This is a genomic window from Klenkia sp. AC732, from assembly GCF_979256525.1.
Genome location: NZ_CEEDOS010000037.1, coordinates 1 through 46,811, shown reverse-complemented (window position 1 = coordinate 46,811; position 46,811 = coordinate 1). Strand labels below are relative to the sequence as shown.

The 46,811-nt window shown below is 74.9% G+C and carries 54 protein-coding genes and 1 riboswitch; of the genes, 33 read left to right on the top strand and 21 right to left on the bottom strand.

The genetic code is table 11. The features are described from left to right. The first annotated feature begins 373 nt into the window (after nucleotides 1–373). Nucleotides 374–1,765, top strand: coding sequence for an HNH endonuclease signature motif containing protein (locus AC0IVP_RS16765; protein ID WP_471757983.1), 1,392 nt, complete (start codon nucleotides 374–376; stop codon nucleotides 1,763–1,765). A gap of 290 nt (nucleotides 1,766–2,055) precedes the next feature. Here AC0IVP_RS16765 and AC0IVP_RS16760 read toward each other — a convergent pair whose 3' ends face one another. Further along, nucleotides 2,056–2,796, bottom strand: a complete 741-nt coding sequence (locus tag AC0IVP_RS16760; RefSeq protein ID WP_471757981.1) for a hypothetical protein — start codon at nucleotides 2,794–2,796, stop codon at nucleotides 2,056–2,058. 117 nt (nucleotides 2,797–2,913) lie between these two features. Between AC0IVP_RS16760 and AC0IVP_RS16755 the strand changes: the two genes are divergently transcribed. Next, nucleotides 2,914–3,342 carry an NfeD family protein gene (locus AC0IVP_RS16755; protein ID WP_471757979.1) on the top strand — a complete coding sequence of 143 codons (429 nt, stop codon included), beginning with the start codon at nucleotides 2,914–2,916 and terminating at the stop codon, nucleotides 3,340–3,342. A gap of 107 nt (nucleotides 3,343–3,449) precedes the next feature. Continuing rightward, nucleotides 3,450–4,844: an SPFH domain-containing protein gene (locus AC0IVP_RS16750; protein WP_056291058.1), complete on the top strand. Its 1,395-nt coding sequence runs from the start codon at nucleotides 3,450–3,452 to the stop codon at nucleotides 4,842–4,844. Between the two features lie 72 nt (nucleotides 4,845–4,916). Here the strand turns inward: AC0IVP_RS16750 and AC0IVP_RS16745 are convergent, their stop codons facing one another. Continuing rightward, nucleotides 4,917–6,005, bottom strand: coding sequence for an RNA polymerase sigma factor SigF (locus AC0IVP_RS16745; RefSeq protein WP_471757977.1), 1,089 nt, complete (start codon nucleotides 6,003–6,005; stop codon nucleotides 4,917–4,919). Beyond that, nucleotides 6,002–6,493: an ATP-binding protein gene (locus tag AC0IVP_RS16740; protein WP_056291056.1), complete on the bottom strand. Its 492-nt coding sequence runs from the start codon at nucleotides 6,491–6,493 to the stop codon at nucleotides 6,002–6,004. Before AC0IVP_RS16740 ends, AC0IVP_RS16745 begins: the two co-directional genes overlap by 4 nt. Before the next feature lie 164 nt (nucleotides 6,494–6,657). Here AC0IVP_RS16740 and AC0IVP_RS16735 point away from each other — a divergent pair, with 164 nt between their 5' ends. Together AC0IVP_RS16735 and AC0IVP_RS16730 are read left to right on the top strand one after the other, a co-directional pair. After that, a complete protein-coding gene (locus AC0IVP_RS16735) occupies nucleotides 6,658–8,445 on the top strand; it encodes a SpoIIE family protein phosphatase (protein ID WP_471757975.1) in 1,788 nt (595 codons plus the stop codon). Between the two features lie 66 nt (nucleotides 8,446–8,511). Continuing rightward, entirely contained in the window at nucleotides 8,512–9,519 is a 1,008-nt protein-coding gene (locus AC0IVP_RS16730) for a DNA topoisomerase IB (protein WP_471757973.1), read from the top strand. Nucleotides 9,520–9,592: 73 nt separating this feature from the next. On the opposite strand, the gene AC0IVP_RS16725 is transcribed toward AC0IVP_RS16730, so the two are convergent. Continuing rightward, nucleotides 9,593–10,000 (bottom strand): STAS domain-containing protein, encoded by a 408-nt coding sequence (locus AC0IVP_RS16725; protein WP_056291050.1) that lies wholly within the window; start codon nucleotides 9,998–10,000, stop codon nucleotides 9,593–9,595. 250 nt (nucleotides 10,001–10,250) lie between these two features. After that, nucleotides 10,251–10,670: a hypothetical protein gene (locus AC0IVP_RS16720; protein ID WP_056291047.1), complete on the bottom strand. Its 420-nt coding sequence runs from the start codon at nucleotides 10,668–10,670 to the stop codon at nucleotides 10,251–10,253. Between the two features lie 109 nt (nucleotides 10,671–10,779). On the opposite strand from AC0IVP_RS16720, the gene AC0IVP_RS16715 reads away from it, so the two are divergent. The 6 genes from AC0IVP_RS16715 (at nucleotide 10,780) to AC0IVP_RS16690 (ending at nucleotide 16,518) form a co-directional block, all read left to right on the top strand. Further along, on the top strand, nucleotides 10,780–11,307 hold the full coding sequence (locus AC0IVP_RS16715; RefSeq protein WP_471757971.1) for a DUF1360 domain-containing protein: 528 nt from the start codon (nucleotides 10,780–10,782) through the stop codon (nucleotides 11,305–11,307). A gap of 57 nt (nucleotides 11,308–11,364) precedes the next feature. Then, nucleotides 11,365–12,372, top strand: a complete 1,008-nt coding sequence (gene ku, locus AC0IVP_RS16710) for a non-homologous end joining protein Ku (protein ID WP_471757969.1) — start codon at nucleotides 11,365–11,367, stop codon at nucleotides 12,370–12,372. 25 nt (nucleotides 12,373–12,397) lie between these two features. After that, the gene (ligD, locus tag AC0IVP_RS16705) at nucleotides 12,398–13,324 is read left to right on the top strand and encodes a non-homologous end-joining DNA ligase (protein WP_471757967.1); all 927 of its coding nucleotides are present in this window, start codon (nucleotides 12,398–12,400) and stop codon (nucleotides 13,322–13,324) included. Beyond that, the gene (ligD, locus tag AC0IVP_RS16700; protein ID WP_471757965.1) at nucleotides 13,321–14,217 is read left to right on the top strand and encodes a non-homologous end-joining DNA ligase; all 897 of its coding nucleotides are present in this window, start codon (nucleotides 13,321–13,323) and stop codon (nucleotides 14,215–14,217) included. The genes ligD (AC0IVP_RS16705) and ligD (AC0IVP_RS16700) overlap by 4 nt, the downstream gene beginning before the upstream one ends. A gap of 56 nt (nucleotides 14,218–14,273) precedes the next feature. Beyond that, the gene (gene purU, locus AC0IVP_RS16695; RefSeq protein WP_471757963.1) at nucleotides 14,274–15,140 is read left to right on the top strand and encodes a formyltetrahydrofolate deformylase; all 867 of its coding nucleotides are present in this window, start codon (nucleotides 14,274–14,276) and stop codon (nucleotides 15,138–15,140) included. Nucleotides 15,141–15,240: 100 nt separating this feature from the next. Then, nucleotides 15,241–16,518, top strand: coding sequence for an MFS transporter (locus AC0IVP_RS16690; protein ID WP_471757961.1), 1,278 nt, complete (start codon nucleotides 15,241–15,243; stop codon nucleotides 16,516–16,518). Between the two features lie 35 nt (nucleotides 16,519–16,553). On the opposite strand, the gene AC0IVP_RS16685 is transcribed toward AC0IVP_RS16690, so the two are convergent. After that, on the bottom strand, nucleotides 16,554–17,489 hold the full coding sequence (locus AC0IVP_RS16685) for a proteasome assembly chaperone family protein (protein WP_082556603.1): 936 nt from the start codon (nucleotides 17,487–17,489) through the stop codon (nucleotides 16,554–16,556). Nucleotides 17,490–17,602: 113 nt separating this feature from the next. Between AC0IVP_RS16685 and AC0IVP_RS16680 the strand changes: the two genes are divergently transcribed. Continuing rightward, the gene (locus tag AC0IVP_RS16680) at nucleotides 17,603–17,857 is read left to right on the top strand and encodes a DUF3253 domain-containing protein (protein WP_056291098.1); all 255 of its coding nucleotides are present in this window, start codon (nucleotides 17,603–17,605) and stop codon (nucleotides 17,855–17,857) included. A 13-nt stretch (nucleotides 17,858–17,870) separates the two neighbouring features. Here the strand turns inward: AC0IVP_RS16680 and AC0IVP_RS16675 are convergent, their stop codons facing one another. After that, a complete protein-coding gene (locus tag AC0IVP_RS16675) occupies nucleotides 17,871–19,193 on the bottom strand; it encodes an AI-2E family transporter (protein ID WP_082556601.1) in 1,323 nt (440 codons plus the stop codon). Between the two features lie 106 nt (nucleotides 19,194–19,299). On the opposite strand from AC0IVP_RS16675, the gene AC0IVP_RS16670 reads away from it, so the two are divergent. From AC0IVP_RS16670 to AC0IVP_RS16660, 3 genes are all read left to right on the top strand, one after another. Next, nucleotides 19,300–19,764 carry a PPOX class F420-dependent oxidoreductase gene (locus AC0IVP_RS16670; RefSeq protein ID WP_056291033.1) on the top strand — a complete coding sequence of 155 codons (465 nt, stop codon included), beginning with the start codon at nucleotides 19,300–19,302 and terminating at the stop codon, nucleotides 19,762–19,764. Between the two features lie 69 nt (nucleotides 19,765–19,833). Next, on the top strand, nucleotides 19,834–20,430 hold the full coding sequence (locus tag AC0IVP_RS16665; RefSeq protein WP_471757959.1) for a hypothetical protein: 597 nt from the start codon (nucleotides 19,834–19,836) through the stop codon (nucleotides 20,428–20,430). After that, a complete protein-coding gene (locus tag AC0IVP_RS16660; RefSeq protein ID WP_471757957.1) occupies nucleotides 20,427–20,951 on the top strand; it encodes a hypothetical protein in 525 nt (174 codons plus the stop codon). The genes AC0IVP_RS16665 and AC0IVP_RS16660 overlap by 4 nt, the downstream gene beginning before the upstream one ends. Before the next feature lie 37 nt (nucleotides 20,952–20,988). On the opposite strand, the gene AC0IVP_RS16655 is transcribed toward AC0IVP_RS16660, so the two are convergent. Continuing rightward, nucleotides 20,989–21,339: a winged helix-turn-helix transcriptional regulator gene (locus AC0IVP_RS16655; RefSeq protein WP_471757955.1), complete on the bottom strand. Its 351-nt coding sequence runs from the start codon at nucleotides 21,337–21,339 to the stop codon at nucleotides 20,989–20,991. A gap of 185 nt (nucleotides 21,340–21,524) precedes the next feature. Here AC0IVP_RS16655 and AC0IVP_RS16650 point away from each other — a divergent pair, with 185 nt between their 5' ends. Beyond that, nucleotides 21,525–22,364, top strand: a complete 840-nt coding sequence (locus tag AC0IVP_RS16650) for an NmrA family NAD(P)-binding protein (RefSeq protein ID WP_471757953.1) — start codon at nucleotides 21,525–21,527, stop codon at nucleotides 22,362–22,364. Between the two features lie 102 nt (nucleotides 22,365–22,466). On the opposite strand, the gene AC0IVP_RS16645 is transcribed toward AC0IVP_RS16650, so the two are convergent. Then, nucleotides 22,467–24,020: a helix-turn-helix domain-containing protein gene (locus AC0IVP_RS16645; protein WP_471757951.1), complete on the bottom strand. Its 1,554-nt coding sequence runs from the start codon at nucleotides 24,018–24,020 to the stop codon at nucleotides 22,467–22,469. A 144-nt stretch (nucleotides 24,021–24,164) separates the two neighbouring features. Here AC0IVP_RS16645 and AC0IVP_RS16640 point away from each other — a divergent pair, with 144 nt between their 5' ends. Genes AC0IVP_RS16640 through AC0IVP_RS16625 form a run of 4 tightly spaced genes read left to right on the top strand, consistent with a single transcriptional unit; the run spans nucleotide 24,165 to nucleotide 26,637 of the window. After that, nucleotides 24,165–24,917, top strand: a complete 753-nt coding sequence (locus AC0IVP_RS16640) for a dienelactone hydrolase family protein (RefSeq protein ID WP_471757949.1) — start codon at nucleotides 24,165–24,167, stop codon at nucleotides 24,915–24,917. Nucleotides 24,918–24,954: 37 nt separating this feature from the next. After that, a complete protein-coding gene (locus AC0IVP_RS16635) occupies nucleotides 24,955–25,758 on the top strand; it encodes a pentapeptide repeat-containing protein (RefSeq protein WP_471757947.1) in 804 nt (267 codons plus the stop codon). A gap of 10 nt (nucleotides 25,759–25,768) precedes the next feature. Continuing rightward, nucleotides 25,769–26,176: an ankyrin repeat domain-containing protein gene (locus AC0IVP_RS16630; RefSeq protein WP_471757945.1), complete on the top strand. Its 408-nt coding sequence runs from the start codon at nucleotides 25,769–25,771 to the stop codon at nucleotides 26,174–26,176. After that, nucleotides 26,173–26,637 (top strand): WapI family immunity protein, encoded by a 465-nt coding sequence (locus AC0IVP_RS16625; protein ID WP_471757943.1) that lies wholly within the window; start codon nucleotides 26,173–26,175, stop codon nucleotides 26,635–26,637. The genes AC0IVP_RS16630 and AC0IVP_RS16625 overlap by 4 nt, the downstream gene beginning before the upstream one ends. Nucleotides 26,638–26,693: 56 nt before the next feature. Here AC0IVP_RS16625 and AC0IVP_RS16620 read toward each other — a convergent pair whose 3' ends face one another. From AC0IVP_RS16620 to AC0IVP_RS16610, 3 genes are read right to left on the bottom strand one after another with little or no spacing between them, the layout of a single operon-like run. Then, nucleotides 26,694–27,131, bottom strand: a complete 438-nt coding sequence (locus AC0IVP_RS16620) for a hypothetical protein (RefSeq protein ID WP_471757941.1) — start codon at nucleotides 27,129–27,131, stop codon at nucleotides 26,694–26,696. Next, nucleotides 27,128–27,346: a hypothetical protein gene (locus tag AC0IVP_RS16615; protein WP_056291016.1), complete on the bottom strand. Its 219-nt coding sequence runs from the start codon at nucleotides 27,344–27,346 to the stop codon at nucleotides 27,128–27,130. The genes AC0IVP_RS16620 and AC0IVP_RS16615 overlap by 4 nt, the downstream gene beginning before the upstream one ends. 53 nt (nucleotides 27,347–27,399) lie before the next feature. Beyond that, on the bottom strand, nucleotides 27,400–28,071 hold the full coding sequence (locus AC0IVP_RS16610) for a polyamine aminopropyltransferase (protein WP_471757939.1): 672 nt from the start codon (nucleotides 28,069–28,071) through the stop codon (nucleotides 27,400–27,402). Between the two features lie 58 nt (nucleotides 28,072–28,129). On the opposite strand from AC0IVP_RS16610, the gene AC0IVP_RS16605 reads away from it, so the two are divergent. Further along, nucleotides 28,130–29,431, top strand: a complete 1,302-nt coding sequence (locus tag AC0IVP_RS16605) for an MFS transporter (protein ID WP_471757937.1) — start codon at nucleotides 28,130–28,132, stop codon at nucleotides 29,429–29,431. Between the two features lie 33 nt (nucleotides 29,432–29,464). Here the strand turns inward: AC0IVP_RS16605 and AC0IVP_RS16600 are convergent, their stop codons facing one another. Next, the gene (locus tag AC0IVP_RS16600) at nucleotides 29,465–30,313 is read right to left on the bottom strand and encodes an SDR family oxidoreductase (protein WP_471757935.1); all 849 of its coding nucleotides are present in this window, start codon (nucleotides 30,311–30,313) and stop codon (nucleotides 29,465–29,467) included. Nucleotides 30,314–30,379: 66 nt separating this feature from the next. Between AC0IVP_RS16600 and AC0IVP_RS16595 the strand changes: the two genes are divergently transcribed. The 4 genes from AC0IVP_RS16595 (at nucleotide 30,380) to AC0IVP_RS16580 (ending at nucleotide 33,564) form a co-directional block, all read left to right on the top strand. After that, nucleotides 30,380–31,039, top strand: a complete 660-nt coding sequence (locus AC0IVP_RS16595; RefSeq protein ID WP_471757933.1) for a class I SAM-dependent methyltransferase — start codon at nucleotides 30,380–30,382, stop codon at nucleotides 31,037–31,039. Between the two features lie 219 nt (nucleotides 31,040–31,258). Continuing rightward, a riboswitch (cyclic di-AMP (ydaO/yuaA leader) is annotated at nucleotides 31,259–31,358 on the top strand. A gap of 37 nt (nucleotides 31,359–31,395) precedes the next feature. After that, nucleotides 31,396–32,289 (top strand): aggregation-promoting factor C-terminal-like domain-containing protein, encoded by an 894-nt coding sequence (locus AC0IVP_RS16590; RefSeq protein ID WP_471757931.1) that lies wholly within the window; start codon nucleotides 31,396–31,398, stop codon nucleotides 32,287–32,289. Between the two features lie 42 nt (nucleotides 32,290–32,331). Continuing rightward, nucleotides 32,332–32,886, top strand: coding sequence for a type 1 glutamine amidotransferase domain-containing protein (locus AC0IVP_RS16585; protein WP_200938736.1), 555 nt, complete (start codon nucleotides 32,332–32,334; stop codon nucleotides 32,884–32,886). A 78-nt stretch (nucleotides 32,887–32,964) separates the two neighbouring features. Next, the gene (locus AC0IVP_RS16580) at nucleotides 32,965–33,564 is read left to right on the top strand and encodes a YceI family protein (RefSeq protein WP_056291006.1); all 600 of its coding nucleotides are present in this window, start codon (nucleotides 32,965–32,967) and stop codon (nucleotides 33,562–33,564) included. 50 nt (nucleotides 33,565–33,614) lie between these two features. On the opposite strand, the gene AC0IVP_RS16575 is transcribed toward AC0IVP_RS16580, so the two are convergent. After that, on the bottom strand, nucleotides 33,615–34,760 hold the full coding sequence (locus AC0IVP_RS16575; protein WP_471757929.1) for an acyl-CoA dehydrogenase family protein: 1,146 nt from the start codon (nucleotides 34,758–34,760) through the stop codon (nucleotides 33,615–33,617). A gap of 6 nt (nucleotides 34,761–34,766) precedes the next feature. After that, nucleotides 34,767–35,945: an acyl-CoA dehydrogenase family protein gene (locus tag AC0IVP_RS16570; RefSeq protein ID WP_056291002.1), complete on the bottom strand. Its 1,179-nt coding sequence runs from the start codon at nucleotides 35,943–35,945 to the stop codon at nucleotides 34,767–34,769. A gap of 158 nt (nucleotides 35,946–36,103) precedes the next feature. Here AC0IVP_RS16570 and AC0IVP_RS16565 point away from each other — a divergent pair, with 158 nt between their 5' ends. Further along, nucleotides 36,104–36,577 (top strand): VOC family protein, encoded by a 474-nt coding sequence (locus tag AC0IVP_RS16565; protein ID WP_471757927.1) that lies wholly within the window; start codon nucleotides 36,104–36,106, stop codon nucleotides 36,575–36,577. A 4-nt stretch (nucleotides 36,578–36,581) separates the two neighbouring features. Here the strand turns inward: AC0IVP_RS16565 and AC0IVP_RS16560 are convergent, their stop codons facing one another. Further along, a complete protein-coding gene (locus tag AC0IVP_RS16560; protein WP_471757925.1) occupies nucleotides 36,582–37,379 on the bottom strand; it encodes an SDR family NAD(P)-dependent oxidoreductase in 798 nt (265 codons plus the stop codon). A gap of 118 nt (nucleotides 37,380–37,497) precedes the next feature. On the opposite strand from AC0IVP_RS16560, the gene AC0IVP_RS16555 reads away from it, so the two are divergent. From AC0IVP_RS16555 to AC0IVP_RS16545, 3 genes are read left to right on the top strand one after another with little or no spacing between them, the layout of a single operon-like run. After that, nucleotides 37,498–39,687 carry a putative bifunctional diguanylate cyclase/phosphodiesterase gene (locus tag AC0IVP_RS16555; protein ID WP_471757923.1) on the top strand — a complete coding sequence of 730 codons (2,190 nt, stop codon included), beginning with the start codon at nucleotides 37,498–37,500 and terminating at the stop codon, nucleotides 39,685–39,687. Next, nucleotides 39,684–40,592 carry an HDOD domain-containing protein gene (locus AC0IVP_RS16550; protein ID WP_471757921.1) on the top strand — a complete coding sequence of 303 codons (909 nt, stop codon included), beginning with the start codon at nucleotides 39,684–39,686 and terminating at the stop codon, nucleotides 40,590–40,592. The genes AC0IVP_RS16555 and AC0IVP_RS16550 overlap by 4 nt, the downstream gene beginning before the upstream one ends. A 35-nt stretch (nucleotides 40,593–40,627) precedes the next feature. Then, nucleotides 40,628–41,452, top strand: a complete 825-nt coding sequence (locus tag AC0IVP_RS16545; protein ID WP_056290996.1) for a hypothetical protein — start codon at nucleotides 40,628–40,630, stop codon at nucleotides 41,450–41,452. Between the two features lie 16 nt (nucleotides 41,453–41,468). Here the strand turns inward: AC0IVP_RS16545 and AC0IVP_RS16540 are convergent, their stop codons facing one another. The 4 genes from AC0IVP_RS16540 to mrf form a co-directional block, all read right to left on the bottom strand. Beyond that, entirely contained in the window at nucleotides 41,469–41,819 is a 351-nt protein-coding gene (locus AC0IVP_RS16540) for a UBP-type zinc finger domain-containing protein (protein WP_056290994.1), read from the bottom strand. Between the two features lie 84 nt (nucleotides 41,820–41,903). Next, nucleotides 41,904–42,071, bottom strand: a complete 168-nt coding sequence (gene rpmF / locus AC0IVP_RS16535) for a 50S ribosomal protein L32 (RefSeq protein ID WP_056290992.1) — start codon at nucleotides 42,069–42,071, stop codon at nucleotides 41,904–41,906. Then, entirely contained in the window at nucleotides 42,071–42,328 is a 258-nt protein-coding gene (locus tag AC0IVP_RS16530; RefSeq protein ID WP_471757919.1) for a type B 50S ribosomal protein L31, read from the bottom strand. Before AC0IVP_RS16530 ends, rpmF begins: the two co-directional genes overlap by 1 nt. Next, nucleotides 42,325–43,563: a ribosome hibernation factor-recruiting GTPase MRF gene (gene mrf / locus AC0IVP_RS16525; RefSeq protein ID WP_471757917.1), complete on the bottom strand. Its 1,239-nt coding sequence runs from the start codon at nucleotides 43,561–43,563 to the stop codon at nucleotides 42,325–42,327. The genes AC0IVP_RS16530 and mrf overlap by 4 nt, the downstream gene beginning before the upstream one ends. 51 nt (nucleotides 43,564–43,614) lie before the next feature. Here mrf and rpmB point away from each other — a divergent pair, with 51 nt between their 5' ends. Genes rpmB through rpsR form a run of 4 tightly spaced genes read left to right on the top strand, consistent with a single transcriptional unit; the run spans nucleotide 43,615 to nucleotide 44,552 of the window. Continuing rightward, entirely contained in the window at nucleotides 43,615–43,863 is a 249-nt protein-coding gene (rpmB, locus tag AC0IVP_RS16520) for a 50S ribosomal protein L28 (protein WP_056290987.1), read from the top strand. Then, on the top strand, nucleotides 43,863–44,030 hold the full coding sequence (gene rpmG, locus AC0IVP_RS16515) for a 50S ribosomal protein L33 (protein WP_056290985.1): 168 nt from the start codon (nucleotides 43,863–43,865) through the stop codon (nucleotides 44,028–44,030). Before rpmB ends, rpmG begins: the two co-directional genes overlap by 1 nt. Before the next feature lies 1 nt (nucleotide 44,031). Next, nucleotides 44,032–44,331, top strand: coding sequence for a 30S ribosomal protein S14 (gene rpsN, locus AC0IVP_RS16510; RefSeq protein ID WP_471757915.1), 300 nt, complete (start codon nucleotides 44,032–44,034; stop codon nucleotides 44,329–44,331). After that, nucleotides 44,328–44,552: a 30S ribosomal protein S18 gene (gene rpsR / locus AC0IVP_RS16505; protein WP_056290980.1), complete on the top strand. Its 225-nt coding sequence runs from the start codon at nucleotides 44,328–44,330 to the stop codon at nucleotides 44,550–44,552. Before rpsN ends, rpsR begins: the two co-directional genes overlap by 4 nt. An 85-nt stretch (nucleotides 44,553–44,637) precedes the next feature. On the opposite strand, the gene AC0IVP_RS16500 is transcribed toward rpsR, so the two are convergent. Beyond that, nucleotides 44,638–46,811, bottom strand: a 2,174-nt coding sequence (locus tag AC0IVP_RS16500; RefSeq protein ID WP_471757913.1) for a heavy metal translocating P-type ATPase, incomplete at its 5' end; no start/stop codon positions are given.

Below are 46,811 nucleotides of genomic sequence, written 5' to 3'. Positions count from 1 at the left end.
GCCCTGCCCCGCCCGGCCCTGCCCCGCCCGGCCCCGCCCCGCCCCGCCGCGCCGCGCCGCGCCGCGCCGCGCCGCGCCGCGCCGCGCCGCGCCGCGCCTGAGGCTGGGCGCCCCGCGTCCGGGCTCCTGAGTCCGCAGGGGTCAGCTCGGACGCCTTGGTCTGGGCCGCTCGACTCGTGATCGAACGCCTCGGCTCGGCCCCCCCGTTGTCGGTGTCTGCCGGTCCTGTCGGTACGACCGGAACGGCTCAGCCTCACGCCCTCCACACTGGTCGCCGATGTCCACGACTGGGCGCTGACCTGCGCCTTCCCCTGGCGCTCCCGGCCTGACTCCGTTAGTCTTCGTACACACGTTCGAACACCTGGAGGGCTTCGTGGACGACCTGACTGCGGCTGCTGCCGCTCTGTCCGGCGTCCTGTCCCGGCGGGACGAGGCCTCGCGGTTCGGCTTCCAGCTGCACGAGCGTCTCCCGGTGCTGCTGGCGCTGCGCAACCAGCTCGACGCGGCCCTCGCCCGCACGGTCCGCCACGGCGAGCTCTCCGGGCTCCCGGAGATCGACGGTCACACGACGATGGCGTCGTGGCTGCGGGGACACGGGCGGATGTCCGGCGCTGCGGCACAGCGGCTGGTGGCCGTCGGCCGGTCGCTGGAGAACCTGCCGGCCGCGGACGCAGCGCTCGCGTCCGGGTCGATCACGGCGGACCAGGTGACCGTACTCGGCCAGATTGCCACCGACGACCGACGGGCCGCTGCCGATGCCGAGGGCCTCGACCTGGCCGAGGTCGACGCGACCTTGACCGCTCTGGCCGCCGCCGGCACCCACCAGGACACCGTGCTGGGCGTCGGGCACTACCTGGCGCGGTTGGACCCCGACGGCCCTGAGCCCGACCCCACCGCCGACCGGGGGCTCACCCTCCCCGTCCACGGTGACGGCAGCAGGGGCATCCGGGGTCAGCTCGACGCGATCGGCGGGGAGAAGGTCGCGACCGCGTTGGAGTCCCTCGTGCAGGCCGACCGACCTGCCGGCGACAGCCGCACCCGCGCGCAGCAGCTCGCCGACGCGCTCGTGCAGCTGTGCGACACGCACCTGGCCGCAGGGGAACTGCCCACCCTGCGCGGGCGCAAGCCCCAGGTCACCGTGGTGGTCCCGCTGGAGGACCTGCTGGACCCGACCACCGGGCCCGGTGCCGCCACCCTCGGTCTGGGCGCCCAGGTCTCTGCCGCGCGCGCCCGGCTGCTCGCCTGTGACTCCCAGGTCACCCGGGTCCTGATGGGCCCCGACTCCCAGCCCCTCGACCTGGGCCGGTCGCACCGCATCGTGCCCGCCCACCTGCGGAAGGCCGTCGAGCTCCGCGACCGCGGCTGCGTCTTCACCGGGTGTGGGGCGCCGAAGTACTGGTGCGACGTCCACCACCTCGTCCACTGGATCGACGACGGGCCCACGTCGCTGGAGAACTCGGCGCTGCTCTGCGAGCGTCACCACACGAAGGTGCACCACGGGTTCCGCGTCGAGCGGCAACCCGACAACAGCTACCGGACCTTCCGCCCCGACGACACCGAGATCGTCGTCGGACCCCGCCTCCCCGGGCTCGACGCCACCCCAGCGGCACCGTCAGAGCCCCCCCGGATGACAGGTGGCCGAGCGAGGCGGAGGACGACCCGTTCCCCGGGTGCCGGCGCCAGCAGAGCGACGCCCCGTGACCCGGTCGACCTCGACACCGTCATCGACATCGAACCCACCCTGAGACCCACCGTCACCCCCTGACCGGGGGTGCTCACCGGTCTGCCGGGCGCGCGTACTCGGTCGATGGGTGAGTGCCGTCCAGGTCCCGGTCTGCCGATGTGTGCCCGCCCGGGGGTCAGCCGGGCCACCGGCACGTCCGTCCTCTCGAGGAGCGTGCCCACCGCACGACGGGGACCTGAGCCGGGAGCCACCACCCCGGTGGGCGAAGCGGCCACCCCACCTCCCCATCGCTCGACCGGCGGTGCCCGGCGGGCGGCGGCCTCGTGCGTGGTCGTTCCAGGCGCCGGCGACTCAGGCGCCGGCGACTCAGGTCAGCGGGGGACCCAGTTGTAGGCGGCGGTGGTCGCCTCGCGGACGGCGTCGGCCAGCGGGCGCAGCGCGGCGTCGCGGCGCGCGGCCTGGGTGGTGTTCACCGCGGCACCCGGCGCGTCGGCCATCGCCAGGTCCAGCACCCGGGACAGCCGCTGGGCCCGACCGAGCACCGAGGCGGCCAGCTGGTCGTGGTCCTCGGGCAGACCCGGGGCGTGCGTGGTGCGCGCCAGTCCGGCCAGCAGGGTCGGCACCTCGGGGTTCCACCGGGCCAGGTCCAGGCCCGCCAGCGTGCGGGCCGCGTCGCCGACCGCCAGGTCCAGCTGGCCCGACACCGACCGCAGCGTGCCCTCCACCGGAGGCGCCACCGGCGGGGCGCCGGCCAGGTCCACCGCGGTCCACGACAGCACCTCCGCACCGATCTCCTCGGGCACCAGGGCGACCCGGGTGCCCACCGCCGCCTGCCCGGCCGACAGTGCGGTCGCCACCAGCCCCGGCACCGCCGGCAGCCCACGGGTGTCGCCCGGCACCGGCAGGACCAGCCGCAACCGCAGCTCACCGAGCGTCCGCAGCGCCGACAGTGCCACCCCCAGCGGCACCGCCGCGTCGGCCCCGGGCAGCCCCACGACGCGGTGCGCCGTCTCCTGCCCGGCAACGGCGTCCAGGGCCTCGTCGTAGCTGGTCCGGCCGGTCAACCAGGCGGTCGCCCAGACGGCGAGCCGGCCTGCGGGGAAGTCGCGCACGAGGAGCCAGGTTACGACGCGGGAACCACGCCGGGGACCGACCGCCCCGCCACCGGGTCCGGCACGGACCCGGCTCGGATCCCGACCGACCCCGCCAGGGCGTGCCAGACTCGGGACGTGTCCTGGTTGCTGTGGTTGATCGCCGCGGGGCTGCTCACCGCCGGTGAGCTGGCCAGTCTCGACCTGGTGCTGCTCATGCTCGCCGGGGGCGCACTGGGCGGCATGGGCGTGGCGCTGCTGACGGACGACCTCGCCCTGCAGCTGGTCGGCTTCGTCGTCGTCAGCCTCGCGCTGATCGTCGGCGTCCGGCCGGTCGCCAAGCGCCACCTGACCTCCCGCACCCCGGAACAGGTCGACGGCGTCGAGGTGTACGTCGGGCGCACCGCCGAGGTGAGCGAGCGCGTCGACGGTGAGTCCGGGCAGGTCCGGATGGGCCACGACGAGTGGTCGGCCCGCACCCAGCTCGACGGCGAGACCTACGAGGTCGGCCAGGTCGTCCGCATCGTGCAGATCTCCGGGCCCATCGCCTACGTGTCCCGCGCCTGACGGCGGCACCTGCACCGCGGCGGCCGCGGGTCACCGTGGGTGGCCTCCCGGAACGGGACCGGGCAGGATCAAGCTGACCGTCCACCGACGTCAGGAGCACAAGCCCCGTGTCAGCAGCACTGATCGTCCTGCTCGTGATCGCCGTCCTGGTGGTGGTCGTGCTCGCCAAGAGCGTCACGATCGTCCCGCAGGCGCAGGCCAAGGTCGTCGAACGCCTGGGCCGCTACAGCCGCACGCTCTCCCCGGGACTGGCACTGCTGGTGCCCTTCGTCGACCGGGTCCGGGCGACGATCGACCTCCGCGAGCAGGTCATCTCCTTCCCGCCCCAGCCGGTCATCACCGCCGACAACCTCCAGGTCGGCATCGACACCGTCGTCTACTTCCAGGTCACTGACCCGCGGCTGGCCGTCTACGGGATCGCCAACTACATCACCGGCATGGAGCAGCTGACGACGACGACGCTGCGCAACGTCGTCGGTGGGCTGAACCTCGAGGGCGCCCTCACCGGCCGCGACGGCATCAACTCCCAGCTGCGCTCGGTCCTGGACGGCACCACCGGCCCCTGGGGTCTGCGGGTCGCCCGGGTGGAGATCAAGGCCATCGACCCGCCGCTGTCCATCCAGGACTCGATGGAGAAGCAGATGCGCGCCGACCGCGACAAGCGCGCCACCATCCTCACCGCCGAGGGCCAGCGGCAGTCGGCGGTCATGACCGCAGAAGGCCAGAAGGCCAGTCAGATCCTCGCCGCCGAGGGCCACAAGACCGCGGCGATCCTCGAGGCCGAGGCCGAGCGGCAGTCCCGCATCCTGCGCGCCGAGGGTGAGCGGGCCGCCCTCTTCCTGCAGGCGCAGGGGCAGGCCAAGTCCATCGAGACGGTCTTCCAGGCCATCCACGACGGCAAGCCCGACCAGGGTCTGCTGGCCTACCAGTACCTGCAGACGCTGCCCAAGATCGCGCAGGGCGACGCCAACAAGATGTGGATCGTGCCCAGCGAGTTCTCCCAGGCCCTGGAGGGCCTGGCGAACATGGGCGGCGCCGGCCGCGGAGGTGGCAAGGACGGCGAGCCGCGCCGGTCGTGGCTCGACGTCGACGCCCAGGAGTCCGCGCCCGCGTCGGCACCGGCCCAGACGCTGGACACCACCGACTGGTTCGAGTCCCGGGTGCCCCGGGCCGCCGACCAGCCCGAGGCGCACGTGGCGATGAGCACGCTGGCCGACAGCGAGCCCTCGATGCCGCACCCCGAGGTGCCCAGCACGCCGTCGCTGTCCGAGCTGACCGCCGACGTCAAGGAGGCCGGCGCCGCGGCCGACCCCCGCAACCGCGACCGGGACGGCGACGGCGTCGACGACGCCGACGAGCGGCCCACCCCGCCGCCGCCCTACGGCCAGGGCGGTCCGCAGCAGCAGTGGCAGCAGGGCCCGCCGCAGGGCCAGCCGCAGGGCCAGCAGGGCCCCCCGCCCGGCTGGCAGCAGGGCCCGCCCCAGGGCTACCAGGGGCAGTAGCACCCACACACGACACCGGCCCGGCCCCCGCGAGGGGCCGGGCCGGTGTCGGTGAGGGGCACGGGGTCCTCCTCAGTCCTTGAGCAGGCCCTCGCGCAGCTTGGCCAGCGTCTGGGACAGCAGCCGGGACACGTGCATCTGGGAGATGCCGATGTCGGCGGCGATCTGGGACTGGGTCATGTTGCCGAAGAACCGCAGGATGAGGATGCGGCGCTCGCGGGCCGGGATGGTGGCCAGCAGCGGCTGCAGCGACTCGCGGTACTCCACGCCCTCGAGCGCGGCGTCCTCCTGGCCCAGCGTGGCAGCCAGGGTGGGGGAGTCCTCCTCGCCGGAGAGCCGCTCGTCCAGCGACGAGCTGCGGTAGGCGTTGGCGACGGCGAGGCCCTCGAGGACCTCGGCACGCGGGATGCCCAGGTGCTCGGCGAGCTCCGAGGGGTTCGGGGCGCGGCCGTTCTTCTGGGCGAGCTCGCCGACGGCGGCGTTCAGCGACAGGTGCAGCTCCTGCAGCCGGCGCGGCACGCGCACCGACCAGCCCTGGTCGCGGAAGTGCCGCTTGATCTCCCCGGTGATGGTGGGGACGGCGAAGGACAGGAACTCCACACCCCGGGTGGGGTCGAAGCGGTCGATCGCGGCGATGAGGCCCAGGGTGCCGACCTGCAGCAGGTCGTCGAAGGGCTCCCCGCGGTTGCTGAACCGGCGCGCGAAGTGCCGGACCAGCGGCAGGTGCTCCTCGACGAGGATCTCCCGCAGCCGCTCCCGGCGGGGGTCGCCGGGCTCCAGCGAGGCGAGCTCCACGAACAGCGGCGCGGTGCGCTCGGCCCGCTTCCGGTTGTCCGACAGCGGCGGGGCCGGTGCGGCCTGGGCGGCGTCGGTGGCCGGGGTGGCGGAGACGGGCACGTCCGTTGCGTCCGGCGGCAGCAGGTCGGCGAGGGCGTCGTCGTCGGAGGCGTCCGCGGCGGTGTCGCCCGGGCCGTCCCCGTCGGTGGGGACGTCCTCGGTGGGGAGGGCCTCGGTGGAGAGGGCCTCGGTCGGGAGGGCCTCGGTGGGGTGGGCCTCACCGCGGGGCTGCGGCGCCCCGGCGGTCACGTCGTCGGCCTGAGCCGTGTCGTCGTCGACGGTCGGGTCGGCAGCCGGGGTGTCGGTGGCAGCCGACCGGGTCACCGCAGGACCGAGAGGTCGGAGTCGGCGTCACCGGTGGCGCGGCTCAGCGGCCCGGGCAGGTGCTTCTCGAAGGTGATCACCGCGACCGCGCCCTCGGAGCCGTCACCGGCCGGCACGGCCGCCTGGGTGGAGGGGCCGGCGTCGACGCTGTCCACCAGGGTGTGCAGCACCGCCCAGCCGAACCCGTCGCGGGGGACGTCGGTGCCCGGGGCGGTCGGCACCCAGGCGTCGATGTGCAGGCCACCGGCGGCCGCCTCGAAGACCACGGTCAGCGCCGAGCCGGGGCTCGCCACCGAGGCCAGCGTGGCGCTGGCCTCGTCGACGGCCAGGCGGAGGTCCTCGACAGCGTCGAGGTCGAAGTCCATCCGCATCGCCAGGTCACCGGCCATGGCCCGCACCGCGGGCAGCTGGGTCCGGGAGGTCGGGACCCGGAGCTCCAGTCGTTCCGTGCGCCGCTCGCCTGAGGCGGCGGCCGTCGAGTCGACCATCCGTCGTGTGCTCCTGTCGTGTCCTGTCGCGCGTGGGGGCCGCCCCGTGCTCGGCGGCCGTCGTCCATCCTCCCGCACCCCCGGGTGGCCCGCCCGACCGACGTGCCCGACGGCACCCCCGTCGCGGTTGCCGGGTCCTGGGCGTTCGGGTGGGATGAGCCCAGATGAACGGCGTCCCGGGCAGCCCCCGTCCGACCGAGCTGCCTGCGCTGACCACCGCGCTCGAGGCGGCGCCCGTCGTCGTCTGGTGGTTCGTCCGCGACGACTCGGCGACCCCGGAGCTGCGGTGGGCCAACGCCGCCGGTCGGGCCCGGTCCGCGCTGCCGACGGTGGCGGGCCGGCCGCTGGCGGACCTGGTGGCCGACGTGCTGGCCGGCCGGGGCCCCAGTGTGCTGTCCGGCGCCGCCGACGGCGTGCCCGCGGTGGTGACGCTGACGCGGCTGGACCCGTCCGACCGCCCGGGGGTCCTGGTGCTGCTGCAGGAGCACCCGGCCGAGGTGGTCGCCCCCGACGTCGTCGACCGGGCCGCCCAGGAGGTCCTGCTGCCCACCTCGCTGCCGCTGCTGCCGGGCGCGCGGGTCACCGGCAGCTACTCCCGGGCCGGGCGGCCCAAGGCCGCCGGCGGCGACTGGTACGACGCGGTGGCGGTCGGTGGCGGCCGGCTGGCCCTGGTCGTCGGCGACGGCGTCGGCAGCGGGCTCACCGCCACCTCGGCGATGGCCAGGCTGCGCGGCGCCTGGCTGGCCGAGGTGCGCCGCGACCCCGGCCCGGCCGCCGTGCTGGGGGCGCTGGAGGCCCTGGCCGTCGACATGGACGACGTCCGGGGGTCCTCGCTGTGCCACGTGCTGCTGGACGCCGGCACCGGGGAGCTGTGGTGGGCCGCGGCCGGGCACCCGCCGCCGTTCCTGGCGCGCCCCGACGGCTCGGTGGAGCGGCTGACCGCCGACCCGCGCCCGCCGCTGGGCTCCCGGTACGCCGAGCCGGTGCAGGTCCACACGGCACGGCTGGCCGAGGACGGCGCCCTGGTCCTGGTCTCCGACGGGGCGCTGCACGTCCCCGACCGCACGCCCGAGGACTGCTGGGCCGCGCTGTCCGCGGCCGCCGTGACGGCGCTGCGGGACGGCGAGGACGAGTCGGGCCTGGCCGGCCGGGTCGCGGGCGCGGTGCTGCCCGCCACCGGGGCCGACGACGACGTCGCGGTCCTCGCGGTGCGCCGCTCGGGCGCCGTGCGCCCGGTGCACCTGGACCTGCTCGCCGTGCCGAGCTCGCTGCCCGCCGTCCGCCGGGCCCTGGGCGCCTGGCTGGCCGCGGTGGGTCTGGGCGCCCAGGAGGTGGTGGCCGTGCAGGTCGCGGTGGGGGAGGCCTGCGCCAACTCCGTCGAGCACGCCTACCCCGCCGACGCCCCGGGCCGGCTCTGGCTGGACGCCCGGGCCGACGACGACGGCACGCTGACCGTCGTCGTCCGGGACGCCGGCCACTGGCGCACCCCGGACGAGGACCCCGGCGACCGCGGCCGGGGGCTGCTGATCATGCGCCAGCTCAGCAGCGACGTGGTGGTCGACGCCGCTGCCGGGGGCACCACGGTGACCCTGCGGGTGCCGTTGCGCGGACTGCTCGACGACGTCCCGGAGGAGACCGACGGGGTCGACGCCGCCGTGGTGGACCGCAGCGGCGGCATCCCGACGGTCACCGTCACCGGTGCCCTGGACACCGCGGCGGCCCCCGGGCTGCGGATCCGGCTGCTGGAGGCCTCCCGCGGTGGCGCGGTGCCGGCCCGGCTGGACCTGCGCGGGGTCACCGAGCTCAGCTCGGCCGCGGTGTCGGTGGTGCTGGAGATCGGCCGGGTCGGGCACGGCGAGGGCTGGGAGCTCGAGGTGTGTGCCCCGACGGGGTCGATGGTCCGGCACGTGCTGGACCTGGCCGGCGTCCCTGCGGTGGCCGTCCTCCTCTGACCCGACCGGACGACGTCGTCCGGTGAGCTGGTTTGGACGCCGCGTCCGTTGCGCACCCGAGGGCGGGTGAGACTGCGGCGCAGCGACGTGCACCGGGCGGGCTGGACCCGTCGGCGGGCCGGACGGGGCTGGGCGTTCTACGACGAGGACGGCTCGCTCATCCGGGACGAGCGGGCCGACCGGCTCCGGTCCCTGGCGATCCCGCCGGCCTGGCGTGACGTGTGGATCTGTCCCTGGCCCAACGGCCACATCCAGGCCGTCGGCACCGACGCTGCCGGACGGCGGCAGTACCGGTACCACGACGAGTGGCGGGTCAAGCGGGACGCCGCCAAGCACGAGCGGGTGCTGGAGATCAGCCACCAGCTGCCCGACGTCCGCGACGAGGTGGCCGCGGCACTGCGCCGGCGCGGGCTGACCCGGGAACGGGTGCTGGCCGCCGGTGTGCGGCTGCTGGACCTGGGCGCCTTCCGGGTGGGCAGCGAGCAGTACGCCGAGGACAACGGCACCTACGGGCTGGCGACGTTGCGCCGGGAGCACGTCGAGGTCCGCGGCACGACCGTGGCCTTCCACTACCTGGCCAAGGGCGGCAAGCAGCGCGAGATCGAGGTGACCGACGCCCCCACCGCCACCGTCGTCCGGCAGCTGCTGGAGCGGCCCGCGGACACCGGTGAGGAGCTGTTGGCCTGGCAGGACGACGACGGCGGCTGGCACGACGTCACCAGCGACGAGGTGAACGCCTACCTCAAGGAGGTCTCCGGGGCGGAGATCACCGCCAAGGACTTCCGCACCTGGAACGCCACCGTGCTGATGGCCGTGCTGTTGGCCGAGCAGGAGCCGCCGAGGTCGCGGACCGGGCGGCAGAAGGCGCTGCGGTCTGCCTACGTGGCGGTGTCGGACCAGTTGGGCAACACCCCGACGGTGTGCAAGCAGAGCTACGTCGACCCGCGGGTGGTGGACCGGTTCGAGCACGGCGAGACGATCGCGGAGGCGCTGGCGGAGGCGGCCGGCGCGCAGGACGACCGGGAGCGCCAACGTCGGATCGAGCTGGGCGTCTGCCAGCTGCTGTCGGCCTGAGACCGGCAGAGCAGGTCCCGCAGACGACGACGGGCGCCCCACCGGCTGGTGGGGCGCCCGTCGTCGCGGTGCGCTACTTGGCGCCGTTGCCGTCCACGATGGTGAACAGGTCGATGAGGCCGGTGACCTCCAGCGGGCGGGTGACCGCCCGGGTGGAGGCGACGAGCTTGAGCCCCACGTCGCGGGAGCGCGCGGACTTCTGGGTCTCCACCAGCACGGCCAGACCGGCGGAGCCCAGGAACTGGACGCCGCACAGGTCGATGACCAGCTCGGACGGCTGCTGCTCCAGCTGGGTGTCCAGGCTGGCGCGGAGCACGGGAGCGGTGAAGGTGTCCACCTCGCCGACGACCGTCACCGTGACGCCACCGTCGGCGTCCGTGGACGTCGACAGGGTGATGACGTCGTCGAAGGGAGCGTCGGCGGTGTCGGTGGGAGCCGACGCGTCGCGCTGTCCCTCGGCGGGCAGGTCAGATGAGGTCACGGACTGCAGCTCCTCTCAGCAGCGAGCCCGACGGGCACGCATCAGCCACCACAACGTACCGGTCGTGGTGGCGTCCGACTCCTCGGCCCTGGTGGGGAGTCCGAGAAGTCGGGCGGTTCGCCCGGGCGACGCCCGGACGTCCTTCGGCAGCTGGCTGCTCAACCGCCGCGGCGACCCTAGACACAGGCGCACCCCTCCCACAACTCGTGCGGGAGGGGTGCGGCGGGACGGGCGCGCGGGGGAGGTGCGGTCAGTCCGCGACGGGGTGGACGGCCTGCTCCTCGGGGCCGTCGCCACCGATGGCGCCGGTGTCGGAGGCGAGGACGTCGTCACCGACGGTGTCGGTGCCGGAGTCGTCCAGCGGGTCGGCGTCGGCGTCCTGGTCCAGCTGGGGGGCGGTGTGGTCGGGGTCCTCCGCCGGGCGCACGCCGGGGTCGACGTCGACGTCGGGGACCTCGCGGTCCAGGCGGCCGTCGAGGGACTCGCCCTCGGACTGCTCGGCGGCGGTGGTGCCGAAGTCGACGCTGGCGTTGGCGCGCTCGGCGCCCATCTCGGGGGCGAACTGGGGGTCCTCGGCCGCGGCGGCCTCGGGGGTGTCGTCGGCGATCTCGGGGATGCCGTCGTCCTCGGGGAACACGTCGCGGGCGGTCTGGCCCTCGGGCTGGGTCATGGGTGTGTCCTCCGTCGGTGCAGATGCAGCTGATCAGCTGCTGCCCTACCCGGCAGCGCCGCTGGCATGCACCCGGTGTCCACCCGGGGACGAGGGGTAGCGGCCCAGCATGTCCGTCACCTCCACCGTCACCGACTGGGCCCGCGCGCAGCAGCGCGACTACGCGCACGGCGGGCAGCGCCCCCTGGGCGGTCTGCTCGGGGCCATGGGCGTCTACGGCGCCGTGACCGCGGCCGGCGCGGCCGCGGTGCGCGCCTCGGGTCGCCCGCTGCCCGACCGGATCCCGGTCGGCGATGCGCTGCTGCTCACCGTGGCCACGTTCCGGCTGGCTCGCACCGTCGCCAAGGACCCGATCACCAGCCCGCTGCGGGCACCGTTCACCAGCTACCGGGGCACGTCCGGCGAGGCCGAGGTCGCCGAGGAGATCCGCGAGCACGGGGGGTGGAAGCACGCCGTCGGCGAGCTGGTCACCTGCCCCTTCTGCCTGGCCCAGTGGATCGGCACCGGCTTCGTGCTCTCCTGGGTCGCCGCGCCGCGGGCCACCCGGCTGGCCGGGCTGGTGATGACCACGGTCGCCGGCGCCGACGTGGGCCAGTTCCTCTACGACCGGCTGCAGTCCGCAGCGACGGGGGACTGACCCCTCCGGGGTGGTCTCGGGCTGCCGCAGGGCCCGGACCGCCCCTACCCTGTGATCTTGCGCGCCCGTGCGGGGCGCGCGGTGAGCGAGGAGGCGACCGTGCGGTCGATCTGGCGTGGTGCGGTCTCCTTCGGGCTGGTCTCGATCGCGGTGAAGCTGTACTCGGCCACCGAGGACCACGACGTGAAGTTCCACCAGGTGCACGCCACCGACGGCGGCCGGGTGAAGTACCGCCGGGTCTGCTCGGTGGACGGCGAGGAGATCGAGTACCGGGACATCGCCAAGGGCTACGAGCTGCCCGGCGGCCAGCTGGTCGTGCTCACCGACGCCGACATGGACGAGCTCCCGCTGGGCAGCAAGCACGAGATCGAGGTGCTGCAGTTCGTCGACCAGTCCGAGATCGACCCGGTGCACTTCGAGAAGACCTACTACCTGGAGCCCGAGGGCACCGCGACCCGCCCCTACGTGCTGTTGCGCTCCGCGCTGGAGAACGCCGGCCAGGTCGCGATCACCAAGATCGCCATCCGGCAGCGCGAGTCGCTGGCGGCGCTGCGGGTCCGGGACGGCGTCCTGGTGCTGCACACCATGCGCTGGCCCGACGAGATCCGGGCACCGGAGTTCGGGTTCCTGGACGAGGACGTCACCGCCAAGCCGGCCGAGCTGGCCATGGCCGAGTCGCTGATCTCCACCATGAGCGGCACCTTCGACCCGACGGCGTTCACCGACGACTACAAGGAGGCGATGGCGGCGCTGCTGGAGGCCAAGCAGGCCGGTGGCGACGTCGTCCGTCCCGAGGAGTCCGCGGAGGACGAGGACGACGGCTCGGTGGTCGACCTCATGAGCGCGCTGCGGCGCAGCGTGGAGAAGGCCGGCAAGAAGCCCGCCGCCGACGACGGTGCCGACGCGTCCGCGGAGGAGGCCCCGGCGGAGAGGGCACCCGCGAAGAAGGCACCCGCGAAGAAGGCCGCGGCGAAGAAGGCCGCGCCGGCCAAGAAGGCCCCGGCCAAGAAGGCCCCGGCCAAGAAGGCCCCGGCCGAGAAGGCCGCCGCGTCCAAGTCCGCCTGAGGTGGTCGACGAGGGCACGCGGCCGATGCTGGCGGTGGCCGGGGAGCTGCCGGCCACCGACGACGGCTGGGCCTACGAGTTCAAGTGGGACGGCGTGCGGGTGCTGGCCCACGTCGCCGGCGGGCAGCTCCGGCTCCGGGCCCGCAGCGGCACCGACGTGACGCAGCGCTACCCCGAGCTGGCCGCGCTGCCGGCGTCGCTGGCCGACCGGGACGCGGTCCTGGACGGCGAGGTGGTGGCCCTGGACGCTCTCGGCCGGCCGGACTTCGGGCTGCTCCAGCAGCGCATGCACCTCACCGGCCCGGAAGTCGCCCGCACCGCGCGGAGGGTGCCGGCGTCCTACTTCGTGTTCGACCTGTTGGCGCTGGACGGGACCTCGCTGCTGGACCGGCCCTACCGGGAGCGCCGGGAGCTGCTGGACACCCTCGAGCCCACGGCCCGGCGGTGGTCCCCGACCCCGTGGTTCGACACCGACGGTGCCGGGGTGCAGGCGGCCAGCCGGGAGCACGGGCTGGAGGGCGTGGTCGCCAAGCGGCTGGCTTCCCCGTACCGGCCCGGGGGCCGGGGCCCGGAGTGGCTGAAGATCAAGAACGTGCAGCACCAGTCGGTGGTGGTCGGCGGCTGGCGCCCGGGCAACGGGCGCCGCGCCGGCGGCATCGGCTCGCTGCTGGTCGGGGTGCAGGGGCCGGCGGGCCTGCGCTACGCCGGGCGGGTGGGCACCGGCTTCACCGACCGCGCGCTGCGCGAGCTCGCCGGTCAGGTCGCCGCCCGGTCGACGTCCCCGTTCGCCGGGGAGGTGCCCGCCGACGTCGTCCGCGAGGCGCACTGGGTGGAGCCCGAGCTGGTGGGCGAGGTGGTGTTCGCGGGGTGGACCGGCGACGGCCACCTGCGGCACCCCGCCTGGCGCGGGCTGCGCGAGGACGTGGCGCCGGCCGAGGTGGCGCCGGAGTGAGCCGCCAGCGGGTGTCCATCGCGGGCCGGCAGCTCGAGGTCTCCAACCTGGACAAGGTGCTGTACCCGGAGGTCGGCTTCACCAAGGCCGAGGTGATCCAGTACTACGTGCAGGTCGCACCGGTGCTGCTGCCGCACCTGGCCGGCCGGCCGGTCACCTTCACCCGCTGGCCGCACGGGGTCGAGGGCGCCTCGTTCTTCGAGAAGAACAACGCCCGGCACGCCCCGGCCTGGGTGCGGCACGTCGTGGTGCCGGCGCCGGGGTCCACCAAGGACCGCGAGACGCTGGACATGGTGCTGCTCACCGACGTCCCCGACCTGGCCTGGTCGGCGAACCTGGCCGCGCTGGAGCTGCACGTCCCGCAGTGGCGGGTCGACGAGGACGGCGTGCCGCAGCTGCCCGACCTGCTGGTGCTCGACCTGGACCCGGGGCCGGGCACCGGCGTGGCCGAGTGCGCCGCCCTGGCGCTGCGGTTGCGCGAACGGCTGGTGGACGACGGCCTGGACCCGGTGGTGAAGACCTCGGGTTCCAAGGGGCTGCAGGTCTACGCGCCGGTCCGCTGCACCGACCCCGACCACCCCTCGCGGTACGCCAAGGCGCTGGCCCAGGCGCTGACCGAGGAGACCCCCGACGAGGTCGTCTGGCGGATGGAGAAGGTGCTGCGGCCCGGGAAGGTGCTGGTCGACTGGAGCCAGAACAACACGGCCAAGACGACGGTCGCGCCCTACTCGCTGCGGGCCCGGGCCGGTGCGACGGTGTCCACGCCGGTGACCTGGGAGGAGCTCGACGACGCGGCCTCGCTGGTCTTCGACACCGCGGCCGTGCTGGACCGGGTCGAGCAGCTCGGCGACCTGTTCGACGTCGGAGACCGGCACCGGGCCGACCTGCCCTGACCGGCGCCCCGGCCTGAGCGCCCCGTCGGCCCGGCCACCTGGGAGGATGTCCAGCCGTGTCCGCTCCCTCCCTGACCGATCTCGGCCGTCTCGTCGTCCGCTGCCCCGACCGCCCGGGCATCGTGGCCGTGCTGTCCCGGCTGATGGCCGACGCCGGCGCGAACATCACCGACTCCCAGCAGCACAGCTCGGACCCCTCCGGGGGCACGTTCACCCTGCGGCTGGAGTTCGTGCTGGCCGACCTGGCTGTCCGCCGCGCGGAGCTGGAGGCCCAGCTGACTGCCCTGGCGGGGGAGTGGCAGCTGACCTGGCGGCTGGTGCTGGCCGACGAGCGGCCCCGGCTGGCGGTGTTCGTGTCGAAGACCGACCACGTGCTGCAGGAGCTGCTCTACCGGGTCTCCGCCGGTGACCTGCGCGCCGAGATCGCCGTGGTCATCTCCAACCACCCCGACCTCGAGCCGGTGGCGGCCGCGCACGGCGTCCCGTTCCACCACGTGCCGGTGACCCCAGCGACCAAGGCCGAGGCCGAGGCCCGCGCACTGGAGCTGGTCGGGGACTGCGACCTCGTGGTGCTGGCCCGCTACATGCAGATCGTGTCGCCGGGGTTCTGCGCCCGGTTCCCGGAGCGGCTGATCAACATCCACCACAGCTTCCTGCCGGCCTTCGTCGGCGCGAACCCCTACCAGGCCGCCGCCGACCGGGGCGTGAAGCTGATCGGCGCCACCGCGCACTACGTGACCGCCGAACTCGACGCCGGGCCGATCATCGAGCAGGAGGTGGCCCGGATCGACCACCGCGCCACCGTCGAGGACATGCGCCGGGTGGGCCGCTACGTCGAGCGCCAGGTGCTCGCCCAGGCCGTGACCTGGCACGTCGAGGACCGGGTCATCGTGGACGGCGCGAAGACCATCGTCTTCGCCTGAACTGCCCGGCTGCACGTTCCCGGTCAGCGGAAGCGCGGACTGGCGGGACGCACAGCGGGGGCCCAGGGTCGGCGGGTCAGCGTCGACGTCTGGAGGACCCGTGTCCACTCCCACCCGTACCGCGCCCGGCGCGGTCACCCGGGCCGCCGGCTGGGTGGCCCCGCTCTGCTGGGTCGCCGTGCTGCTCGACGGGTTCGACCTCGTCGTGGTCGGCACCGTCGTCCCCACCCTGCAGACGCCGGAGGTCTGGGGGCTGACGGCGGCCGGCGCGACCGCCGTCATCACCGCCGGGCTGGTCGGCATGACGATCGGGGCGCTGTCCATCGGCGCGCTCACCGACGTGGTCGGGCGGCGCAAGGCGCTCATCGGTGCGGTGATCGCGTTCTCGTTGCTCACCCTGGCCTGTGCCGCGGCGCCGAACGCCTGGGTGTTCGGCGGCCTGCGCTTCCTCGCCGGGATCGGGCTGGGCGGCTGCCTGCCGACGGCGATCGCGCTGGTCAACGAGTTCTCCCGGCGGGCCGGGCGGGCCACCACCACCGTGATGACCGGCTACCACGTGGGCGCCGTGGCGACCGCCGCGCTGGCGATCGTGGTCGTCGAGCCGATCGGCTGGCGCTGGATGTTCGTCATCGGTGCACTGCCGGCCCTGGTGCTCGTGCCGCTGATGGTCGCGCACCTGCCGGAGTCGCCGTCCTACCTGGTCGCGCACGGCCGGCGGGCCGAGGCCGAGCAGGTCGCCTCGGCGTACGGCCTGGCGCTGGAGGACCCGACGGCCGCGCCCGAGCCGACCTCGGCCGGGACGACGGTGCGCACGCTGTTCTCCCCGGCGTACCGCAGGACGACGCTGGCCATCGGCGTCACCTCGTTCATGGGCCTGCTGCTGGTCTACGGGCTCAACAGCTGGCTGCCCACCATCATGCGCGAGGCAGGCTACGACCTGGGCGCCGCGCTGGCCTTCCTGCTGGCGCTGAACCTGGGCGCCGTCGCCGGGCTGTTGGTCGCCGGCCAGGTGGCCGACCGGATCGGCTCCCGGCGGGCCGGGATGGCCTGGTTCGCCGCCGGCGCGGTGTTCCTGGCGCTGTTGTCGATCCGGCTGCCCCTCGCCGGGATCTACGCGATGGTCTTCCTGACCGGCTGCTTCGTGTTCAGCGCCCAGGTGCTGGTCTACGCGTTCACCAGCTCCAACCACCCGCCGCACGTGCGGGCCACCGCGCTGGGCTGGTCGGCCGGTGTCGGCCGGGTGGGGGCGATCTCCGGCCCGCTCATCGGCGGGGCGCTGCTCGGGGCCGGGATCGCGTTCCCGTGGGGGTTCTACGTCTTCGCCGCCGTCGGGGTCGCCGGTGCGCTGGCCTTCGCCCTCACCCGCGCCCGCGACTGAGCGGTCCGCCAGGGCCCCGGACGGGCGGCCGCGGCTCAGTCGCCGCGGTTGCCCCGACGGTCCTGCTCGGCCAGGAACGCCTCGATCTGGTCGCCCAGCTCGTCACCGGTGGGCACCTCGCCCGAGGAGCCCAGCAGGCCGGTGCCCTCCCGGGCGGCGGAGAAGCTGTCGAACTGCGCCTCCAGCTGGGCCACCACCGCGGTGTTCTCCTCCGAGCGGCCGATCTGCTCGTCGATCTCGGTGCGGTTGGCCTGCGCGGCCTCGGCGAGCGCCTCGGTGGGCAGGGTGAGCCCCGACAGCGTCTCCAGGTGCTCCAGCAGCGTCAGCGAGGCCGCGGGGTAGGTGGCCTGGGCCAGGTAGTGCGGCACGTGGGCGGCGATGCCCAGGGCGTCCACCCCGGCCTCCCCGGCCCGCAGCTCCAGCAGGGCACCGGCGCTGCCCGGGATGCGCATCTCGCCCCAGTACACGGGGTAGGTGGCGATCAGCTCCCGGCGCGTGGCGTGCGCGGTGACCGTGACCGGCCGGGTGTGCGGCACCGGCATCGGGATGGCCTGCAGCATCACCATCCGGGTGACCCCGAGCTGCTCGACCAGGCCCAGCACGGACTGCGCGAAGCGCTCCCAGGCGAAGTCCGGCTCGGTGCCGTGCAGCAGCAGGAACGGCGTGCCGCTGTCGTCCTCGACGGAGTACAGCGTGATCTCCGGGGCCGCGAAGGACTCGTAGTGGTCACCGGAGAAGGTGATCCGCGGCCGGTGGCCCCGGTAGTCCACCAGCGCGTCGGCGTCGAAGCGGGCCACGACCTCGTGCGGCAGGCTGGCCAGCAGGTGCGACCCCGCCAGCGCGCCGGCGTGCGCGGCGTCGAACTCCCCGGCCAGGTCGTGCACCAGCACGAGCTCGTCGGCGGCGGTGCGCTCGACGAGCAGCTGCGCCTGGGGCGTGAGCTCGACGAGGTCCTCGGGACTCAGCGGCACGGTGGGGTCCCTCCTGGGGTACGACGGTCTGTCCCTGCAGCCCCGGGAGGACCCGGGGCATTCCCATGGTGCCCCCGCTGGCGCCCCGGACGGGGGAGGGTGACGCTCACGGGGTGAGCGAGACCCCCGACGCCGCGCTGGAGCGGACCATCGGCGAGCTGCTGGACGCCCGCGCGTCGACGTCGTCCATCTGCCCCTCGGACGCGGCGCGCGCGCTCTCCCCGGACGACTGGCGGGACCTCATGCCCGCCGCCCGGGCGGCCGCCGGGCGGCTGGCGGCGCGGGGCGAGGTGCAGGTGACCCAGCGGGGTGAGGTGGTCGACGTCGCCACCGCCCGCGGGCCGGTCCGGGTGCGCCGGCCCCGCTGAGCCGGCGCCGTCCTCAGTCCTGGACGGGTGCCTTGCTCATGGTGAGCCGGGCGCCGTCGGCGTCCCCGACGATCTCGGGCACCCGGCCCTCCTCGTCGCGTTCGGGGTGCCGGCCGTCGAGCTGGTCGCGGGCGTAGCGGTAGCCCACCGCGATCAGCGCGGCGACGGGGACGGCGAGGAACGCGCCGATGATGCCGGCCAGGCTGGACCCCGCCGTGACCGCCAGGATCACGACGCCGGCGTGCAGCTTGAGCCCGCGGCCCTGCAGGATCGGCTGCAGGACGTTGCCCTCGATCTGCTGCACCAGGACGACGACGACCAGCACCCACAGTGCGGTGCCGAACCCGTTGCTCACCAGGGCGATGAGGACGGCGAAGCCGCCGGCGACGAAGGCACCGATGATCGGGATGAACGCGGCGAAGAAGGTGATCACGGCCAGCGGGAGCACCAGCGGGACGCCGAGGACGAGCAGCCCCAGCCCGATGCCGGCGGCGTCGATGAAGCCGACCAGTGCCTGCTGCCGGATGAACTCCGACAGGGTGCGCCAGCTCTGGTGGGACAGCTCGGCGACGTGCGGGGCCGCCCGGGGGCCGGTCTGCGCGGCCAGCCAGGGCAGGAAGCGGGGGCCGTCCTTGAGGAAGAAGAAGGTCAGCACCAGGGCCAGCACCAGGTTCACGACGCCCGTGCCGATCGCGCTGGCGCCGGTGAGTGCGAAGTTGGCGATGTCGCCCGCGCTGGACTGCAGCTGGTTGATGGCCTGGTCGACGTAGCTGCCGATCTGCTCCTCGCCCAGGTCGAACGGCGGGCCGGACAGCCAGTCCTGGACGCTCTGCAGGCCCGAGCTGACCCCGTCGGCGAGCTCGTTCACCTGGGAGACGACGGGCGGTGCGATGGCGGCGATGATGCCGACGAAGGCGGCCAGGAAGAGCACGACGGTGGTGAGCGCGGCCAGCGCGGGCGGGAACTTGGCCCGGCGCAGCAGCTTGGCCAGCGGCCACATGACGGTGGAGAACAGCAGGCCCAGCACGACGGGGAGCAGGACCGGGGCCCACAGCACCCCGAGCACGTAGCCCACCACGACGACCGCCCCGGTGATCAGCAGCAGGCGCCAGGAGAAGGTGGCCATCACCCGGGTGGCCGCGCTCAGCCGGGCCGAGCGCTCGGGGGACGGGGCCGGTGCGGTGGTCTCCGAGGGCGGCTCGCCGGAGTCGTCGTGGAAGTCCGCCGGGGGGACCTTGGTGGATCCGGTGTGGGCGGACCCCGTGTGGGCGGACCCCGTGTGCTCCGCTGACCCTGCCGGGTCGACGCTCTCGTCGTCGTGCTGTGCGTCGGCCATGCCGGAATCCCAACACAGACCGGGGACCCGCACACGCGGACGCCCCCCGGAGGTGGCGGGGCCCACGGTGGGGCGGCTGTCGGACCCTCGTCGTAGCGTCGACGCCATGCCGAAGACCGCCACCGCCGACCGGGTCGACCGCGACGGCCTCCTCGCCTTCCTGCGCCCGCGTCACAAGGCCCTGCTGATGACCCGCCGCGCCGACGGGGAGCCGCAGATCTCCCCGGTCAGCTGCGGGGTGGACAGCGAGGGCCGGATCGTGGTGTCGACCTACCCGCAGCGGGCGAAGACGAGGAACGCCAAGCGCGACGGACGGGTCACCGTGGTGGTGCTCTCCGACGACTTCGACGGCCCCTGGGTCCAGGTCGACGGCACCGCCGAGGTGCTGGACCTGCCCGAGTCCGTGGAGCCCCTGGTCGAGTACTTCCGCTCGATCAGCGGCGAGCACCCGGACTGGGACGAGTACCGCGAGGCCATGGTGCGTCAGGGCAAGTCGCTGATCCGGGTGACGCCGGTCCGCTGGGGGCCGGTCGCCACGGGTGGGTTCCCGCCCGAGGCCGACGCCGGCTGAGCCTGCGACGTCGGTGGCCGCCAAGGCACAGGCCTTGCTCCGCTCGAGGCAAGCTGTCATCCTTTCCTGGTGCCGTACGTCATGACCGTCGACCAGCGCGACAGCCGTCGGGGTGCCGACCGGGTCGCCGGGGTGCTCGCCGCCCTGGCCGACGTGCCCGTGGTGCTCGGCTTCGAGCGGACCGCCGGCGACGAGTTCCAGGGCGTCCTCGACGACCCGCACGTGGTGGTGTCCGTGCTGGCCCGGCTGGTCCGGGACGGCGGGTGGAGCATCGGCATCGGCGCCGGGCCGGTCGCCACCCCGCTGCCGGAGTCCACCCGGGCGGCCACGGGGTCGGCGTTCCTGCGCGCCCGCCGCGCTGTCGACGCCGCCAAGCAGCGCCCCTCACGGGTCGCCGTCCGCGGTGAGGACGCCGAGGCCGCCGCCGACGCGCAGGCCGTGGCCACCGCGCTCACCGTGCTGGTGCAGCGGCGCAGCCCCCAGGCGTGGGAGGCCGTCGACCTGGTCGAGGCCGGGCGCACCCAGGCCGAGACCGCCACCGAGCTGGGGGTCAGCCGGCAGGCGGTCGGGCAGCGGCTGGCCGCGGGGCTCTGGGAGACCGAGCGCGACCTGCACCTCCCGTTGGCCCGCCTGCTGCGCCGCGCCGTGGGTCGGGGACGGGCGTGACGGTGCTCGCGTTGGTGGCGCTGGGGCTGACCCCGCTGCTGGGCGGGGTCGTGCTGCTGGGCCGCCGGGAGCGGGGGCGCCGTCCGTGGGGTGCGCTCTCGCTGGTCGCCCTGCTGGCCGTGAGCGCCACGCTGGCCTGGGGCGCCGGACCGGCCGGTGACGGGGTCGCCGCAGCCGGGGCGGTGGTCGCGGTGCTGGCCGCGGGCCTGGGGGGCGGCCCGGTGGCCACGGCAGTGCTCACCGCCGCCGACCCGACCCGGGCGTCGGCGGCCGGGGGAGTGGGCGACCCGGAGGTGCTGCGCGGTGGGGCCTGGATCGGGGTGCTCGAGCGGGTGGCGGTGGCCGCCACGCTGCTGGCCGGCTGGCCCGAGGGGCTGCCGGTGGTGCTGGCGGTGAAGGGCCTGGGCCGCTTCGCCGAGCTGAAGGCGTCGGCGGCCGCCGAGCGCTTCATCATCGGCACCCTGACCAGCGTCCTGTGGTCGGTCGCGTGCGCCGGCGTCGCGGTGCTGCTGACCCGGTAGGGCACCCGTGCCCGGGTCGGTCGCCCGGGCGCCGCCGTCAGGCGGGGGCGCCGACCTCCGGGCGGAAGGTGCTCTCCGGGACCGACAGGGCCCAGGCGTTCATCGCGGTCAGCACGGGCCGCAGCTCCTGGCCGATGGGGGTCAGCTCGTACACCACGCGCGGCGGGATCTCGGCGTAGGCGGTCCGGGTGACCAGGCCGTGGGCGGTGAACCTGCGCAGCCGGTTGGTCAGGGTGTGCCCGCTGATGCCCGGGAGCTGGTCCCGCAGCTCGGTGAACCGCCGCGGGCCGTGCATGAGCTCCCGGATGATCAGCGTCGCCCAGGGACCGTCGAGCAGGGTCAGGAACCGGGCGATCCCGCACTCGGGGAGGCAGAGGTCGTCGTCCACGTGCCCACGGTAGTGCGCCTTGCGCACCAACGGCGGACCGAGCACCTCCGTGGGGGTCGAGGTCGCATGCGGGCTGCGGACCGCCGGCCGATGACCGTGTGACATTCGTCTTCCTCCACCCCCGGGGTCGATTCCGCCCTTCAGTGCACTTGATGTGACTGGGGCAAGCCGTGCACCAATGGGCCATGACCTACATCGTGCACGGCGCCACAGGCGCTCAGGGAGCCCCCGTCCTCGCCGCCCTCACCGCGGCCGGGCACTCCGCCGCGGCCGCGGTCCGAGACGTCAGCAGGGTGTCCGGCGCACCGGCCGTGGGCATCGACAACGAGGACCCCGACTCGCTCGCCGCTGCCTACCGGGGTGCTGCGGGCGTCTTCGTTCACCTGCCGTTGGGGTCCCCGGACCAGCAGATGGCCTACGCCCGGGCCATCGCCGTTGCGGTGGAGCGGGCCCGGCCCGCCCGGGTCGTGGTCTCCACGAGCGGCTACCCCTTCGGTGCCGCCGGCGCACCGACACCCCTCGACGTCCTGATCGACGGTCTGGGAGCCAGCGGCGTCTCGCACGCGGTCCTCGCACCGGTCATGTACCTGGAGAACCTGCTCCTGCCCCCCGTCGTGCAGGGCATCCGGGACGACGGCGTCCTGCGCTACCCGATGCGTACGGACTACGCCATCTCCTGGTCCTCGCACCTCGACGTCGCCCAGGTCGCCCTCCGGCTGCTGAACGACGACACCACCGGCGTCGTGCGGGTGGGCGCGCTCCCCGGGCAGGTCGGGAGCGACCTCGCCGCGGACTTCGCCGCCCACCTCGGCCGCGAGGTGGTCTTCGAGAGCATCACCCCGGCGGCGTTCGGCGAGATGATCATCCCGCTGTTCGGCGAGGCCGGCTCGCGACCGGTCATCGAGGCCTACGCCTGGCGGCTGGGTCAGCCCGGCGACGTCGTACCCGAGGAGCTCTCGGCACAGCGCCGCCTGGGGCTCTCGCCGCGGCCCGTGCAGACCTGGTTGTCCGACATGGCCGTCTGACCCCCGTCCGGGCCGACGGGACCCCAGTGGGTCCCGTCGGCCGGTCGGTCGGCGCTCAGCTCGTGCAGGTGCTCAGCCCGTGCGGGCTCGGCTGGTGAGTGCTCAGTGGAAGACCTCGATCTGGGCGCCCATCTCGACCAGCCGCTCGTACAGGTGCTCGTAGCCGCGGGCGATGATGTCCACGTTGCGCAGCACCGAGTCCCCCTTGGCCGCGAGCATGGCCAGCAGGATGCAGACCGCCGGGCGCAGTGCGGGCGGGCACACGATCTCGGCCCCGGACCAGCGGGTGGGCCCGGTGACCAGCACCCGGTGCGGGTCCAGCAGCCGGACGTCGGCGCCCAGCCGGGTCAGGTCGGACAGGTGGATCGCGCGGTTGTCGTAGACCCAGTCGTGGATCAGGGTGCCGCCGGTCGCGGTCGCCGCGATGACGGCGAAGAACGGCAGGTTGTCGATGTTGAGGCCCGGGAAGGGCATCGGGTGCACCTTGTCGATGGGCGCCTTGAGCTCCGAGGGGTGGATGGTGACGTCCACCAGCCGGGTGCGGCCGTTGTCGGCCGGGTACTCCGCGGAGAGGTCGTAGCGCAGTCCCATCTCCCCGAGGATGGCCAGCTCGATCTCCAGGAACTCGATCGGCGCGCGGCACACGGTCAGCTCGGAGCCGGTGACGATGCCGGCAGTGAGCAGGCTCATGGCCTCGACCGGGTCCTCGGAGGGTGTGTAGTCGACCTCGGCGTCGAGCACGGTGCGCCCGTGCACGACCAGGGTGGTGGTGCCGAAGCCGTCGATCCGGACGCCGAGCAGCTCCAGGTACAGGCACAGGTCCTGGACCATGTAGTTGGAGCTGGCGTTGCGGATCGTGGTGCGCCCGTCGTGCCGGGCGGCGGCCAGCAGGGCGTTCTCGGTGACGGTGTCCCCGCGCTCGGTGAGCACGATCGTGCGGTCGCGGGCCTCGGGCTCGGTGACGGTGGCCTGGTACTCCCCGGCGTGCGCCTCGATCTCCAGCCCGAAGTGCCGCAGCGCGATCATGTGCGGCTCGATGGTGCGGGTGCCCAGGTCGCATCCGCCGGCGTAGGGCAGCCGGAAGTCGGGCTCCCGGTGGATGAGCGGGCCCAGGAACATGATGATGCTGCGGGTCCGGCGGGCGGCGTCGGCGTCGATGGCGGCCAGGACCAGCTGCTCGGGGACGACGATGGTCAGGTCGCGGCCGGCGTCGTCCCAGGTGGCGACGACGCCGATGGAGCGCAGCACGTCCAGGATGCGCTCGACCTCGACGATCCGGGCCACGTTGCGCAGCGTCGTCGTCCCGCGGTTGAGCAGCGAGGCGCACAGCAGGGCGACGGCGGCGTTCTTGCTGGACTTGACGGTGACCGAGCCGGCCAGCGGGCGGCCGCCGGTGACGCGCAGGTGGGTGGGACCGGCGGGGCTGCTGCCGGGGCCCACGGAGATCAGCTCGCTGTCCAGGGCCGCGGAGAGCCGGCCCAGCAGCTCCAGGGTCAGGTTCTGGTTGCCCTGCTCGATCCGGGCGATGGCGCTCTGGCTGGTGCCCAGCCGCTCGCCGAGCTGGGTCTGGGTCAGCCCGTGGTGGCGCCGGGCGTCGCGCACGAGGGCGCCGATCTGGCGGAGGGACTGACCGGTGGCTTCTTCGGTGAGGGACATCGACTGGGACCGTATCTCGCCTGTGAGACGGGTGCGGGCGTCCCGGGCCGGTGTCCGGCAGGCACCGGTTGCGTCGTCGTGGAGCCCCCGGGTCGGCCCCGACCCGGCCGGGCGGGAGGCGTCGTCCGGGGGTAGGAAGCAGGCATGTGCCACGACCACGACAGCCGCCCGCCCGCACCGCCGCGCAGCGGGGACGTCGCCGAGCGCGGCACCCTCACGCTGACCGCCACCGACGGCACCGCGTTCTCCGCCGCCTTCGCGGCTCCGGCGGCGGCTCCGCGGGTCGGCGTGGTGGTGCTGCCCGACATCCGCGGCCTGCACCCCTACTACGTGGCCTTGGCGGAGCGGTTCGCCGAGGCGGGGCTGCCCGCGGTCGCGATCGACTGGTTCGGCCGGACGGCGGGTCTGGCGGCCACCGGGACCCGGGAGGAGGACTTCGACTGGCAGACCCACGTCCCGCAGACCACCGAGGCCGGGGTGGACGCCGACGTCACGGCGGCCGTGGAGTACCTGCGCAGCCGGACCCGGGCGGACCTGCCGGTGGTCACCGTCGGCTTCTGCTTCGGCGGCAGCCACTCCTGGCGGCAGTCCGGTGGGGACCTGGACCTGGCCGGCTGCGCCGGCTTCTACGGACGCCCGGCCCTGGTCGGGGACGCCGCCGACCGCGCCGCCAAGCCGGTGGTGATGCTCATCGCCGGCGCCGACCAGGCCACCCCGGTCCAGGAGCAGCAGGAGCTGGCGCAGCGGATGCGGGACGCCGGTGCCGACGTCGACGCGGTGGTCTACGACGGTGCCCCGCACTCGTTCTTCGACCGGTCCTCGCAGGAGTGGGCCGCGGCGTGCGAGGACGCCTGGGAGCACGTGCTTCGGCTGACGGACCGGGTGGCCGCCCCCTGAGCGCGGGGCGGGGCCGGGCCGGCGGCAGGATCGGGCGGTGACCGATCCGCTGCGCGCCGACTGCGCGTCCTGCGCCGCACTGTGCTGCGTCGTCCCGGCGTTCGCCCGGGGAGCGGACTTCGCGCTGGACAAGCCCGCCGAGACCGCCTGCCCGAACCTGGCTGCCGACGACCGGTGCGGCATCCACCCAGTACTGCGCGAGCGCGGGTTCCCCGGGTGCACCGTCTACGACTGCTTCGGCGCCGGGCAGCACGTCACCCGGGCCGTCTTCCCGGGCCTGGACCGCCGGGACCGCACCGTCCTGCACCAGGTCGCCACGGTGTTCCCCGTCGTCCGGGCGCTGCAGGAGCTGCGCTGGCTGGTCCGCGCGGCCCGCGCCCTGGAGGTCCCGGCGGCGCTCGCCGCCGACCTCGCGGACGCCGACGACGAGCTGTCCCGCCGGGTCCAGGGCACCCCGGAGCAGCTGCGTGGGGTCCCGGTCGACGTCGTCCGGGCGCGGGTGAACCCGCTGCTGACCCGGGCCAGCGAGCACGCCCGCCGCTCGGTGCGCCGCCCCCGTGACCTGCGCGGAGCGGACCTGGTGGGTGCCGGGCTGGCCGGTGCGGACCTGCGCGGGGCGAGCCTGCGCGGGGCGGTGCTGCTGGGGGCCGACCTGCGCCGGGCCGACCTGAGACTGGCCGACGTCACCGGTGCCGACACCCGGGGCGCCCGGCTGGAGGGCGCCGACCTGCGCGGCACGCTCTTCCTCACCCAGGCGCAGCTGGACGCCGCCCGGGGGGACGCAGCCACCCGGCTGGAGGGGGCGCTGCTCCACCCCGCGCACTGGGCACCCGCTGCCTAGGCTCGGCGGGGTGAGCGAGCAGACCCCCGAGATCGACCCCGGCGTCATCGAGCTGGCCGGCCGGGTGTTCGACATGGCCCGGGAGGGGCGCACCGAGGACCTGGCGGGCTACCTGGACGCGGGGGTGCCCGCGAACCTGACCACCAGCAAGGGCGACACCCTGCTGGTGCTGGCCGCCTACCAGGGCCGGGCCGACACGGTGGCCCTGCTGCTGGCGCGGGGGGCGGAGCACGACCGGGTCAACGACCGCGGGCAGACCGCGCTCGCGGCGGCGGTCTTCCGGCAGTCCCCGCAGACGGTCCGGGCCCTGCTGGACGCCGGCGCCGACCCCGACCACGGGCAGCCGAGTGCCCGGGCGACCGCGCTGTTCTTCGAGCTGCCGGCGATGGCTGCCGTGCTGGAGCAGCACGGCCGGTGAGGCTGACCTCCTGGGACGGCGCGTGGCTGGACCTGCGCGTCCTGCGCCGGCAGGCACTGGAGCTGCGCGCGGTCGAGCTGGACCGGCCGGACTGGTCGGACACCTGGGTCGTGGTGCGCGGCGAGGTGCGTACGACCGACGGCCGGCACTGGGTCTTCCGCGAGCCGTGCCTGACCCCGTGGGAGGCGCAGCGGCTGGGTTCCTGGCTGCGCGCCGTGGGTGAGGCGCCCGACGGCCTGGTCGGCGAGGGCCTGGTGTTCCGCGAGCCGGAGCTGTCCTTCGTGCTGGACGCCGCCCGGGAGGACCGCAGGCTGCTGCGGGCGCACCTGGCCGGGTCGGCGGCCTGGGCGGACCCGGTGAGCGGCCGGCTCCTGGGGGGAGGCGTCCCCCTGGACGTCACCGCCGAGGACCTGGCGCTCGCGGCGCACGAGTGGACCCGTGAGGTGGAGGACAGCGCCTGAGGGAGCCTGCGTGAGGGCGGCCGCACGGTGCTGCGTGCGGCCGCCCTCGTCCCGGGTCAGCGTCGGCGCAACGCCCGCAGGACGAGCAGACCGGCCAGCGCCAGGACGACCGGACGCCACGGCACGGGCTCCCGGACGACGGTGGCGGCCAACGTGCGGGGGGAGCCGAAGCGCACCGCCCGGGAGCCGGTCAGCCCACGACCCAGCCCCGAGTCCACGCCGCGACCCAGCTCGGCCACCCGGCCGCCGGGCCCGGTGACGTCGAGGTGCAGACCGGCGTCGGCCAGCGCCCCGGCGAGCCCACCGAGGGCACGGGGACCGCTGCCGACGGTCACGCCCACCGGCCAGGGCACCGACGCGGCCGAGCGCCACAGCGCGACCGGGTCCGACGCGGTCAACGTCAGGTCGGTGCCGTCCCCGGTGAGCCGGGCCTGCCGGCCGTCGACCGTCAGGACCAGGTCGGCCCGGACGTCGAACCGGGAGGGGCCCGTCATCCCTGCGAGACGCCCTCCGCGGTGGTGATCCGCAGCGTGCCGTTGAGCTTCCAGGTCGCGCGGGGGGCGTCGGCACCGATCTCGCGGGGCACCTCGACGGTCATGTCGACGAACTCGTAGTTGATCGCCGCGCCCTTGCCGGTCAGGTAGGACCACATCTCCTTGCCGAGGTCGGCGAAGGTGCGGGTCTCGTTGGTGTCACTGGGAGAGGTCATGACCCCTTGAGTGACCCCGGTGACCGAGTCCAAACGCCGGATGTGCGTGACGTTTACGCTGATCGGCGCACCAACACCAGGGCGTACTCGAAGACCCGGCCCTCCCGCTCCACCGGCAGCACCAGCTGCTCGGCGTCCACGGCCCCGGGCAGCGCGGCGAGCCGGTGCAGCAGGGTGGGTGCCGGGTCGGCCGACCAGACCGCCAGCACCCCGCCGGGCCGGACAGCGCCCAGCGCCCGGGCCAGACCCGCGGGGGAGTACAGGCCGGCGTTCGAGGCGTGCACCAGGAAGTCCGGGCCGTTGTCGACGTCGAGCAGCACGGCGTCGAACCCGTCGGGGCTGAACGCCGCGGCGACGTCGCCGGCGACCAGTTCCAACCGCGGGTCGCCCACCCGCCGCAGGCCCGGGAGCAGCCCCTCGACCGCCCACCCGATGAGCGCGTCCTCGAGCTCGACGACCAGCACCTCGGCCACGCCGGGGGTCGCCAGCACCGTCGCCGTGGTCCAGCCCAGCCCCAGCCCACCGACCAGCACGGCCAGCTCGGCGCCGTCGATGCGGGCCAGCGCCTCCGTGGCCAGCGCACGCTCGGTGGAGGTCTCCACGTCGTCCATCGCGAAGACGCCGTCCACGACGAGCTCGGTCACCGTCGCGCCGTCCTCGGTGGTCCGCCGCCAGAGCGCCACCTCGCCGTGCGGGCCCGCGACCCGGCCCAGTTCCTCGCGCACGACCGTGATCCTGCCGTGCCCGGGAATGCGGGGGGCCCGGGCGGTGTAGACCAGGTACGTGACCCCTCGCCGCGCCTACGTCGTCTGGGCGGTGGGGCTGGCCGCCTACACGGTCGCCGTCTTCCAGCGCGCCTCCCTGGGCGTCGCCGCCGTCGACGCCCAGGAGCGGTTCTCGGCCGGCGCCTCCGCGGTGAGCCTGTTCCTGGTGCTGCAGCTGGTCGTCTACGCCGGCCTGCAGGTGCCCGTGGGCGTGCTGCTGGACCGTTTCGGTTCCAAGGCGCTCATCGCGGCCGGGGCGGTCACGATGGCCGCCGGGCAGCTGCTGCTGGCGGTGGCCAGCGACGTCCCGACGGCGGTCGCGGCCCGGGTGCTGGTCGGCGCCGGGGACGCGATGACCTTCATCAGCGTGCTGCGGGTGGTCACCCTCTGGTTCCGCGGACCGGTGGTCCCGGTCGTCACCCAGCTCACCGGCATCCTGGGCCAGCTCGGCCAGATCGCGGCCGCCTACCCGCTGGTGCTGGCCCTGCACCACACCAGCTGGACGACGACGTTCCTCGGCGCCGCCGCGATCGGGGTGCTGGTGGCGGTCCTGGTGGTGGCGGCACTGGCCGACGCGCCGCCCGGGACCCCGGTCGCCCCGGTCGCCGGCTGGGCCGAGATCCGGCAGAACGTGGCCGGCGCCTGGCACGAGTCCGGCACCCGGATCGGGCTGTACAGCCACCTGGTCACTCAGTTCTCCGGCACCGTCTTCGCGCTGCTGTGGGGGTACCCGTTCCTGGTGCTCGGGCAGGGCCTGTCCGCCGGCACCGCGGCGGGGCTGCTGTCCCTGCTCGTCGTCGTGGGCATGCTGGTCGGCCCGCTGCTGGGCAAGCTGTGCGGCCGCTGGCCGCTGCGCCGCTCGGTGCTGGTCTTCGGCATCGCCGGGCTGACCACGACCGCGTGGACCGTGGTCCTGCTGTGGCCCGGCCGGGCGCCGCTGTGGCTGCTGGTGGTGCTCGTCGTCGTGCTGGCCACCAACGGGCCGGGCTCGATGATCGGCTTCGACTACGCCCGCACCTGGAACCCGGTCACCCGGCTGGGCAGCGCCACCGGCGTGGTCAACATCGGCGGGTTCGCGGCGTCCCTGCTCACCGTGCTCGCGGTCGGCGCCGTGCTGGACGCGATGACCCCGGGTGCCTCCACCGACTACGACCTGTCGGCGTTCAAGGCGGCGTTCAGCGTGCAGTACCTGTTCTGGGTCATCGGGCTGGTCGGGGTGCTCAAGCACCGCCGGGTGCTGCGCGAGCGCCTCACCGGGGACGGGGTCGTGCTCACCCCGCTCTACACCGCGATGCGCAGCCGGGTCGGCCGCCGCCGCTGACCGCGGCAGCGGGCAGCTCCGGGCCGGGCAGCGTCAGGCCGGGTCGACGAACCAGTCGGTCTGCGGGTCCTCGCCGCCGCCGTAGACCGACAGGTCGGTGATCCCGGCCGCGCGCAGCACGTCGTCGTCGACGAACGTGCGGCCGGTCGGCCGGGACGGGTCGGTGAGCAGTGCGACCGCGGCGTCGCCCATGACCTCGGGGTCGCGCGAGCGGCTGGCCAGCTCCTCGCCGCCGATGACGTTGACGACGGCGGCGGTGGCGATCGTGGTCCGGGGCCACAGGCAGTTGGCCCGCACGCCCTGACCGGCGAGCTCCGCGGCGAACCCGAGGGTCAGCAGGGTCATCCCGTACTTGCTCAGCGTGTAGGCCGGTGCCATGCCCAGCCACTGCGGCGCCAGGTCGATCGGCGGGGACAGCGTGAGGACCTGGGCGTCGGGGGAGGCGGCCAGGTGCGGCAGTGCCGTCCTGGTCAGCAGCCAGGTGCCCCGGCTGTTGACCTGCTGCATGAGGTCGTACCGCTTGGCCGACAGCTCGGCGGTGGGGGTCAGGTTCAGCGCGCTGGCGTTGTTGACCACGATGTCGAGCCCGCCGAAGGTCTCGATCGCGGTGGCGACGGCTCGCTGCACGTCGGCCTCCTCGCGGACGTCGCCGACCACGGCCACCGCCCGGGCCCCGGTCTCCCGGCCGGCCTCGGTGATCTCCTCCACCGCGGTGTGCACGGTGCCGGGCAGCCGCGGGTCGGGCTGGTCGGTCTTGGCCAGCAGCACGCTGTTCGCGCCGCGCCGGGCGGCGGCGACCAGGATGGCCAGCCCGATGCCGCGGCTGCCTCCCGACATCACGATCGTGCGGCCGGTCAGGTCGGGGGTGCCCGGGGTGCTCACGGCCACGGACGCTACCAGTCAGCGGTGACTGTCGAGGGGGTCCGTGCGGGCGGGGAGGATGCACCGGTGACCGTCCCCGCGGGCTTCTTCGCCCGGCACACCCGTCTGGTCCGCCCACCGCTGGTGCCCGAGGTGGCGCTGCACCTGGCCGATGACGTCGCCGTGCTGTGGCAGGCCATGGAGGACGAGCGCGAGAGCGGCGGGACGGGACCGGGGGAGGCCTCGCCGTTCTGGGCCGCGGCCTGGGTCGGCGGGCAGGGCCTGGCCCGGTACGTGCTGGACACCCCCGGTCTGGTCGCCGGGCGCACCGTGCTGGACCTGGGGTCGGGCAGCGGGCTGGTCGCCATCGCCGCGGCCCTGGCCGGTGCCACGCGGGTGCTCGCCAGCGACGTCGACCCGTACGCCCTCGCGGTCACCCCGCTCAACGCCGCCGCCAACGGGGTGACCGTCGTCGAGGCGGTCGGCGACGTCCTCGACGGGCAGCCGGGGGAGGGCGACCTGCCGGCGGTGGACGTCGTGCTGGCCGGCGACGTCTTCTACGACCTGCGGATGGCCGACCGGGTGCGGCCGTGGCTGTTCACCGCCTGGGTCGGCGGGGCGACCGTCCTGGTCGGTGACCCCGGCCGGTCCCAGCTGCCCGACGGCCTCGTCGAGGTCGCCGGCTACGAGGTGCCCGACAGCGGGGTCGACGTCGCCCGCCGGACGGCGGTCTGGCGGCTGCCCTGAGGGCGGCGGGTCGGTCGCTCTGGGTGTGTGGCAAACCACACGCTGCACGAGGTGTGTGAATCCGGACGCGCTGTCTTGTCAGCACTCCACATGCCCTCGTACGGTTGGCCGGTCCGGTCGGCACCACCGTCCCCACCCGGGGAGGACCGACCCGGACGCCGCCGAGTCGCCACAGCACGGCCGCCCGCAGCACCACCGCGGGCGGAGCACCACCGGCGAACCGGGGACCCACCGCAGCACTGGGGTGAATCCGTGCCGACCGCGTCAGCGGCCGGGACGGTAGGGCGTCTTCCCGCCCGAACCCGTCAGCTAACCCGGTAGGCGGCCGACGGAAGACAAGGACCCGCCCCACCCGCATGAGCGCTCGTCACTCCGCACTGCCCGCCGTCCCCGAGAGCCCCGCCGCCGAGGTGGTCCTCCCCGCGGACGACGTCCCCACCCCGAGGACCGGCTCCGCCCCGACTCCCGTCGACGGCCCCACCGTCGCCACGGTCGAGTCCGCCGAGCAGACCGTCGCTGCGGTCGCGCGCGGCCGGCACCGTCGTCCCCCGGCCCGCCGGGCCGCGGTGTACCTGGCCGCCGCGGCCGTCGGTGGCGTGCTGGTCAACGTGCTGCTCACCGGCGGTCCATCCGCGGAGGCGCAGGCCGACGCCGCCACCCCCACGGTCTCGCAGGCGGCGAGCGTCGCCCAGCAGCTCGGGCTCACCGACGCCACCGCGACCGCCGCCGACGGCCCGGCCGAGGTCAGCGCGCACCTGGGCTCCCTGCAGGCCAGCCGCGCCCAGCGCGAGGCCGACGAGGTCACCGCCGCCCAGGCCCAGTCCGCCGCCGACCAGGCCGTGCTGGACGCCCAGGCCGCCGCTGCCGCCGAGGCCGCCGCCCGCGCCGAGGCCGAGGCACAGGCCGCCGCGCTGGCCCAGGCCGCCGCCGACGCGGAGGCCGCCGCGGCCGCCGCCGGCCCGGCCGAGTTCCACGACTACGCCATGGCCCAGCTCGGCGGGGACGCCAGCCAGTTCTCCTGCCTGGAGAACCTGTGGGGCAAGGAGTCCGGCTGGAACCCCGACGCGCAGAACCCCACCTCCACCGCGTACGGCATCCCGCAGTTCCTGAACTCGACGTGGGCCGGCACCGGCATCGCCAAGACCGACAACGGCTTCCGCCAGATCGACGCCGGGCTGATCTACATCGAGAACCGCTACGGCAGCCCCTGTGGCGCGTGGAGCCACTCGCAGGCGGTCAACTGGTACTGAGCCCGGGTTCCCTCCCGAGCTCTGCTGGGCATGCCCCGGGGCATGGCTGAACTGACTGGCAAGACGATCGCCGTGCTCGCCGCCAAGGGCGTCGAGCGCATCGAGCTGGTGGAGCCCCGCGCTGCCGTGGACGCCGCCGGGGCCACCACCCACCTGCTGTCGGTCCCCGACGGCGTCACCGACGGCACCGTCCAGTCCGTGGACGGCGACATCCACCCGGGTGAGACCTTCCCGGTGCACGCCCTGGTGGGCGAGGTCTCCGCCGACGACTACGACGGTCTGCTGCTGCCCGGTGGTGCGGTCAACCCCGACACCCTGCGCCAGGACCCCGACGCGCTGGCCTTCGTGAAGGCGTTCATGGACGCCGGCAAGCCCGTCGCCGCGATCTGCCACGCCCCGTGGACGCTGCTGGAGGCCGAGACCCTCTCCGGGCGCACGCTGACGTCCTACCCGAGCATCCGCGGGGACCTCCGGCGGGGCGGCGCGACCGTCGTCGACGAGGAGGTGTGCCGCGACGGCAACCTCGTCACCAGCCGCGACCCCGACGACGTCCCGGCGTTCAGCGCGGCGGCCGTGGAGCTCTTCGCCGGGGGATGACCGGCACCCGGACGCGCGGGACCGTCCTCCACCAGCCACAATGGCGTGGTTGCACACCTTCTGGGAGGACGGTCCACCGTGGCCAAGCACCGCGCGCGCGAGTCCGCCGTCACCGACTTCGACGACGCGACGTCCGCGCTGGACGACGTGTCCGGGGACTACACCGTCGACGTCGCGCACACCCGGATCGGCTTCCGGGCCCGCCACGCCATGGTCACCACCGTGCGCGGCACGTTCGGCGACTTCGAGGGCACCGCGCACCTGGACACCCGGGACCCCGGGTCCAGCTCGGTGACCCTGCGCATCGACGCGGGCAGCCTGGACACCCAGCAGCCCGACCGGGACGCCCACCTGCGTTCGGCGGACTTCCTGGACGTCGAGCAGTTCCCCGAGATCACCTTCGTCTCCACCGGCGTCGAGCGGGTCGAGGACGACGTCTACGACGTGACCGGTGACCTGACCGTCAAGGGCACCACCCGCGAGGTCGACATCGAGTTCACCCTCACCGGGTCGGCGCAGGACCCCTTCGGCAACGTCCGGGTCGGCTTCGAGGGCGCGCTGGCGCTCAAGCGCAGCGAGTGGGGCCTGGTCTGGAACGCGGCCCTGGAGACCGGCGGCGTGCTGGTCAGCGACCGGATCCAGATCGAGTTCGACGTCTCGGCGATCAAGACCGCCTGAGTGCCCGTACGACGACAGGCCCCCGCCTGTCGTCGTACGGGCCGGTCAGCTCAGCGCAGGGCCTCGACCGTGTCGTGGTCGGAGACCCGGGTGGCCAGCCGGGCGGCCGCCCAGTCGCCGTCGCCGACCAGGTGGTCGATGGCGGTGAGCCGGGAGGTGTAGTGGCCGACCTTGTACTCGGCGGTCACCCCGATGCCCCCGTGCAGCTGGATGGCCTCCTTGCCGATGTGCCTGCCGGCGCGGCTGGTCTGCAGCCGGGCGCGGTCGGCGGCGTCGACGACCTGCGCGGGCGTCGAGTCGGCGGCGTCGATGACCATCGTGGCCCACAGCGCGGTGCTGCGGACCAGCTCCAGGGACACGTACATGTCCGAGGCGCGGAAGGTGAGCGCCTGGAACTTGTTCAGCGAGACCCCGAACTGCTTGCGGGTCTTGAGGTACTCCGCGGTGGTGGTCAGCGCCGTCTCCATGGCCCCGACCGCCTCGTGGGCGTAGGCCACGGTCGCGCGGGCCAGGGCCTGCTCGACGTCGGCGGTGCGGTCGGCGTCGCCGTCCCCGAGGAGCTGGGCGGGGGTGCCGTCGAAGGCGACCCGGGCGGCGCGGCCGCCGTCGTGGGTGCGGTAGCCGGAGCGGGTGAGCCCCTCGGCGTCGCCCTGGACGACGAAGAGCCGGGTGCCGCCGTCGACGGCGGCGGACACGACGAGGACGTCGGCCCGGGCGCCGTGCTGGACCGGCTCCTTGACCCCGGAGAGGGTCCAGCCGTCACCGGCGGCAGAGGCGGTGACGCCGGCCGCGGTGGCGGTCCAGCGCGAGGCCGGCTCGGCGTGGGCGAAGGCCAGCACGCTGGCGCCCTCGGCGAGCGGACCGAGCAGGGCGGCGCGCTGCTCCGCGGTCCCGACGGCGGCGACCAGGCCACCGGCGAGCACGACGGACTCGACGAAGGGCTCCGGCGCGAGCACGCGGCCGATCTCGGTGGCCACCAGGGCCACCTCGACCTGGCCGGCGCCCATGCCGCCGTCGGCCTCGGCGAAGGGCAGCCCGAGGACGCCCATCTCGGCCAGCTGGGCCCAGGTCTTCTCGTCGAAGCCGGGGTCCTCCCGGGTGACGGTGCGGCGCTGGTCGCCGCCGTAGGCGCGCATCAGCAGGCCGGCGACGGCCTCGCGGAGGGCGTTCTGTTCGGTGTCGAAGGTGAAGTCCACGTCAGGTCACAACCCCAGGATCGAGCCGGCGATGATGGTGCGCTGTACTTCGTTCGAGCCGCCGTAGATGGAGACCTTGCGGTAGTTCAGGTACTCCGGGGTGGCGACGCGGGCCCACTCGGGGACGTCGGTGTCGGCGTCGTCGGCGAAGGAGGCCAGCGACAGCGGTCCGGCGATGTCCACGATGAGCTCGGTGGCGGCCTGCTGCAGCTCCGAGCCGCGCAGCTTGAGCACCGAGGACGCCGGGTGCGGCTTGCCGTCGGTGGAGTTGGCGACCACGCGGAGCGCGGTGAGCTCCAGGGCCAGCAGCTCGTTCTCCAGCTCGGCGATGCGCCGGGCCATGGAGGGGTCCTCGAGCAGCGTGTGGTCGCCCAGGCTGATCGCCGCGGCGTGCGCCTTGGCGTCGACGAGCATGCGCTTGGTGGCCCCGACCCGGGCGATGCCGACCCGCTCGTTGCCCAGCAGGAACTTGGCGTAGTCCCAGCCGCGGTTCTCCTCGCCGATCAGGTTCTCGGCGGGCACCCGGACGTCTTCGAAGAAGACCTCGTTGACCTCGAAGCCGCCGTCCAGCAGCTCGATCGGGCGCAGGGTGACCCCGGGGGTGTCCATCGGGAAGACCAGCATCGAGATGCCGCGCTGCTTCTTCTCCGCTCCCGGGTCGGTGCGGACCAGGCAGAAGATCCAGTCGGCGTACTGCCCCAGCGTGGTCCAGGTCTTCTGGCCGTTGACGACCCAGTCGTCGCCGTCGCGGACGGCGGTGGTGCGCAGGCTGGCGAGGTCGGAGCCGGCGTCGGGCTCGGAGAAGCCCTGGCACCACCAGATGTCCAGGTTCGCCGTCTTCGGCAGGAAGCGCTCCTTCTGCTCCTGGTTGCCGAACGCCGCGATGACCGGGCCGATCATCGAGGCGTTGAACGCCAGCGGCTCGGGGACGGCGGCCAGCTGCATCTCCTCGCGCCAGATGTGGCGCTGCAGCGGGGTCCAGTCCCGGCCGCCCCACTCGGCGGGCCAGTGCGGCACGGCGAGACCGGCGGCGTTGAGCACCCGCTGGGCCTCGACGTAGGCCTCCTTGGACACGTCCCGGTGCGCGGCGACGTCGTCGCGGATGGACTGCGGGACCTGGGTGGTGAAGAACGTGCGCATCTCGTCCCGGAACGCCTGGTCCTCGGGCGACAGGTGCAACTGCATGGACGACCCTCATCTCTCTCCCCGCACGGCGACCGTGCCGCGCGGGCGTCGGGACGACGATCCCACACTTCCTACTGGCCGGTAACCTCCGCCCGCCGGTGAGTCCCGGGGCCCGCGCCGGTCCTCCCCGACAGACCCACCGACCCCCAGGAGACCCCGTGACCGAGATCGTGCCGTGCCTGTGGTTCACCGACGACGCCGAGGCGGCCGTCGCCCTCTACACCGGGCTGTTCCCCGACAGCGAGGTGCTCGAGGTGACCCGGTACCCCGCCGGCGCCCCCGGGGAGGAGGGCAGCGTGCTGACCGTGGAGTTCACCGTCGCAGGCAGCCGGTACACCGCGCTCAACGGCGGCCCGCACGACGCGTTCAACGACGCCGTCTCCCTGCAGGTCCTCGTCGCCGACCAGGCCGAGCTGGACCGGGTCTGGGACGGGCTGCTCGCCGGGGGCGGCACGCCGGTGCAGTGCGGCTGGCTGAAGGACCGCTTCGGGGTGTCCTGGCAGGTGGTGCCGCGGTCCTGGGCCGCCGCGCTGCGGACCGCCACGCCGGCCCAGGCAGCGGCCGGGTTCGCCGCGCTGATGCCGATGGTGCGGATCGACGTCTCCGCGCTGGAGGACGCGCTGCGCAGCTGAGCGCTCAGTAGTGGACGACCCCGCGCTGCCCGCCGCCGGCGGCGACGGCGTCCCCGGTGACGGCGACGCTGCGCGGGGAGCACAGGAACGTGACGACGTCGGCGACCTCGGCGGCGGTGACCAGCCGGCCGATGCGGACGTCGGCGGCCATCGCCGCCTCGGCCTCGGTCTCGCTGGTGCCGGCCGCGGCAGCGCGGGCCGCGACGACGCCCGGGGTGCGCTCGGTGACGGTGGTCCCGGGGTGCACGACGGTGACGTTGACCCCGTGCGGGCCCAGCTCCTCGGCCAGGTTCGCCGTCATCGCGGCGACGGCCACGTTGCGCACCGTGCCGACCAGCGAGCCGGTCCGCCGGGCGTTGAGCCCGCTGACGTTGACGATCCGGCCCCAGCCCTGCGCGGTCATGTGCGGGGCGACGGCGCGGGCGCAGCGCAGGTAGCCCAGCACCTTGGTCTCGACCTCGGCCCGCAGCGCGTCGTCGGTCAGGTCGGCCAGCGTGGGGACCGGTCCCGAGCTGGCCGGCCGGGCGGCCGCGTTGACCAGCACGTCGACCCCGCCCAGCTGGGCCACCACCTCGGCGACGGCGGCCCGGACCGCGGCGTCGTCGGTGGTGTCGGCGGCGACCACGACCACCCGGGTGCCGTACCGCGACAACTCCGCGGCGACCGCGGCCAGCGCGTCGGCGTCCCGGGCGAGGAGGGCCACGTCGGCGCCCTCCTCGGCCAGCCGCTCGGCGACCGCGCGGCCGATGCCCCGGCTCGCGCCGGTGACCAGGGCGCGCCTCCCGCGCAGCTGGAGGTCCATCAGGGCCGGCCCGCGGGGGTGCGCATGCGGCCACCGTAGGACGCCGGCCGTCCCACCCGCACGGGTGAGCCGGCCCGGCTGGGCTCCAGCCGGGCCCCGGGCAGGCCGAGAAGACGGCGTGTCCCCGTCCGCGCTGCGTCCCGCCGGGGCCGCCGTCCCCACGCCCGTGGTGACCGCGGTCTTCCACTCGGTCGCCGTCACCGACGGCGCCGCGGTGCTGGTGGTCGACGCCTCGGGACCCGGCGTCCCGGTCGTGACCTGGGGCAGCGCGGGGGTCGAGCGCCTGCTGGGCTACGCCCTCAGCGACGTCCCCGGACGCCCGCTCTCCGCCTTCCTGCCCGACCTGCCCGCCGGGCTGCTGCGCGCCGAGCGCGCCTCCTGCCTGCCGCTCCCGGTGCGCACCGTCACCGGTGCGCTCGTCGAGGCCGTCGTGCTCGCCACGCCCTCCACCGACCCCGGCGTCTGGGCCCTCCGGTTCCAGGCCGGGGCCACCGACGCCGAACGGGTCCTGGCCGACACCGCCGCCGCGCACGAACGCCGCTTCAGCACGCTGACCGAGCGGTCCCCGGTGCCGACCCTGCTCTCCGACCACGGCATGCGCCTCGCGCACGTCAACGACGCGTTCTGCCGGCTCACCGGCCGTCAGGCCGAGCAGCTGCTGGGCACCGGCTGGCTGGCCGACGTGCACCCCGACGACGTCGAGGAGCTCGTCGACCGGGCCGCCGAGGTGCTCACCGGTGGCGCCGTGGAGGTCCGGGTGCGGATGGTCCGCGCCGACGGTGCGGTCCGCAGCACCGTCGCCCGCTTCGCCCCGCTGGAGGCCCCCGGCGGCGCCGGGGGCTTCGTCGGCACCATCGAGGACGTCACCGAACGGCTGGAGTTCGAGGCGCAGCTGGCCCACCTGGCCCACCACGACCCGCTGACCGGCCTGCCCAACCGCACCCGGCTGGCCGACTACGTCGCGGACCGCTTCGTCCCCGGCGGCCGCGGGCTGGCCTGCCTGTTCCTCGACGTCGACGACTTCAAGGTGGTCAACGACTCCCTCGGGCACGCCGCCGGCGACCAGCTGCTGGTCCAGGTCGCCACCCGGCTGCGCTCCGTCGTCCGCCCCTCGGACCTGGTGGTCCGGTTCGGCGGCGACGAGTTCGTGGTCGTCTGCGAGCGGGTCTCCGAGGACGACGCCGTGGCCCTGGCCGGGCGGATCGGCGCCGAGCTGGCCCGCCCCGTCCAGCTGGGCGGGGTGAGCGTCAGCGTGCGGGTCAGCGTGGGGGTCACCGTGCAGACCGACGAGCACGTGACCGCCGACGAGCTGGTCCGCGACTGCGACATCGCCATGTACCAGGCCAAGGCCGACGGCAAGGGCCGGGTCAGCGTGCTGGACCAGGACTCCCGGGCGCAGGCGCGGGACAAGCTGCGCCTGGTCGCCGACCTGCGGTCCGCCATCGAGGACGGCGGCCTGCGGCTGGCCTTCCAGCCCGTGGTGGAGACCGTCTCCCGCCGTCCGGTGGGGGTCGAGGCGCTGGCCCGGTGGACGCACCCGACCCGGGGCCCCATCGGCCCGCAGGTCTTCGTGGCCCTGGCCGAGGAGAGCGGCCTGGTCGACGCGCTGGGCACCGTGGTCCTGGAGGGGTCCTGCGCGCAGGTCGCCCGCTGGGACGCCGAGCTCGGCCCGGCCGCCCCCCGGGTGGTCAACGTCAACGTCTCGGCCCTGCAGCTGGACGAGCACCTCCCGGCGCAGGTGGCCTCGGCGCTGCAGCGGCACGGCGTGGGTGCCGACCGGCTGTGCGTGGAGATCACCGAGTCCGCGCTGGTCCGCCACCCCGAGCGGGCCGCCCGGGTGCTCGGCGAGCTGCGCGCCCTGGGCGTGCGGATCGCCATCGACGACTTCGGCACCGGCTGGTCCTCGCTGGCCACCCTCCGGCACCTGCCGGTGGACTGCCTCAAGGTCGACCGCTCCTTCGTCGCCGAGCTGGCCGACGGGCGGCCCCAGATCACCTCCGCCGTCGTCGCGCTGGCCGCCAGCCTCGGGCTGGAGTCCACCGCCGAGGGCGTGGAGACCGAGGAGCAGGCCCGTGCGCTCGGCGCCCTGGGCGCCACCCACCTGCAGGGCTTCGGCATCGCCACCCCGATGGACGCCGCCGACACCACCGCGTGGTTCGCCGCCCAGGCCGCCCGCGCGGCCGCCGCCAGCCCGACCGTCATCAGCCCGACCGTCATCAGCCCGACCGCCATCAGCCCGACCGTGGTCCCCGTGGCCCGGCGCGCACCAGAGACCGAGGAGTTCGTCGTGGACGGGGTGACGTCGTGAGGGAGCTGCTGCTCGGGCACGAGCCGGAGGTCGAGGACCTCCCGCCCGGCGAGCACGCGCACGGGGACGGGGACGGGGACGGGGACGGCACTGGACAGCCGGTCACCGTCGGCGGATCCCCGCTGGACGACGTGCTGGCCAGCATCGAGACGATGGCCGCCCAGCGCCCCATCGCCGCCCAGATCGTCGCCCTCACCGAGGGGTCCGACGCCGGGGCGCGCGACGTGGCCCGCCTGCTCGCCGCCGACCCGGCGCTGTCCGGTCGGGTGCTCAAGCTGGCGAACTCCGCCTACTACGGGATGCGCGGGCGCGTGGGGTCGCTGCAGTTCGCGATCGCCGTCGTCGGGTTCTCCGTCGTCCGCTCGATGGCCACCGTCGCCCTGACCGACACCCGCGACGAGTCGCAGCTGCCCGAGGACTACTGGACCGTCAGCACGCACCTGGCGCTGGCCGCCTCCGCCCTGGCCCCGCGGCTGGGCAGTCGGCCGCAGGACGCGGTGTGCGTCGGGCTGCTGGCCCAGCTCGGCGTCGCCCTGCTGCACCACCACGACCGGGCCGGGTACGACGCCGTCCGGGAGGCCGGGCCCACCCCGGCCGCCCGCCGGGTCGCCGAGACCCAGCGCTACGGCACCGACGCGCTCGGGCTGACCGCACTGGCCATGCGCAGCTGGGCCTTCCCCGGTGCGCTGGTCGACCCGGTGTCCCAGGTCGACGACCTGGCCTCCGCCCCCGGGGGCCTGCTGCGCGGCGCCCTGGAGATCACCGGTCGGCTGACCCGCGACGGCCACCAGGTCGAGCGGATCGAGCGGCTGACCGGTGGCCGGGTCAGCGAGGTCGACCTGCGCCCGATGCTCACCCAGGTCCGCACCGACGCCGCCGAGCTGCGCCGGACGCTGCTGGGCTGAGTGCGCGGGCGCGCCCCCGGGAGGACAGTGGGGGCGTGTTCGAGATCGACGAGATGGCGCTGCTGACCCGCGAGGTCCTCCGTGAGCGCGGGGCCGAGCTGATCGCCGAGGCCTGCGCCTGGGCGGTGGGCACCAGCGACCGGCCGCACCACCTGCGCCGGCGCGGGCGGCTCGTGGCCAGCGGGACCACCGTCGGGGTGCGGGCCGAGAACGGCCAGCCCCTCGCCGACGAGGAGGGCGGCCGGCTCGACCTGGGCGACGCCCGGCCGGGCAGCTTCCGGGACGCGCTGAACATGGTCGACGCCGAGGGCGTGCTCCACGCCGACCGGTTCGACGTCGCCGTCCTGGAACCCTTCGTGCTGGAGACCTGCGTGCGCGCCGGCGAGCGGTTGCGGCGGACCCGGCCCGCCGCCTGGGCCGAGCTGGCCGACGAGGTGGGCGAGGACCCGGCCGATGCCGCCGCGGTGGTCCGGGCGGGGGAGTGGGAGGCCCCGCTGCGCATCGACGCCGAGCACCTGGTGCTCGCCGCGATCGGCGACACCTCCCTGGCGCTCGTGGAGGCCGAGGGGGTGCCGCTGTCGCTGGTGCGCGCCGCCGAGGCACTGACCCGGGAGGCCGCGCCGCGCCCGCCCGCCCCGGCGCCCCGCACCGAGGACCTGGCCGGCGCGGTCTTCCTGGCCACCGTCGCGCTGGAGGGGCTGCCCACGCCGGTGCCGCCCACCCACGTCGACCGGGTGCTGGACGCCCTCGTGGAGGAGGGACTGGCGCGCGAGGAGGTGCTCGGCGTGCTGCCGCACCTGCCGCTGGAGCCGGCCACCGAGGCCGACCTGCGGCGGTTGGCGGAGCGGCTGCCGGAGTAGCCGGCGCCCGGGTGGGTCAGCCGCCGAGGCGGCGGACCCAGTCGGCGGGCACCCGGTCGGCCGGGCCGGGGACGGACTGCTCCTCCGGGTGGCTGGTGGGCGCGGCCAGCTCCGGGCCGACGAACCCGCCACCGGTGCCGAAGTCGTAGAACCAGTCCTCGCCCGGCTCGAAGCTCTGGATGACCGGGTGCCCGGTCTGCTCGGCGTGCGCGGTGGCGTGCCTGTTCAACGAGTCGTCGCAGCAGCCGACGTGCCCGCACTGCGCGCAGCGGCGCAGGTGGAACCACCAGGACGAGGTGGCCTCGCACTCGACGCAGCCGGGGCCGCTGGGCGGGACGGAGGTGTCGATGCCGGCCGGGGTGCTCATGGCGACACCCTGCCACCTCCGCCCCGCCCGGCTCCAGCCTCGGCAGGGGGTCGTCGGGCCGGGCAGCCCAGGGTCAGTCCAGGGTCAGTCCAGGGTCAGGAGGCCCCGCTGGGCGGCCCGGACCAGGCGACGCGGGACCAGGTGGCGGACGCCGTCGACCACCACGGGCACCAGCTGCGGCGGGGTGGCCTTCCACCGGGCGCGGCGGTGTCGGGTGTTCGACCTCGACGTCCGGCGCTTGGGGACCGCCATCAGCCGCGCCGTCCGTACTTCGCGTGGAACTTCTCCACCCGGCCGGCGGTGTCCAGGACCCGGGCGCTGCCGGTCCAGAACGGGTGCGAGGCGCTGCTGGTGTCCACGGTGACCACGGGCAGGGTCTCGCCGTCCAGCTCGATGGTCTCCCCGCCGGTCTGCCCGCCGGCGATCGTCGAGCGGGTGCGGAAGACCGTGCCGGTGGCGGTGTCGCGGAAGGCCACCGTCCGGTAGGTGGGGTGGATGCCGTCTCTCATCGGTTCTCCTCGGGGTGGGTGCTGCTGCGGGGGTCGGGGGCGGGGGTGCTGTCCTCGCAGGGGTCGGCGTGCCAGTCGCCGAACGGGTCGGGGAAGGTGGCCCACAGCTCCGGGCCGGCGGCGAACTCGGCGTCGGTGAGCAGGGCGTCCCGCAGCGCGTCGGTGACGACGTCGGGGGACTGCCGGTGCACCAGCACGACGAGGGCGGCGTCCCGGTCGCCGTGCACCGGGTCCCAGCGCAGCGCGGCCGCGGCCCGCCGCTCCGGGTCCACCTGGGCCCACAGCTCGGCGTCGTCGCCCAGGGTGGCCAGCCACGGGCCGGCGTCCCCGACCTGCAGGCCGCCGCCGGCGGACTCCAGCCACACGGCACGATCGCCCTGGGTGGCCAGCCACAGCCGGCCACGGCTGCCCACGACGCCGTCCAGCAGCACGTCGAAGGCCTCGTGCAGGCGTTCGGGGTGGAACGGGCGCGCGGCGGTGAAGCGGACCAGCTGCACCCCGGCGTCGGCGTCCAGGCGGGGCTGCCCGGCCAGCAGCGGGGCGTGCGGGGAGTGCGGTCGGCCGCGTCGGGCGGAGCCGTCCAGGCCGGCGAGGACCCGCTCGGGGGTCCAGTGCTCGATCGACCCGAGCCGGGCGGCCGGCACCCAGCGCTCCAGCACCGCGTGCAGCCGGACGGCGGTCCAGTCGTCGACCGGCGGCCCGGCCAGCAGGACGACGTCGGCCATCCCGACCTGGCCGAGGGCGACCTGGGCCAGGGTCCGCTCGTCGTCGGCGGTGGCGGCCAGCCCGCGGTCGGCCATCGTGTCCTCACCGGTGACGTCCTCTAGCCAGGTCGCCTGCTCCAGCACCGCGACGACGGCTTCGACGGTGACCGCGTCGGCGGCGGTGCCGCCGTCGTCGAGTGGCAGGTGGCCGAGGGACCAGCACAGGTGCTCGGGCTCCAGGGCCGGGTCGAGCTGGAGGACGACGCGGGCGACGTCGGGGCGGGTGCCCAGGGTGTGCAGCAGCGGGAGGACGTCCAGGCGCAGCGTGCAGGACAGGCAGCCGTGGGCGAGTTCGAGGGCGGTGGTCTCGGCGGGGGCGCCGGCGGCCTGCACGGTGCGGACGACGACGCCCTGGTCGAGCCGGCCGACGTCGTGGTGCACGAGCACGGAGCCCGGGGTGAGCAGGTCGGCCGCGGCCCGGGCGCTCAGCGCGCGGTGCACGCCGGTGACGAGGACGAGGGGAGTGGGCATGCCCAGACCCTAGATGAAGACGGGAACCATTGTCATCTAGGGTGGTCCGCCATGACCACCTTCTGCGAGGTGACCGGCCGCCGTCCCACCTTCGGCAAGGCCGTGAGCCACTCCCACCGGCGGACCAACCGCCGCTTCGACCCCAACCTGCAACGCAAGCGCTTCTGGGTGCCCAGCGAGAACCGGTTCGTCCGGCTCACCGTGTCCACCCGAGGCATCAAGACCATCGACGTCCAGGGCATCGAGTCCGTCTGGGCCCGGGTGAAGCGCGAGCGCTCGCTCACCGGCGGGCGGGTCTGATGGCCCGGGCCACCGACGTCCGGCCGGTGATCAAGCTCAAGTCAACCGCCGGGACGGGCTACACGTACGTGACCCGCAAGAACCGCCGCAACGACCCCGACCGGCTGGTGCTGCGCAAGTACGACCCGGTCGTGCGCCGGCACGTCGAGTTCAAGGAGGACCGCTGACATGGCCAAGACCTCGAAGGTCGCCGCGAACGACCGGCGCCGGCTCGTCGTCGCCCGGTACGCCGAGCGCCGCGCCGCGCTGAAGCAGGCGGTCTGCACCGGCACCGACGTCGAACGCGCCGCCGCCCAGGCCGCCCTGCAGCGGATGCCCCGCGACGCCAGCGCCACCCGGGTGCGCAACCGGGACGCCGTCGACGGCCGCCCGCGCGGGCACCTGCGGGCGTTCGGGCTGTCCCGCATCCGGTTCCGGGAGATGGCCCACGACGGCCAGCTCCCCGGCATCACCACGAGCAGCTGGTGACCCCGGCCCCGCGCCCGCCGCGGCCGAGGAAGCGCCGGCGGTTGGACGGTCCGGTCGACTGGAAGGACGTGCAGTTCCTGCGCACCTTCGTCTCCGATCGCGGCAAGATCCGTGCCCGCCGGGTCACCGGCCTGGACCCCAAGGCGCACCGCGACGTCGCCCGGGCGATCAAGAACGCCCGCGAGATGGCCCTGCTGCCCTACCCCTCGAAGGGCCGCTGACCCGCGTACCCAGGTGCAGGCGAAGGAAGCTCCACACCCCCCATCGGGCTCACCGGGGGGTGTGGAGCTTCCTTTGCCTCGGGGGTCAGCGGGGGGTGTCGCGGTGGCGGACGAGGCGGGCGGAGTTGACCGCCACGGCCACCGAGCTGGCGTTGTGCAGCACCGCGGCCAGCACCGGGGACAGCGCCCCGGCCCCGGCGACAACCAGCCCGACGCCGTTGACCGCGATGGACAGCCCGTAGTTCTGCCGCACGATCCCCAGGGTCGCGCCGCCCAGGTCGCGCAGGTCCAGCAGGTGCCGCAGGTCGTCCCCGACCAGGGCGACGTCGGCGGTCTCGACGGCGACGTCGGTGCCCGAGACGCCCATCGCGATGCCGATGTCGGCCGCGGCCAGGGCGGGGGCGTCGTTGGTGCCGTCGCCGACCACCGCGACCGTGTACCCCTCGGCCTGCAGCGCGGTGACCACGTCCTGCTTGTCCTCGGGCAGGACCTCCGCGCGCCACTCGGTGATGCCCAGGCGCTCGGCCACGGCGGCCGCGCTGGCCGCGTGGTCCCCGGTCAGCATGACGATCCGGCGCACGCCGGTGGCCCGCAGTGTCGCCAGCACCTCGGCGGCCTCCTCGCGGACCTCGTCGAGCAGGCTCACCAGCCCGACGAGCTCGCCGTCGACGGCCAGCAGCAGCGGGGTCTCGGTCCGTCCGCGCAGGGTGGCCAGCCAGCCCAGCGCCTCCTCGCCGACCGCCACGCCCTCGGCGGCCATCAGCGCCTCGCTGCCCAGCAGCAGCACGCGGCCGTCGGCCTGGGTGCGCATCCCCAGGCCCAGCAGGACCTCGCACTCCTCGTGTGGGGGGATGAAGACGTGCCGCTCCTCGGTGGAGCGGATGACCGCCTGGGCCAGCGGGTGCCGGGAGTGGATCTCCGAGCTGGCCGCGTAGCCCAGGACCTGCTCGGGCTCCCAGTCGGGGGAGAAGGACACCACGTTGGTGACGACGGGGCGTCCCACGGTCAGCGTCCCGGTCTTGTCGAACACCACGGCGTCGATCCGGCCGGCCGCCTCCAGGTGCGCGCCGCCCTTGATCAGCACGCCGCGGGAGGCGCCGTTGCCGATGGCGGCGCTCACCGCGGTCGGGGTGGAGAGCCCGACCGCGCAGGGGCAGGCCACCAGCAGCATGGTCATCGCCCGACGGACGTCGCGCGTGACCAGCCAGGTGAGGGCGGCCAGCGCGAAGGACGCCGGCACGAACCGGCGGGAGAACTCGTCGCCCACGGTCTGGATCGGGGCGCGGTCGTCGGTGGCCTGTTCGACCCGGGCGATGATCCGGCCGATCGCGGTGTCCGAGCCGGTGGCCGAGGCGCGCACGACGATCCGGCCGCGCAGGTTCACCGACCCGGCGTGCACGGTGGACCCGGCGGTGACCGCGACCGGCAGCGGCTCGCCGGTGATGGCGGCCTGGTCGACGACGCCGTCGCCCTCGACGACCTCGCCGTCCACGGCGATGGTGGCCTGCTCGTGGACGACGACCAGGTCCCCGACGCGGAGCCGGGCCAGGTCGACCTGCTGCTCCACGGCGGACGTGCTGTCGCCCACCAGGACCCACGCGGTGGACTCGGTGCCGGCCAGCAGGGCGGAGATCGCGTTGCGGGTGCGCCGCAGGGTGAGGTCCTGCAGCCACTCCCCGATGTTGAGCAGCCACAGCACGGTGAGTGCCACGACGTTCTCGCGCAGCAGCAGGCTGGCCACGGTGGCGGCGGTGACCAGCGCGTCGGTGCCCGCGGTGCGCTTGCCGGTGAGCGCGCCGACGGCGCCCTTGAGGAACGGGTAGCCGGTGAAGAGGGTGACCACGCTGGCGGCGAACCGGCTCTGCCCGGACAGCACGGGCGGGCGGCCCAGCCCGTAGCGGCGGACGCCGAGCAGCAGCAGCGCGGCACCGCCCACGCCGATGCGCAGCAGCTCGCCGTTGGCCACGTCGGCCGAGCGCGGGCGGCGGGCGACGACGGCGTCCGCGGGCCGGTCCGCGACGGCCGAGACGGCGGCGAGCACGTCGGCGCGGTCGGCGTCGGCGTCCAGCCAGACCAGCACGTGGCCGGTGACCGGGTGGGCCTGCGCCGCGAGCACCCCGGGGAGCTCGTCCAGGGCGTCCTCGACCAGCACCGCGCGGGACGGCGAGCCGGTGAGCCACGGGGCGTGCAGCCGGACCCGGCCGGCGACGTCGCTGACGACGCGCGGGGCGGGTGCCTGTGCGGGGGTCGGCGGGGGCG

Excerpts from the sequence above, each read along its gene's own strand:
- AC0IVP_RS16675 (WP_082556601.1), bottom strand. The coding sequence starts at position 19,193 with ATGGCCGACGCACAGCACGACGACGAGAGCGTCGACCCGGCAGGGTCA.
- AC0IVP_RS16615 (WP_056291016.1), bottom strand. The coding sequence starts at position 27,346 with ATGACCTCTCCCAGTGACACCAACGAGACCCGCACCTTCGCCGACCTC.
- AC0IVP_RS16650 (WP_471757953.1), top strand. The coding sequence starts at position 21,525 with ATGACCTACATCGTGCACGGCGCCACAGGCGCTCAGGGAGCCCCCGTC.
- AC0IVP_RS16645 (WP_471757951.1), bottom strand. The coding sequence starts at position 24,020 with ATGTCCCTCACCGAAGAAGCCACCGGTCAGTCCCTCCGCCAGATCGGC.
- mrf (WP_471757917.1), bottom strand. The coding sequence starts at position 43,563 with ATGCCCACTCCCCTCGTCCTCGTCACCGGCGTGCACCGCGCGCTGAGC.
- AC0IVP_RS16735 (WP_471757975.1), top strand. The coding sequence starts at position 6,658 with ATGAACGGCGTCCCGGGCAGCCCCCGTCCGACCGAGCTGCCTGCGCTG.
- AC0IVP_RS16590 (WP_471757931.1), top strand. The coding sequence starts at position 31,396 with ATGAGCGCTCGTCACTCCGCACTGCCCGCCGTCCCCGAGAGCCCCGCC.
- rpsN (WP_471757915.1), top strand. The coding sequence starts at position 44,032 with ATGGCCAAGACCTCGAAGGTCGCCGCGAACGACCGGCGCCGGCTCGTC.
- rpmB (WP_056290987.1), top strand. The coding sequence starts at position 43,615 with ATGACCACCTTCTGCGAGGTGACCGGCCGCCGTCCCACCTTCGGCAAG.
- AC0IVP_RS16640 (WP_471757949.1), top strand. The coding sequence starts at position 24,165 with ATGTGCCACGACCACGACAGCCGCCCGCCCGCACCGCCGCGCAGCGGG.
- AC0IVP_RS16720 (WP_056291047.1), bottom strand. The coding sequence starts at position 10,670 with ATGACCCAGCCCGAGGGCCAGACCGCCCGCGACGTGTTCCCCGAGGAC.
- AC0IVP_RS16560 (WP_471757925.1), bottom strand. The coding sequence starts at position 37,379 with ATGGACCTCCAGCTGCGCGGGAGGCGCGCCCTGGTCACCGGCGCGAGC.
- AC0IVP_RS16715 (WP_471757971.1), top strand. The coding sequence starts at position 10,780 with ATGTCCGTCACCTCCACCGTCACCGACTGGGCCCGCGCGCAGCAGCGC.
- AC0IVP_RS16570 (WP_056291002.1), bottom strand. The coding sequence starts at position 35,945 with ATGCAGTTGCACCTGTCGCCCGAGGACCAGGCGTTCCGGGACGAGATG.
- AC0IVP_RS16585 (WP_200938736.1), top strand. The coding sequence starts at position 32,332 with ATGGCTGAACTGACTGGCAAGACGATCGCCGTGCTCGCCGCCAAGGGC.
- ligD (WP_471757967.1), top strand. The coding sequence starts at position 12,398 with ATGCTGGCGGTGGCCGGGGAGCTGCCGGCCACCGACGACGGCTGGGCC.
- rpmG (WP_056290985.1), top strand. The coding sequence starts at position 43,863 with ATGGCCCGGGCCACCGACGTCCGGCCGGTGATCAAGCTCAAGTCAACC.
- rpmF (WP_056290992.1), bottom strand. The coding sequence starts at position 42,071 with ATGGCGGTCCCCAAGCGCCGGACGTCGAGGTCGAACACCCGACACCGC.
- AC0IVP_RS16620 (WP_471757941.1), bottom strand. The coding sequence starts at position 27,131 with ATGACGGGCCCCTCCCGGTTCGACGTCCGGGCCGACCTGGTCCTGACG.
- AC0IVP_RS16540 (WP_056290994.1), bottom strand. The coding sequence starts at position 41,819 with ATGAGCACCCCGGCCGGCATCGACACCTCCGTCCCGCCCAGCGGCCCC.
- AC0IVP_RS16530 (WP_471757919.1), bottom strand. The coding sequence starts at position 42,328 with ATGAGAGACGGCATCCACCCCACCTACCGGACGGTGGCCTTCCGCGAC.
- AC0IVP_RS16740 (WP_056291056.1), bottom strand. The coding sequence starts at position 6,493 with ATGGTCGACTCGACGGCCGCCGCCTCAGGCGAGCGGCGCACGGAACGA.
- AC0IVP_RS16670 (WP_056291033.1), top strand. The coding sequence starts at position 19,300 with ATGCCGAAGACCGCCACCGCCGACCGGGTCGACCGCGACGGCCTCCTC.